This is a genomic window from Enterococcus sp. 22-H-5-01, assembly GCF_050310005.1.
Lineage (GTDB): Bacteria > Bacillota > Bacilli > Lactobacillales > Enterococcaceae > Enterococcus_A > Enterococcus_A hailinensis.
In genome coordinates this window covers 346,029-403,403 of record NZ_CP189994.1, presented here as the reverse complement: position 1 = coordinate 403,403, position 57,375 = coordinate 346,029, and the positions used below count along the sequence as shown (strand labels likewise).

Sequence of the window (57,375 nt, the reverse complement as noted above, 5' to 3'; positions counted from 1 at the left end):
TGCTGCTGTTGAAGATGCAGGCTTTCATCATCGATTAGAAAAAATGGGTATTGCTTGTGATTCAGCAAAATATTTCAATTCAGGTTTTATGTTGATCAATGTAAAAAAATGGGTAGCAGAAAATGTTACTGAACGAGTAATGGATTTCATCCATGATCACCCTGAAAAATTAAAATTCCATGACCAGGATGCCCTAAATGCGATACTCCATGATCATTGGCTGCAGTTGCATCCAAAATGGAATGCTCAAAGTTATATTATGAAACGAGAAGTGTATCATCCCGATCCAGAGGGTGAGAAAGAATATTTTGAAACTCGTAGAAGTCCTAAAATTATTCACTATTCTGGACATGATAAGCCTTGGAATGAAGATTACACATCGTCATTGAAGAAATACTATGATAAATATGAACGGATGACAGCTTTTTCAGCAGAATATGAAGAAGAATTATCTTCGAAAATTTTATCAAATAAAAAATCAAGTTAAAATGATAACTTTTTAAATAAAGCAATGGGAAGGGGAGAACAATATGATTCATCTTTTAGAGAAAAAATCAGCACAAACGAAAAAACATCATGGCAAAACGAACCACTCAAAAGATACTAGTGCCACAAAATCATTAGGATTCAAAATAATATCGGTACTAGCGATCGGCTATATCACCACTAAAATCAAAAACCGCAAGAAAAATTAAAACAGGAAAAAGACGGGAGCTAAGTCATCTTTAGCTCCCGTCTTTTTATTGTTTTTTAAAAGACTGAATGATCAAGATTGCCCCAACGATCGCGCGGACGATGTTTGATTTGAGGTTCGATTTCATTGATTAATTTGGTCATGATATGATCAAATTGTTCTTTTTCTTCAGCGGTCAATGCTTCTAAAATAACCGGTTGAAAATCGTCAGATTGCTGAGCGGCTATTTTTCCTCGAGCAGTTAAAAAGATTTCCATTACACGTTTATCTTTTTGAGATTTCTCACGAGTGATATATTCTTTTTTTTCTAGTTTACGAATCATTTCAGAAGCAGATTGAGGACGCATATCCAATTGATTGACTAAGTCTTTTTGCGAAATTTTCCCATGTTCGCGAATAATACTTAGTATTTGTCCCTGTCCGCGATTTCTATTTTCAAATTTAAAAGGTCCACGAGTATTTTCCCTAAAAAATTGCATGAATAAGCTATTCAAACGCATATATTTTTGTGTTAGTTCAAGATTTAAATTTTTTTCATCCATGTGTATTTGTGACTCCTTCTCATCATTCCCTATCATTTTATCAGGTCACCGAAGTAATAGAAAGAATTATCTTAACGGGAAACGATTGATTTTCTATCTAGAGATAATTCTCAGCCTCATATTGTGTCAGCCAAAAATGAATCCCACCGGTCGAGTCCACCCAGCGATTTGGATTAAAATTTTCAGCTTCGACCCATTCGCCGACACGATAAATAAAATGATCGTCTACATAAGAAACCGCCTCGTTATAATTTTTATAAGTGTGCATATCTTTGATTGATAGGACTTTAGCTTTATCACAACGACAGCAAGTAGTTGTTGCGGAACTTCTTCGAGCTTCACTAGGGATCAATAGTTGTACAATACGATGGCCGTAGCATTTTTTATAACCCAAAAACGCGCCTTTAACAGGGCAGTGAAGGGCAAAAAACTTAGTTGTTGCATCAGAAATAATAGCCGTCAAATCAGCGTTTTCTAACTTTGCATGAAACAAATTAGTACCGGAAATATCAGCTTCATTTAGACTAGAAGCTTGAAAATCTGTACCTACCAATGAAGCATTTCGCAAAATACTTTGAGAAAAATCACAATCGATACATAAACAATTATCAAAATTTGCTCCGGTCAAATCGGCACCCAAAAAATTGACCTGTTTAAATATCAGATCATGAAAATTTGCAAATGACAATTTACGAAAAGAATAATCCTGGTTTTTTAAGACAGGCTGCATGGAATATCTCCCTTCTGTTAAATAAAGTTAATTCATTTTAGCATCTTTTGAAGAAGAAGATTCATGAAATTTAGTTTGGAAAGCAGTAGATGAATAATTGACAAATACTTAAAAAAAAATTTAAACTAAAAACGAACATACGTTTGTTTTTTAAAGGAGGCTTAATATGAATCTTTACGTAGATGAACCAGTTAGAGATGTATTTTGTATGGATTCAAAAAGTTTTTATGCTAGCGTGGAGTGTGTCGAGCATGATGTCCATCCTTTAGAGGCACTTTTAGTCGTGATGAGCGGCGATCGTGAGAATTCAGGCCTCGTTTTAGCCGCAAGTCCTAAAGCAAAAGAATTATTAGGCATTAGTAATGTGAGTCGCGGTTTTGAGATTCCTAATCATCCTGATTTGATCGTTGTACCTCCAAGGATGACACTTTATATTGATTACCATATGCGAATTCAAGAAATTTTTCGTCACTATATGGCGGATGAAGATATTCATACTTATAGCATCGATGAGCAGTTCGGTGATTTAACCCATAGTTGGAGACTATTTGGTGAGAGTCCAACAGAAGTAGCTAAGCAGATTCAGCGCCAAATTATGGAACAATTAGGGATTTATACTACTTTAGGAATTGGAGATAATCCATTGTTAGCTAAAATTGCGATGGATATTGAAGCTAAAAATGATTCTACGCGCTTTGCTGAATGGCATTATCAAGATGTTCCTAAAAAAATTTGGCCAATTAGATTAGGCGACTTTTGCGGAATCGGCCGACGAATGGAAAGACGTTACCAGTTAATGGGTTTTTACACGATGGGTGATTTGGCACATAGTGACCCATTTGAGTTGAAAAATCATTTTGGGGTCATGGGAATGCAACATTACATGCATGCGTGGGGGATTGACCGTTCCGTCTTGTCACAAAAAGATCTATATCCTAATAAAGAGAAATCGATCGGTAATTCTCAGATTTTACCAAAAAATTATGCCCGTAAATTAGACATCGTAATAGTTATTGCAGAGATTTGTGAGCAGGTTTCTCAAAGATTACGTAAAAAAAATTTATTAGGTGCTACGCTGCATTTAGGTATCAGTTACGCTTACTATGGAAATGGTAAGTGTGAGGGATTTCAACACCAGCAGAAAATATCCGCGACACAACAATCAAAAGAGTTAACCGCAGCAGCGATTGGGTTGTTCGAAAAGTATTGGGATCATTCGGAAGTCCGTAGAATAGCTATTACAGTTGCTAGCCTATCATCTGCAGGAAGTTTACAACTAAATCTTTTCGAAGAACCACAAAAAACAATCAAAGAAGATCAAATCGATGAGGTAATTGCTCAAATTAGAAGCCGTTATGAATTTGCATCGATTGTCCGAGCACATTCGATGATTGAAGGAGCAACAGCTATCAAACGAGCTGGTCTGGTTGGTGGACATGCAGGTGGAATGGAAGGACTTGAGTAACGATGATTTACGATGATGAAAGTGCAGAAAAACTTTTTCTTGAAGCTAAACGGGTTTACCAAGATCGCGGTATGCTGAAATGGGTAGGCTTTTATCTATCTGATCATACTGCAGAATTAACCAAAGATAGTCAGAAGCGAAATCATATCAACAAAGAAAAAGTGCAAATGAGCATGGAAGAAATTGGTGGACTGCTTCAACAGGCCTATTTAAAAAATCAGCGAGTCGCACTACAGCTATCCGCGTTAGATAATGAAGGGCAGTTTCAAGATGAGTTGGTTGGAAAGCTGGCTGGTCAAAGAGATAACTTGATTTTTTTAAATGAAGAAACGCGAGGGATACTTCAACTGACAATTGAACAAATTCATCATGCAGAAATTATTCTACCTCAAAAAATTCTTTCGCAAAAAACGAAGGAGATCAATGAATGAAAAAGTAAAAAGCCCTGACACAGTATGTCAGGGCTTTTATTTAAAAGATTTTAAATTCATTTAATGGCCAAAAACGTAAAACAACTTTTCCTTGAATCAAAGATTGATCTACAAAGCCGAAAATTCGGCTATCCTTTGAGATTAGACGATTGTCTCCTAAAACAAAATATTTATTGTCGGGAACTGTGACATCAAAATCATTGGTGAAGCTGGTCGCATTGGCAGCTTGTTCTTGGAAACCTGTACTGTACGAATATTCGCTTGCTAATTTATCTTTTTTGAATTTTTGCTTGTAATCATCAAGATAGGATTCATCGTATTTTTTTCCATTGACAGTCAGCACGTCATCTTTCATAATTACACGATCGCCAGGTAGTCCGATGATTCGTTTTACTACATAGACACTTTCATCATCAGGTTCTTTGGTAGTGATGATATCTTGTCGTTGGAGCGAAGATATTTTAGATGTAATCAAACGTTGTCCATCATGTAATGATGGATCCATTGAGTGTCCATCTACTTTGACAGGAGAAAAAACAAACATTCTAGCTAGAAAAACCAATAAGATAATTAGGACTATAGGAAGCCATTCTTTTAATTTATTATTCATAATTCACCTCGTTCGAAGATAATTTTATCATGCTTCAAAGTAAAAAGCTCTTGTTAACTTCTTTTGTATCAGAAAATTTTGATTCAACTAGAGAAAACAGCTTTTTTGTGGCACACTAAGAAGCATATCAACATAAATAAGGAGTAAATTTATGACACGCAATTATCCAGCTCCTCCGAGCCTACCACGTTCTTTTTCAAATCATTTTTATTTAGAAGATGAGGCCTTGATCGATGAAGTTCAGGTTGCCGATGATGATTATAGTTATTTGGAATTTGAAAACGTGATTATACGTCGCTCGTTTTTAGAAAAAGTTACCTTGCAGCGGACAAAATTGATCCGTTTTGAAGCTAGCAATACAGTATTTAAAAATTGTGATTTTTCAAATCTTGATTGGATTGGTGGGAGCTTCCATCAAGTGAACTTTGAAAATTGTAAGTTAACAGGGTGTAATTTCGCTGAGAGTTATTTACGAGATTGTCAATTTAAAGATTGTGTGATCAATTTCGGATCATTTAGCAATACAAATCTGAAAAATGTGGCTTTCGAAAATTGCCAATTAACGGATAGTGAGTTTTATGAAGTAACATGGAAGCATTTATTTCTTGTGAATAATCAATTTGACAATAGCAATTGGATGCGAACCAATTTAAAGGGCTTGAATTTTACACAGAATCAATTTAGCAAAATCGCTTTTTCAATGGAACAGCTTAGTGGACTGAAAGTTACGGCTTATCAAGCATTAATAATTGCTGCAGGCTTAGGACTAGAAATAACAGAATAAATACACCGGCTCTTAAGAATAAGAGCCGGTGTATTTATTACAAATGCCTAATTATTTCCGGCTTTAGTAATTCAAGACATTGGTTAGGGCGTTTGCGTAAAGTGTATATATTTTTTAGGATACAAACGTGATTTTAAAATAAATGTACGGTTATTTTATAAATAAATCTAAAGAAATGGTTATATTCTTTAAAACCTTTTGATATTTATCTTCAGAAAAAGTAGTATTCTTTGTGAAAGTAAATATAAGTGAACTTGTTAGGTGAGGCTCCTAAACAAACATAAGCTATTGCGCAGAAACGTCGAAAGACGCCAATGTGTAAAACAGGAATTGTCGGATTAAGGCTTTTCATAAAATAGCTAAGAGTAATTCTTTACGTTGTTTAGTGCTAAAACTCAGACGATGAGATTGTATGAGACACCAAACTTGTTAGTTCTTTTTGCTAACGTTTGGTGTCTTTTTTAGTTATTTGTGGTGCTGCTCTCGTCTATAACATCGACTTAGACGAAGAGGGGGAAATAAAGATGACGAAAAAGAAAAAGATCGATTGGCTTCTAGTACTGCCTTATTTAGGTACAAGCGTAATTGGTCTTTTAATGGTCTACAGCGCAAGTTCGTATCGCTTGATAGCGGCCGGTGAAAATCAATTTTCATTATTTATGAAGCAAGCAATTTTTATGGGACAAAGCTGGATAATCGTGTTACTGATTTATCGAGTAAAAAGTACGGTGATGCTACAGGGAAAGTTTGCCAAAATTTTATTGGTGATCGGATTAGTCAGTTTGGTTTTAGTCAAAGTCCACGGGGTGAGCATCAATGGAGCACAACGATGGGTATCGATTATGGGGATTCAATTTCAACCATCAGATGTGACCAACGTCGCATTGATCTTTTATTTGGCGTATTTCTTTCGTAAAGAACGAACAACTAGAGAGCTAGTTGCTCCCTGCAGTATCGTTTTCATCAGCAGTTTACTAGTCTTGTTCCAACCTAAAGTTACTGGAGCTATCATGATTTGGCTTATTGCGTTAGTGATTATATCAACAGCTCAATTTCCTTATCAATTAACAATTCTGATTTTTTTAGCGCTCGTTTTAGGTGCAGTAGCTGCGGGAGGGTTGATTCTTTTCTTAGGCAGTCATCAATTACTTCCGGGAATCTTCGCCCACACGTATGATCGGATTCGTTTAGTGGGAAACCCATTTTTAGATCCGTATGGTAAAGGTTTTCAAATGAGTAATTCTTATTACGCATTATATAATGGCGGATTTTTTGGTAGAGGGATCGGCAACAGCATTACCAAAAAAGGCTACTTACCTGTAGCAGAGACAGATTTTGTCTATTCTATTTTAGTTGAAGAATTAGGTTTGATCGTTGGTCTAATCGTTTTAGCAATGCTCTTTTTGATTATATTGCGTTTATTCGTATTAGCATCAAAAGAAACACAACAGCAAGTTAGTTTGATTTATTTTGGTGTTGGAACCCTTCTATTGATTCAAACAAGTATCAATATTGCGAGCATTTTAGGGTTGATCCCGATGACGGGGATTCCTTTACCCTTTATCAGTTATGGTGGAACAAGTTATCTTTTATTATCGATAGCGTTGGGTGTCTGCTTAAAATTTTCTTCGGAGGATCGTGCCAATGAAAAAACGCCTGAATTACGAATCATTTAATTATTCATTGTTTTTACCGATCCTAGTTTTTTATTTGATCAGTGTCATTGTTCAAACGATGGCGGCGAGTCTAGATGGTGCAAACGTAAAAAATGTCATGATCAAACAAATTATTTTTTGTTTTCTTTCTTTATTGGCGATGGGAATTGTTAGTCGTTTTAAAACTGCCACTTTTTTAAAATATGCACCGGTATTCTATGTCATTTCTTTAGGTATCATGGCTTTATTGTATTGGTTTTATGATCCAGCCATGTACTTAGTTACGGGAACAAAACGCTGGTTACGATTTGGTGGTTTTTCATTTCAACCATCGGAACTGATGAAATTAAGTTTTGTACTTTTTATGGTTCGTTTAACGGTGACTTATGAGATGAATTGTGCGGAACGGACCTTGAAAAGTGATTTGCGGTATTTAGGTAAAATTTTATTGTACAGTTTACCAACCTTTATTTTAATGTTCGTTCAACGTGATTTTGGGACTAGCTTAGTCTTTATTGCTATTTTAGGTGCGTTATTTGTTATATCTGGGATGCATTGGAAAATTTTAGCGGTAATTACTGGTTTAGGTGCTAGTGCAGGTGGTACGTTACTATTTTTAGTTTTTAGTAAATGGGGAAACAAATTACTTTATGCGCTGCACTTTAAGACCTATCAATTAGATCGGGTACGAGCTTGGGTCGATCCTTTTCAATACAAAGATTCCATCGCCTATCAGCAAGTTCAAAGTTTATATGCAATTGGATCTGGTGGATTGATTGGAAAGGGATCAGAGCAAACCGCTGTGTATGTGCCCGTACGCGAATCCGACATGATTTTCACTGTAGTAGGAGAGAATTTTGGTTTTATAGGTGCAACGTTTGTTGTGTTTCTTTACTTTTATTTATTTTACCAAATACTTTCTACTGCTATGCGGACCAATAATAAAGCCAATTTATACGTGGCCGTTTCTTTTGTTTTTGGCTTGTTGTTCCAAATTTTTGAAAATATTGGAGCAGCGATCGGAATTTTACCATTAACAGGGATTCCGCTGCCGATTTTGAGCCAAGGTGGGACATCGTTGATTGTTTTAGGAATCGGTTTAGGGATCATGATGGGATTCAAAGAAAATTAATAGAGAATAGAGGTTAATTATGCGAAAGAAATTTTTTTTAACTAGTAGTATCGCACTGGTAGCGTTACTAGGTCTTAGTATTGCGGTTACGTTAGATGCACATTGGTTGCAAGGGGTGGATCATTTTTTTATTGATCATCGCATCCCTAATATATCTGTTGTTACTACTATAGTAGGCTGGATTGCAAAAATAGCAACAATCGGACCAATTTTAGTATTATTTAGTTTATATTCACTATATTTGTTAAAAATAAAACAAAATAGATTGATTATATGGGGCTTTCTAAATCTATTTTTCGTAAGTGGAGTAGGCTATGTCTTAAAACATATCATTCAACGTACTAGGCCTGAGGAACTTCAATATATTACACGGGATTCTTATAGTTTTCCTAGCGGTCATTCTCTTTTGGTTACAACGTTAATTTGCTCGTTTTTAGTTGTATCTATTTTCTTAGAAAAGCGAGTGTCAAAAGAACAGAAACTGGGATTAGGTTTATTTGCATTGTTGATTATCGGAGGAAGAATTTATTTAGGAGTCCATTATGTTAGTGATGTTTTAGCAGGATTATTTCTAGCTGTAGGAGTTACTTTAGGAACGGCTGCTTTGTTTTATCGCTATTTGCTTTCTTTTCCGAGTAATTCAAGGAGAAGTCGGACTTCGCTATTTTCAACTTGGCAAAAATTACTCTTAGGCGGCTTAGTCGTATTACTGACTTTAGTTTCAGGAATTAGTGTATTTGCTTTAAAACTGCATCATAGCTCGCAAAAAGTGGCTGATTCTATGTATGCTCCGATTGAAAGGTCGGGGAAAACTAAATCTCCCGAAGCTTCAGAACCTATGAGTATTTTGATTCTTGGGATCGCCAATGATTCTAAACGCCAAACTGATTATCGTGCAAATACGATTATGGTTGCAACATTAAACAATGAAACGAAAAAGACGACATTGACGAGTATTCCTAGAGATTCATATACTGAAATCGTTGGAGCTGATTATGAAGATAAAATAAATCATGCCCATTCGATCGGCGGACCAGAAATGATCATGGATTCAGTAGAGAATATGCTAGATATACCACTGCATCATTATGTTTCTGTGAACATGGATGGTTTGGAAACATTAGTCGATGCCGTAGGTGGGGTGACGGTAGATAACGATTTTGCTTTTTCTGCGGAAGGAATCAATTATCCTAAAGGAAAACAGCACTTGAATGGTTGGGAAGCTCTTCAATACTCTAGAATGCGGTATGAAGATCCAATGGGAGATTATGGTAGGCAAGGCCGTCAAAGAGAAGTCATTGAATTATTGGTAGATAAGATCTTATCTCCGAAAAGTCTCTTCAATTACCAGAAAATCTTAGATAGCATCGGTGAAAATGGAAAAACAGATTTAACATTTGATCAAATGCAGCAAATATTGAAGAGTTATCGTTCGTCACTTAAACAAATTGATAGCGAACAACTTCAAGGTGAAGGTTTTACGGGTGATGGCTATACAGGAGAAGAAGGGATTTCTTACCAAATGATTCCCCAAGATGAATTAGATCGTGTAAAAGATTTGTTACATGTACAATTAAATTTGTAATTTCAATCTATGAAGGTCTACTTAGGTAATTACTAACTGATTCTTTAGTTATTTGCGTTATAATAGCTACAGAAAGGCGGGAAGTTATGCTTAGTCAGATAGTATTATTACTTGTGACCGGTGTTTTTGCTGGGATATTGGGCTCGATTTTAGGAATCGGCGGAGGAATTATTTTAACACCTTTTCTAACTTTGGTGATGGGATTAGATATTAAATATGCCATTGCAGCTAGTATTGTTTGTGTTATTGCCACTAGTTCAGGAGCAACTATCGCTTATTTAAAAGATGATATGTTGAATCTGCGTGTAGCGATGTTTTTAGAGATTGCGACGACAATTGGAGCAATCGTTGGGGCTTTGCTGTCAGGAATTGTTCCAACTGGTTTTCTATTTGTTTTATTCGGCGGGTTTCTCTTATTTTCCGTGGTGAACATGATTCAAAAATTACGCGGGAAAATGGAAAAAAAGAGTGTCAAAGCTTCCGTAGATTCTTTAGCCGAAAAATTGAAATTGAATGGTTCATATTATGATCAGGTTTTGGATGAACAAATCGATTATCAAGTCGAAAAAGTTCCAGGCGGTTTTGCGATGATGTTTGGAGCAGGAATCGCTTCCGGATTATTAGGTATCGGTAGTGGGGTATTCAAAGTGACTGCAATGGATACGATCATGAAAATGCCGCTGAAGCCCTCAAGTGCGACCAGTAATTTGATGATGGGTGTAACGGCAGCAGCGTCAGCAACCGTTTATTTTTTTAGTGGAGCTATTTTACCTCAAATTGCAGCTCCATTGGCTTTAGGTGTCTTAGCTGGAGCGACGATCGGTTCTAGAATCATGCAACGCATGAAACCGAAAGTGATACGAATGATTTTTATTCCAATTTTATTATTTATGGGAATTCAAATGGTTCTTCGTGGATTTGGGGTGATGATTTAATGGAAAATAAAGAAGAAATGTTAAAAATAGAGCGATCGATCGGCTACATTTTACGTATCGGGGTGATTGTGTCGGCAGTAATCATCTTGATAGGAATGTTATTGCTTTATTTCCAACCCGCCAATGATCAAGTACCAACTGATTTATGGTTGATTTTCCAAGGTGTACTCAAATTGAATGGTGAAGCATTTATTATGTTAGGACTATTTTGTTTGATTTTGACCCCGGTATTGCGAGTGGTTGTCTCGATAGTTGCTTTTGCAAAAGAGAAAGATTATTTGTATGTCATCATTACGCTGATTGTTTTAGTCATTTTGATTATTGGTATGACTTTTGGCTTAGTAGAAAAATAACCTTTTTTTCAGTCAATTAAAGTGGTAGGATGATAAAAAATGAGGAGGGGTTAGATGATAACTATTCGGGAAGCAACAACTGCGGACGCGCAGGAACTAGTCAAAATTTATGCACCGTATGTCAAAGAAACAACGATTACTTTTGATTACGAAGTGCCTAGTGAAAAAGAATTTTCTCAGCGAATCCTTGAGATTCAAGAAAAGTATCCTTATTTTGTAGCAGAAGAAAATGGTGGGATTTTAGGCTACGCTTACGCACATGCCTATAAAGACCGTGCTGCTTACGATTGGGCTGTGGAAGTCAGTGTTTATGTAAATCAAAATAAACGGGGCCATGGTGCAGGCAAACGATTGTATCAAGCATTAGAACAAGCACTGGACAAACAAAATGTCGCGATTCTAACTGCCTGCATTACCGGTGGAAATGATGGAAGTATTCACTTCCATGAGCAATTAGGCTATCAGCAAGTGGCTAGATTTCCTAAAATTGGTTATAAATTTGATCAATGGCATGATGTACTGTGGCTGCAAAAATTTTTGATCGAACCTCAAGGGGAACGGCCAGTTTTTATCCCATACAATCAATTATAGAAAAGACCACTAGCATGATAGGTGCTGGTGGTCTTTTTAATTAATTCAATTGGAAAAGAAAAACAATTAAGCTTAGAATACCTAAACCAGTAATAACGATGAACAATACCTTATCTCTTTTAGTATTGAAAATTGGTCGGTGGTATGTATGACTATTCCATAACCAAAAGACAAAGCTTAATGCATAGATCCCGATACAGTATAAAAGATTCAATGCACCTGATGAATACAGCATATAGATACTATAGAGGATTCCGCCGAACGCTAAAAGTTGTTGTCCTTTATGTTGTTTAGTACGAGCTACTTGCCACAAAAAAGCTGCCGATAAAACGTAAGGTACTAAGACCATAGTTGTTGCTGTATTTGTGACAGCTTCAAATGCATCCATCGCCCAACGTGAAATTAAAAAGACGATTTGCATGATAGCACCATTTACGATCAATGCGTTCACAGGAGCATTTTGTTTATTTGCTTTGCCAAGAAAGGCTGGAAACATTTTGTCTTGAGCAGCATCGAAAGAAATCTCAGCAGCTAAGATCGTCCATGAGATCCAAGCACCTAATACAGAAATGATGACACCAATATTGATCATGTTTGCGGCCCATTGTCCAGTGGATGCTTGTAGCACACCCCCTAAAGAAGGGCTAGATAAGTTCGCTAATTGTTCTTGTGGTAATGAACCAAAACTTAGCATAACAATTAAAACATAAATAGCTAAAGTGAGTGTATAACCAATCAATGTAGCTCGTCCAACATCACGAGCCCGTTTAGCGCGACCAGATAACACGACTGCACCTTCGATTCCTACGAATACCCACATAGTCTGCAACATGGCATGGCGAATTTGGGTTGGAATACTTCCTAGATGTTGCCCATTTGTTTCGATGTTTTTTGCAAAGACATCCAATGAAAAGATATGATACCTGAAATGAATGAATAAAAGAAAAATAGCCATTAAAATAGGGATAACTTTAGCACCTGTTGCGATTGTATTTAAAAGACTAGCTGTCCGAATACCACGAGCAACTAAAAAGATGACGCCCCAAATCATGAATGTTCCGAGAAATAGACCAATTCGTCCACCGGAACCACCGATTTGCGGTATAAATTTACTCAATGCATCTAAAAATAAAATGACAAACGAAACATTTCCGATAATATTGCTTAACCAGTAACCCCAAGCTGAATTAAAACCGACATAATCGCCAAATCCATCTTTGGCATAATAATAAATTCCGCCAATAATATCTGGTTCTTCTTTTGATAATGTTTGAAATACCCTGGCGATAAAGAAAACGCCCGTACCAGTAATGAACCAAGCAATTAGTGAGGCGATCACACCAGCTGATTGCGAGATACTACTTGGTAAATTGAAGACACCGCCCCCAAGCATTGACCCGATAACGATCATGCTTAAGCCTAAGAGACTCATCTCTTTTGTATGGTGAGTATCTTTTTGCTGTTGTTCCATAGGTTCCCCCTCATTCATATGTACTGTTATAAGAAATTTAACAGTAAAAAATAGCAAAAAAAACGCTGTTTCTATTCAAGCATATTTAACAACAAATAGCATTAGCATAAGATGAAACTCTAATGTTTTAAATTAGATCAGAATAATTAAATTCTAATCAAATTAATAAAAAAATATTAACTTGCTATACCAATCGTTTGTTATCCTTACAGTGTAAAAGTTAGGAGGGCTCGAATAGCACGATGAAACAAGAAAAGAACACTTCGAAAAATGAGGTAAAATCTACTGACTTTCTATTGGAAATGTTGGCGTTGTTCATTCTAATTTCTTTAACTATTTATGCCGTAAGAACCGGAAAGATTTTTTAATTTAAGAAATGATTTTGCTATTATTTGTTTTTTAAAACGTTTGAGTCCTTATATGATAAGGGCTCTTTTTTTTATCTTGTTATCAAAAGAAAAGATATCGAGAGGAAAAATTGCTAAATATTTTTGAAAAGGGGCAAAAAAGGGGCAAGGTGCTACAATTTTTCTAAATTCTCTTTTAATCGTTGTTTTGAATTCTTCGTAACGTGCGTATAAATCTTTTCAGTAATATCACTATGCTCATGCCCGACACGATCTTGAATAACATATAATGGAACATCTGATTCTGCTAATTTTGATATATGAGTGTGTCTAAAAATATGTAAACTCAAAGGCTTATCTATTTTCATTTTTTGTTTATGATTTCTTAGATAAGTATTTAATCCAGAATTTTGTAAAGGCGTGCCTCTCGACTTTTGAATAGAAAGTAAAAATATATGAAAATTTATTATTCCTATGGTGGCATAACAGCCGATGAGTATTGGTCAGATAAGAGTTTTGAAAAAATTTACAAACTAAATAATAGAAAAGATATGCCTGTTTTAAATTGAATAAAGGCTGTAAATCATCGGTGTTAAAGCTTTGAAAAAATACTGCCAATTAAAAAAACAAAAAGCTTACTACCATTAAGTAGATTACTTTTTGTTTTTTATCCTAAGTTTTCCAAGTAGGAGTTACATGAATAATATATCCTCGGTAGTAGCATATTAGCAAGTAGAAAAACATTATACTCAGTGTGCTAATAATAGCGATCCATTTAACTGCTTTTTCAGAAGTAGTTAGCTTATACTTATAATTAACTAACTGAGCTAAGGGTAAAAAACATATAATAAAAGGATGGAGATATCTACCACTTAATTCATCTAGGGGGTGGGTGGGGCGTCCTAAGCTAAGATAAAAGGCTGCAAATATACCAACCCAATTTAACAAAAAGACTGATACATTTCCTATGATAAATATATTGTCCCACTTGTAGCTTTTTTCAGTTAACATTACAAAAAAGAGACATAATATCCAAAATATATTTAGGAAATCTGGTAAGATCGTAGAAACAACATTGAACAAAGATTCGCCCCTTCGACCCATTGTAGCAACGTTAATGTAAGAGTTAAAAAATTGTTTAGTAAAGTTAATAAGTCCGAATTTAGAATTCATTAAAACAATAAACATTACGAATAAGATTGACATTAATAGCCAAAAAAATAATTTTACTCTCCTATTTTGATCAATATATAACTGTTTAAGAGGATTAGTAATCATAGGTAAAAAAAGTAATAAAGGTAATGCAAAGACATAATTACTTTTAGAAAATAAAATCATAATTATTGTAACCAAGCTGAATAAAATATCCCGTGTAGATAGTTCTTTAAAACGATTGAATTTTGCTAGCTTTAACACATTAACACCAAATACGGCCAATGAGACATAAGCAAAAACATCATAACTCGGGCTAGCTATTTTTTGTAAAAAGGGAACAGAAAACATCATTACTAGTGACCATTTTCCGCCATTACTAAATTTTATGATGAAAAACAAGCAAGTAGCAAAAAAGATTAAATTAGTAAATCTAGCAAAGAGTAACATGATACCATAACTTGGATAAATATATCTACCAATTAAGACACCAATAGCAGAAGGTAAGTGACCTAAATCGATTTTTGCAGTAATATTGTTTTCTTTTTGGATATTAATTTTGAAAGAATCATTTTCAACATCAGAAAGTCTAGTTTTAAAAAAATCGTTCAAATCAAATCCATTGTGTAGAGGATCTTGAGAAGTATTTATCATTTCAAACTGTCTTAGTGCGTCAGGTTGCATTGATTTAGGCATATCTTTAGAAAAAATAGTATAGCTTCGACTCAAATGGTATCCTTCATCCCCATTAGTCAGGGGGAGAGTTAAAAACATTGAAATAATTCCAAATAGCATGACAGAAAAAAGAAAAAATTTCTCAGGAGAATTTTCACTGTAATTCGCATGCCTGCTCATTATTCTTTTCACGTATTATTGTTCCTACTTTCTTTATAAAATTATTTATGCAAATAATATTATATCATGCTAGTTTAAGATTTTGTTCCGATTATTATGTAAAAAATTCCACAGAGAAATTATGCTAATTAAATCACTATTCTATTAAAATTCACTTTCATTTTAGTTTTGCCAATTATGGAATGGTTCTTCGTTATGAATCTATCCATTCTATATCTGCTATAAAATATTTTATAAAAATAAAGGTATAAATATAGACAAACTGTTGATAGTGACAAAACTATTATGGGTGAAAAAGGCTGTTCCGATCTTTATCTTATAAACTGGTATATAATCAAATCATAAAGAAAAAAATTGAAATGAGGGATACTATGAGTAATAAGATGTTAGTTTTAGTCGGAAGCGATGGTAAACCAGAAAATGCTTTTAGAAAAGCGGTCGAACTGGCTGAAAAAGAAAAAAGCGAATTACATGTTTTGATTTATAATACAACTTTAAAAGAAAATATTGCTTTAGAAGAAAGTGAAGAATTTTCTTTAGAAGATAGTTATATGGGAGAATTGACCGTACCAGATGTACAATTGATGGAAGATTTAGATGAAGAAAATCAGGCAGAAATAAAAGAATTTGTTTCGAGTATTAAATTGAGTAATCCGGATAACTTGATTATTTCATATGTGTCTTATGGATTAAAAAAAGCTGTCCTTAATTATGCGAATGAAAAAGAGATCGATTTGGTCATTTTAGGGCAAGAGGAGTCTCTTTATACACGCTTAACCTTTGATTCATTGATCAAACATCTAGCTAACAAATCAGCAAGCAATTTATTGATCATCCAATAATAAAAAGATCTTTTCTTTCAATTACGAAAGAAAAGATCTTTTTTAGTTTGTAGTGAATTTTTCTAACTCTTTCATTTTATCAATGATCAATGCGGGTGTGATGGGTTCTTTCATTAAATGAATCGTTTCTTCTGGAGCACAGGCACGCTCAGCGATAGCTTGATAGTCACTCTCTGTTAACTGTAATTGTAAGTCTTTCAAGCTGGTTGGTAAATGTAATTGATGATAAAAAGGTAACAAGGCTTCTATTTCTTGTAGTTTTCTTTCGATCATTAGTTGGACCAAGATGCCATAGGCTACTTTATTTCCGTGAAGTTGTTTATGACTATCGGGTAGAACCGTCATCGCATCATGGATTGAATGCGCACCAGCCGTTCGGCCATATTCATCGCCAAATCCCCCAACCATTCCGGCTAACAAAATGTTTGTTTCGACTACATCGATAAATGATTGATTGATTTTTTTGTTTTCCATGGCCTCAAGTGCATAGGTGCTTTCTTGTAATAAAATATCACGACATTTCTTAGCAGCGAACTCTGTAACTTGTACTTCGATCGGCAATATGTCTAGTTGTGAGATGATGGCAGAGGCTTCATACCATTTGGCTAAGGTATCACCGATACCAGCTACCATCAATTCTTTTGGTGAATGAAGAAGAATTTCAGGATCAATCAAAACTAAATCGGTTGCTTTTGGAAAAATATCGTACCGTACCATGACATCCGTTTCGTCATAAATGACACTTAACGGTGTATATGCAGCACAAGTTGCAGCTAATGTCGGCAAGATAATGATCGGCAAGTGTGCTTTATAGGCTGTAAATTTTGCTAAATCAGCGACTTTCCCTCCGCCGACAGCAATGATACCATCAAATTTTTCATTTATGCATAAAGACGCAAAAAATTCCGCTGCTTTATCTGTACATTGGCCGCCATAATAATGAAAATTTTGTGAGATAGCTAATTTAGGGAAATGAGGTTTAACCGCTTCCCAAGAATCTTTTCCGTGAATTATCAACACATTTTTTATTTTTCGGCGTTCAAGGTGCGAAGGTAAACTTTCCCAAGCCTTTGTTTTAAGCTCATATTCTTGTGGAGCACCACGAAAATCAGTTGTTTTGTCATCTCAAAACTTCTTTCATCATTTTTTTATTTAAATCTTTTTTTATTATAATAGGTGTGGTAGTATAAGTGCAAGTTGTTTTTGAATATTTATTCTTTAATTATTCATATATTTATATTATTATTCAATTAAAAGGAGCGGAATAAATGAAAAAGAAGGTTTGGCTACTGCTAGGACTAGTAGTATTACTACTAAATTGTTTACCGATAAAAGCTCATGGAGCAGAAAAAGATGCAATCTATGAACGTATCCAACAAAGTGGAGAATTGGTTGTAGGTCTTTCAGCTGATTATGCACCATATGAATTCCATGCCGATGTGAATGGCCAGGATAAAATTGTTGGATTTGATATTTCGATTGCAGAAAAAATCGCTAAAGACATGGGCGTAAAATTAAAGATCGAAGAATTAGGTTTCGATGCCTTATTAGGAGCATTGAAAACGGGGAAAATCGATTTAATTATTTCTGGGATGTCGATTACTGAAGAACGACTAAAAGAAGTTGATTTTTCAGATCCTTATTTTGTAGTTCAACAAAAAGTGTTAGTGCGCAAAGATGACAAAAATAAATACAAAACCACTGATGATTTCGAAGGAGTTTCTGTAGGGGCACAAAAACAGACAACACAAGAAGCGCTGGTCAAAAATGAAATGACGGGTGCCGACTTGACCTCATTACAAAAGGTTCCAGATTTGATCAATAATTTGCTGAATAAAAAAGTCAATGCGGTGGTATTGGAACAGCCAGTGGCAGAAGCCTATGCCCAACAAAGTAAGGACCTGGCAATTGCTTCGGTTGGCTTTGAACAAGGAGAAAAAGTCACTGCTATCGCTATGTCAAAAAATACTCCTGAGCTGAAACAACATGTTAATGCATCGATCAAAACGATCAATGATAAAGATCTATTAACCGGTTATAAAAAGAAAGCGAATGAATTGATGTTCCAAGAAGACCAATCATTCTTGCAAAAATATGGTCCTTACTATTTAAGTGGGGCCAAATATACGATTCTATTAGCTTTTGTCGGTGTTTTATTCGGTTTGATCTTTGGTAGTTTATTAGCATTGATGAAACTAAGCAAAAATAAATTATTGAAAGCTTTAGCAGTTATTTATATTGAATACGTACGTGGAACACCGTTATTAGTCCAAATCTTTATCGTGTATTTTGGAACAGGGGTTGTAGGACTAGATCTTTCGAAATTATTAGCTGGCTGTATCGCTGTTTCGTTGAATAGTGCGGCTTATGTGGCGGAAATTGTTCGTGCAGGTATCAATGCTGTCAATAAAGGACAGATGGAAGCAGCTCGTTCATTAGGAATGAATCAAAAAGAAGCGATGCGTTTCATTATCTTCCCGCAAGCCATCAAGAATATTTTGCCGGCATTAGGCAATGAATTTGTGACGATCATCAAAGAATCATCGGTTGTTTCAGTCATTGGTGTATCCGAACTGATCTTCCAAACAGGTGTCGTGCAGGGAGCAAGTTTCAAACCATTCTTGCCATACGTTCTAGTATCGTTGATTTACTTTGCGATGACTTTCTGTATTTCCCGTCTATTAGGTTTAGTTGAAAGGAGAATGGGATTGAATGATTAATGTAAAACAATTATCTAAAAATTTTGGTGAAAATGAAGTGTTAAAAGCGATTGATCTAAATGTCAAAGATGGGGAGGTCGTCGTTATCATCGGACCCTCTGGCAGTGGGAAAAGTACGATTTTACGTTGCTTGAATCTACTAGAGGAACCAACTTCAGGCGAAATCTTTTTTGAAGACCAGAAGATCACCGCTCCGGATAGCAACATCGATAAGATTCGTCAAAAAATGGGAATGGTTTTCCAAAGTTTTAATTTGTTCCCGCATATGAGTGTATTAGAAAATCTAACGATCACACCTGTCAAAATAAAAAAAGAAGATCCAGCAGCTGCAAAACAAAAAGCATTAGCGTTGCTAGATCAAGTGGGATTAAAAGAAAAAGCAGAAAGTTATCCATCGAATCTATCGGGTGGGCAACAGCAACGGGTAGCAATCGCGCGAGCATTAGCGATGAATCCGGATGTGATGTTGTTCGATGAGCCGACCTCTGCTTTAGATCCGGAAATGGTCGGAGAGGTCTTAACAGTTATGCAAGACTTAGCCAAAGAAGGAATGACGATGGTCGTGGTCACACATGAAATGGGCTTTGCTAGAGAAGTGGCCGACCGAGTGATCTTTATGGCAGATGGAGTGATCCAAGAAGAGGGGACACCAGAAGAAATATTTGATCATCCGCAAAATAGTCGGACGCAGGATTTCTTAAATAAAGTTTTGTAGCCAAAATTAGCAGGAGGATATAGGATGGACAAGAACAAAATAGCCCAACGTTTTCAACAACCGGCTGAAAATTTACTGATGAATATTGCAATTTTAGCAAAAGAGCAAGAGGATATTATTGATTTATCGATCGGAGATCCGGACATCATCACGAATCAAAAAATCATTGATGCTGTATATCAGGAGGTAAAACAAGGAGCGACTAAATATACTGCCCCTGCCGGCAGTAAAGAGTTATTGTCGACGATCATCGATTATTATCAAAAAAAATACGATCTAACGTTCCAATTGGATCAAGTTCGGGCGACAGTCGGGGCGTTGCATGCGATTTATTTAGCTTTGCAAGCGATCTTAGATCCCGGTGATGAAGTTATTTTACACGAACCATATTTTTCACCCTACAAAGAGCAAGTAGTTCTCTCTGGTGGGACACCAGTTTTTGTTCCGACCTATGAAAAAAATGATTTTCAAATTGATGTGGCTGATTTAAAAGCTGCAATCACAGATAAAACGAAAGCTATTTTGATCAACTCGCCGAACAATCCAACGGGAGCGGTTTTTTCAGCAGAAACATTGAAGGAGATCGCCCAAGTTGCGATTGAACATGAACTTTTCATTATTTCAGATGAGATTTATGAGGATTTTGCTTTCAAAGAAACTTTTGTTCCAATGGCACGCTTGGCGCCGGAAAATACTATCACGATCAGCGGGTTATCAAAAGGATTTGCTATGACCGGATGGCGTCTAGGCTATATGATTGCTCCTGCTTACATCAATCAAATTGCTGGAGTCATCAATGAAAGCATCACTTATTCAGCTCCAACTGCTTCTCAACGTGCAGGAATCTATGCGTTGAATCATTATGAAGAATTCGTACCGCCAACAGTCGTGATTTTTAAAGATCGTTTAGCTTATATTGAAGAACGAGTTAATGAAATTGATTATTTATCGCTAAATTCAGTCGCGGGCAGTATGTATGCATTTATTAATATTAGTAAAAGTGGTTTAGGTTCAGTGGCTTTTGTTGAAAAAATATTAGCAGAAACAGGAGTACTATTTGTTCCCGGCAAAGCTTTTGGTGAAACGGTCGGCGATGAGTATATTCGTTTAGCAGCTACACAACCAAAAGCGGTCTTAAAAGAAGCATTTGATCGTTTAGCCAAAGTCCAATTTTAAAGCTAAAAAGTATTCGGTCTTTAACAGGAAGATCAAATACTTTTTTGTTTTTAAACAATCGCGGAAAGTGTGAAAGGATTACTATTTACCTGATAGCCAGAAAGCTTTATCATAGAGATAGAATAGATTACGGGAGGCTGACATGAATAAATTTAAAAAAATGGTCGCGATTGAACCGACAAAGTTGTTGCCAGAATGGGATGAAAAATTAAAAGAGTTAGCGGAAGAAGCAATTTTTTATGAAGACATTCCTGCGGATACTAAAACAGTCATTGAACGAATCGGTGATGCGGATTGTGTGATGCTAAGTTTTACTAGCTTTATCGATCAAGAAGCATTAGCGGCGTGTCCCAACATTCGTTATATTGGATTGTGCGCGAGTCTATATTCACCTGAAAATGCCAATGTCGACATTCGTTATGCGAAAAAAAATGGAATCGTTGTTACTGGAGTGCGTGACTATGGCGATGAGGGTGTTAAAGAATATGCGATCAGTGAATTGGTTCGTCTGCTTCAAGGACGTGGTCCTGCGATGTGGAAAGAAGAACCCATGGAATTGACCGATGTTAAAGTTGGAATCGTCGGAATGGGAACAGTGGGCAGTTTATTGGCTAAAACAATGAAGTTCTTTGGTATGGATGTTAACTATTACAGCCGCACTCGTAAACCATTACTTGAAGAAGACTTGGCGATGACTTATTATCCATTGGATCAGTTGTTGCAAGAAGTGGATATTTTAATTACTTGCTTGAATAAAAATGTTGTTTTATTAGATGAAAAAGCATTCGAATTATTTGGCAATGGGAAAATATTGATGAATGTTTCGATCGCACCATCCCATGAACTACCTGCACTAAAACAGTGGCTAGAACAGCCAGGAAATTTTGCATTTAGTGATACTGAAGCTGGACTAGGTGAAGAAGTGATCGGAATGAAAAATGTTTTTGCGGGAAAAACGAATGCGGGGTTGACGTCGAAGGCTAAAGTTCGGTTAGCCCAAAAAGTGATTCAAAATATCGAAATATTTTTAAATAGTTAAAATGAAAAAGAGGATTCGCTTATAAACGAATCCTCTTTTTACGTGCCTCAATCAAGTTACCGATAATAAAGATTAAAATACCTAACCAGATAAATGAAAAAGCAATAAATTGCGGAAGAGCATAAGGTTCATGAAACAGAAAAATCGCCATCAGCAGCATAATCGTTGGATTGATGTATTGTAAAAAACCAACCGTAATGTATGATAATTTTTTTACCGCATTGGCAAATAATAATAAAGGAATCGCAGTAACGATTCCGGCACCAATCAATAAAAGATTGGTAGTTAATGGATAATTCATGAATCCTGGATCAGAAATAAAAAATAAGTAAATCAACGCAATCGGAGCAATAATCAAAGTCTCCAAAGTGATACTTGTGGCAGCACTAAGGTCTAGTTGTTTTTTTGCTAAGCCATAAATACAAAAACTAGCAGCTAAAAAAATAGAATTGAATGGGAAGACGCCTGTTTGAATCGTCAATAACACAACCCCCGCTAAGGCGAATAAACTAGCCAAAGTTGCTTGTTTTGAAAGCGGCTCTTTCAAATAGAGTGTACCAGCTAAAACATTTAACAACGGATTGATGTAATAACCTAAACTAGCCTGTTGAACTTCACCAATCGACACAGTATAAATGTAAATTCCCCAATTAAGTGAAATAAAGATCGCGGCAATAATAATAGCTAAAACTTGTTTTCTATTTTTTAAAAGAATTTTTACTTCGTTGATGAATGAAGGAAGTTTTTTTGAAATAGTGAGACAGATCAGCATAAATAGAAGTGACCAAATGATTCGATAAAATAAAATATCGATCGAACCCACATTTCCAACTAATTTCCAATAAAGTGGTAAAATTCCCCAAATAATATAAGCACTAAGTCCATAAAACAGTCCTGAATCTTTTTTCATTCTTACCCTCCTTAAAATAATGACGTTTATTTATTCTAACATAAAGATTCAGAATTTTTTGACTATAGAGGTTTGATTTGAAAATATCTTTTTATAGCGTGGTGATAAATCGTTGTTTTAAATGCAGAATATAATTTTTGTAATCGGAATAGACCTATTTTATAAAAAAACATTAAGGTATTTTGGTTATTTACGTTATTAATTTACATAACTTTCGTTATCGATTAATTTATTTTATATAGTTATTTCCTTGTTAAATAAATTTAGAATGATTAGTTTGAAACCTGATCTTTATTGGAGACGTTATGTTAAAGAAAGTGACATGTATTTTATTGGCCTGCTTAACTTTTATTGGTTTTGCTACTTTGGTTAAAGCAGAAGAAAATAGTTTTGTTTTAAAAAGTACGGGGATTGATTTAACTGAAGGGAACAAGACAACATTAAATTATCCCAAAAATACGGAGACACCACCAGTTATTCGTAAATTTACCTCCGATGATTCAGAGAATACACTTTTTTGTTTGGATATGGATGTTGAGACATACCCAGGATTGACCTACGTTTCTTCTGGTGAATGTGAGTACAATATGTCATTCTCGTGGCTTTTGAAAAAGTTTAAAGAAGAAAATCCAGTAGTTTCAAACACGAAAGCCTACGATACAGCATATACATCTACGCAGTTAGCGATTTGGCACTTTACGAACCCTAATAACGACTTTGTTAAAACAGGTGCAGAAATATGGGCATTGAATCCTGCTTTAGAAAGCTTAGTAACGGAAGCGAAAAGTCATTTAGATGATTTAACCACAAGTCAAAAATTAGAAAAGTTAACGATGAACATTGATACTCAAATTAATTCTAAAGCAGATGCTCTAGACGGTTATTCCTCAAAATCAAAAATTACTATTACTCCTATCGATAATAATGTGAAAAGAAATACAGATGAATTTACAACAGAATACAATGATCCTGAATTATTTGTTGAAGTGGATGGTAAACGTACAAATATTACGAATCGATCAGGTGTAACCTTGAATTTTAACAAAGACCATAGTGAAATCGATATCGAAATCACGAAGGAAAGTTTTGATAAATTACCAGACAAATCAAAATTTATTTTAGAATTAGATGCTCATATCAATGCCGTTAACAATGCAGCTACTTATTATGATACGCAGGAAGGACACACTAAACATCAACGATTAGGAAGTTATAAACCGTCCGACGTTAAAACTGTTTTAGCTGGTGTCGATGCGCTTGAAGTAAACAAAGCAGAACCAACAGAACCAACAGAACCAACAGAACCAACAGAACCAACAGAACCAACAGAACCAACAGAACCAACGGAACCAACAGAACCAACGGAACCAACAGAACCAACGGAACCAATAGAGCCAACGGAACCGACAGAGCCAACGGAACCGACGGAACCAACAGAATCTTCTAAAGTTCCAGTGAGTTCTGAGACGAGTACGGTTGTGCCAGTAACTACTGAAGGAAGGACTACCAATAGTTCAAATAGTAAAAATCTACCCCAAACAAATGATTCAAAAAAAGGACAATTAGCAATCAGCATTTTAGGGATTATAGTTGTGATTGGCGTTGTAGGAATCAAACTCAATTCAATAAAAAAATTGAAAAATAAATAATCTAATAAAATAAGACAGTACTTTACACATAAAGTACTGTCTTATTTTTAATTAATTTTTGTAGTACCTGGACCAATATGGGCTACATAAAAAGCGGGAGCGTAACCAATCGCTTGTGTGTAAATATCATGAACATTTTTTTTGAAAGCGGGAATCGCTTCTTCATTAACTAAGGCGATGGCACAGCCGCCAAAACCAGCACCCGTCATTCGAGCGCCTAAAACATTTGGTTGTTTTTGTGCCGTTTCTACTAGAGTATCCAACTCTATTCCAGTTACTTCGTAATCAAAACGAAGTGAATGATGAGAAGCATTCAATAGTTTTCCAAATGTGCTCAAATTCCCTTGGACTAATTCTGTTTTTGCTAATAAGGTCCGTTGGTTTTCAGTGACAGCGTGGCGTGCTCGGCGAATGAGTGTTTCGTCACCGATCAGGTAACAATTTTTTTCAAAAGTCTCTGTATCTAAAGCGCCTAAAGAGGGGATCGCTAATGTTTGTTGCAATCGTTCCAATGCCTCTTCGCATTGACTCCGACGTTCATTGTATTTTGAGTCGGATAATTCACGGCGTTTATTTGTATTCATAATGACAATGGCATAGTCATTTAATTCAACGGGGACCATTTCATAATCTAATGTATTCGTATCTAATAAAATCGCATGGTCTTGTTCACCAAAACCAACTGCAAATTGATCCATAATACCGGAATTTACCCCGATAAATTCATTTTCTACTTTTTGTCCAAGCTGAACGAGAGTTAAACGATCAATGGTCAAATCAAATAAATCTTCAAGCACCACTCCGACTAAAAGTTCTAATGAAGCACTGCTAGATAGTCCAGCACCATTTGGAATGTTGCCTTCGATCAATAAATCAAAGCCATGATCGATTGAATAACCTGCTTGTTGGACTTTTAAAATCATCCCTTTGACATAATTCGCCCAGTTGTCTTTTTTATCATAAGTTAGTTGATCGATTTCAAAACGGATCACTCCGAGTTCTTCAAAATTGTTGGAGTAGACCGAGACTGTTTTATCTTTTCGTGGGGCGGCCAATCCATAGGTCCCATAGGTGATAGAAGCGGGAAAAACGTGTCCACCATTATAATCGGTATGTTCACCGATCAGATTGATCCGACCAGGAGAAAAATAATGATTACTTTCGTTAACTGCGTAAAGATCTAAAAATTTTTCTTTCAAAGTAGGGGCGATGTCCATCTTAATCGACTTCTTTCATAATTATTTTGAAGCGTGTAGTAGTTTCATAAGGTTGATCAGCTGTTAAGCTGATAGAACCGAAAGCTGGAAATTGCTCTGCTCCTGGAGCTGTTTGCGTTTCAAAAGTGATACCGCCATGATCAGCTAAAGTTTTTCCATGCATTTCCGGTGTATCTTCACCAAAATTAGCTGTGAAAATAACGATACTTGATGCATCTGTAAACACTTCTAACGTGATTAAACCGTCAGGACTAGTTAATCTAGCTGCACGTTCTTGTAAACTTGAATTGTCCAAGAAGAATGGATGGTCGATACCATTGAATAATTCTTTTTGGTCAAAGTTACTTGAAAATACTGTATCCAACGTTTTAGCAACTTGGAAATCAAAAGCTGTATTTGTCACGGCTACTTTTTCTCCAGTCGGGATACTGTCGGAACGTAATGGTGCATAGTGGCTACTATTTAACCATAACTGGTGGTGATCGATTGGTTGAGTTATATCACCAGTCAAATTAAAATACACATGATTTGTCGGATTAAATAAAGTTGGTTGATCGCTAATCGCTCGGGTAGTCAGCTCCCAAACATTTTCTTCGGTCAAAGTATAGCGAACTTCGACTGTTAAATTACCGGGAAAACCGTGTTCGCCATCAGGACTAACAGTAGAAAAAATAATTGAAGCGGTATCGGCAGTCTCTTCGATTTGATAAGTCCATTTTTTTGATTCAAATCCAGGTTTGCCACCATGTAAGCAGTGACCGTTTAATGGATCTGTTGCTACTTGGTAATTCATTTTCCCTAATGAAAAGTGACCGTTTTCAATTCTTCCCGCAACACGACCAACCGTAGCGCCAATGTATGGATCTTTTGTCAAATATTCTTCGGCAGAATCAAAGCCTAATACTAATTCACGCTCTTTTCCTAAACGTACGATTCGAGCACCTAAGTCAGTTGCTGACAGATGGAAACAGGCTTCATTTTCCAGCGTGATCAAACGGTACCCTTGTCCAAATTCTTTTTCTGTAATATGCATCAAAAAAACCTCTCTCTTATGTTAAATAATCCACTCATAATGATTTTAACGATTAAAAGGGCAGCTGACAAGGAACAACTGATCGCTAATTCTAAGGATTAAGGATAAAACAATTTTAACAAGAAAAGGCTTACTTGGAAATGACTGGATGTGGCACCTATTTAACTTTTTGTTGCATAAAGGTATATATTTTAAAATGATATAATAGAAATAAAGAATAACGGCTAAAAATTTAGGAGGATAAGATGGAACAAGCAATCTTTTTAAAAAATAATATCCAGCATTTTGATAGTAAGTTGCATTTTGATTTTTGCGGTGTCTCAAAGACATTTCCGTTCCATGCGTTTGGGCCTTCTGTTCGATCAAATTATATTTTGCACATCGTTTTAGCAGGTAAGGGAGTCTATCACGTCAAAGATAAAAAATTTACTTTGAAAAAAGGAGATTTATTTTTGATTCGACCAGGAGAATCAACGTTTTATTTAGCAGATGGCTCAGACCCTTGGATCTATTGCTGGCTGTCATTTGGTGGGCCGGAAGTAGATCAAATCATGGAACAGTCTCCTTTTAAAGAAAATCAATATACGTTAACTTCAAACAAAAGTGAACGCTATTTAGCTCTTATTTTAGAATGTCTTTCGTACAATCAAGAAACCCGAACCGATGAATTAAACTTAACAGCTTTAGTTTATCGTTTTTTAGCGGAGTTGTTGGCAGATGGTGGCAGTCCGCAAAAGGCAGAGCGACAAAAATACTCACCCATTGCAATTGAGGCAATCAAATATATCGAAAAGAATTATGAACAATCTTTGATCGTTGGGGATGTGGCAAAAGAACTAGCAGTTGATCGTAGTCATCTTTCACGTATTTTCCATGAGCATGTCGGTATGCCGATCAAACAATATATTTTAGCAGTGCAAATCAATCGGGCGGCTTATTTATTATCCATGACTAATGAATCCATCGAGTTAATTGCTGAAAAGGTTGGCTTTAAGAGTCTGGTTGTTTTTAGTCGTAGTTTTAAAAAGTTGACTGGTGAAACAGCTTCGACATATCGGAAACGAATGAATGCTTATGAGTTTACAATTGCATCTTTAGATCAATTAAATCAACAATTAGAACAACAAATGATTGTTCGCCGAGCAACTTAAGAAGCGTTGGATGATTAATCCAACGCTTCTTTTTTAATATAGGTAGACAATTCTTTTTGGTACATTGCCCAGTTTTTTTGACCGGTGTTCAAGTATTGTGCTAATAGGTAACCGATATATGGCCCAGTGGTCAAGCCGGAAGAACCTAATCCGCTAGCGACGATTAATTGGTCATTCAATTGGCCAAAAAAAGGTGCAAAGTCCGATGTATAAGCACGTGTGCCTACACGATAATGAAAAGGTTGATTAAATAAATAATCTGGATCTATTAAAAATTTTTTTGCGCTTTGTGTTAGTTGTGTAAAAGCTTCTTTGGTTGGTTCTAAGTCCCAAGCGGCATTATTTTCATGGGTAGCGCCTAATAAAATTTTACCATTCATGAAGGGGATCAAATCGGCCTCGCCATCTAACATTGCTACAGGATATTCGCTACTCATTTTAACTGAAGTATCAAACACTAAAAGTTGGCCTTTTTGTGGCCGAAGATCTACTTGATAACCTAGCGGAGCTAATAAATTTTTTAATTGAGGACCAGCCGTCAAAATAACTTGGTCAAATTTTTCTAATTGTTCAGTTAATATTACACGTTTAGTAATTAGGTTAATCCCTTTTTTTTCAGCTAAATGTTTTAAATGGATCAAATAAGCTTTACCGTCTAAACGACCGCCGCCACTAATCTTGACCGATGGAACGGCCTTTAATAAAGGTAGCGCATGCTGGGTTTGTTCTCCTGACAACCGTTCGATTTGACCTAATTCCGGAGCGGATAATTTACGTTGTTCTGCTAATTCAATTAAAGCATCCAACTTTTCTGCGGGCCGAATAATCAGTGTACCGCATTTTTGGTAAATTGTTTGATTCAGGTGGAAATCTTGAATTAATTTTGGGAAAAAAGCCGCCCCATCCTTTGCAAGATGGTACCATTTTTGATTTCTTCTTTTGGAAAGCCAAGGGGAGATGATTCCCGCACTAGCTCTTGTCGCTTGCCCAGTCGGTTCATCAAACAAGGTGACTTGGTATTTATCGGTATCTAAATAATTGGCTAGCGTCATTCCGATAATTCCGCCGCCAATAATAGCAATTTTTTTCAATTGGCTCACTTCTTTCTTTTATTAAATTTTGCCATAGTCGTTCATACATTTCAAATAAATACTTTTTTTACTTTACCTGTCGTAGTAATTATCGTACAATGATTACAACGACAGATGAAGTAATTTTAGGAGGTGACAGAATGATTTCAAGCGATGGGATTCGCGGTTACAATGATGTAATCATTTTGTCAGTATTAAAAGAGGGCGACTCATATGGTTATGCGGTCTCTCAAAAAATTCGCGATATCAGCGAAGAAATCTATGTCATTAAAGAAACTACGCTTTATTCGGCGTTTAATCGGTTAGAAAAAAATGGTTATATACAATCCTATCCTGGAGAAGTTACTCATGGGAAAAAAAGAACGTATTATCATATCACCGATAAAGGACTCGATTTTTTGACCGAAAAGAAGAATGAATGGCAGCAAACTAAAAAAGTAGTCAATCGATTTATGAAAGAAGGGTAACTATGGAAACAATTAAAAATTATTTAGCTACGCTGTTTCTGGAATTTCCTAATACGCCAGAAGTTCAACGAGCAAAACAAGAAATTTTAACAATCATGGAAGATCACTATTTAGCTTTGATCGAAGAGGGTAAGAGTGAACATGAAGCTATCGGTCAAGTAATCAGTGAATTTGGCTCAGTTGATGAATTGCGCGAAATGTTACAAGTCGATGAAACTCTCGCCGATGAGGCTGAACTTGAAAATGAGATTGAGGAATCAGAAATGGTGACGTATTTAACTCATCGTAGAAAAGATACGTTAGGATTAGGTTTAGGAATCAGCGGATGCCTATTAGCAGTGGGAGCATTGATTGGTTTTAGTATTAGCGGGGCAGAAATGTTAGGCTTGTTATTATTCTTTGTAATTTTAGCAATCAGTATTGGTTTTATCATCTACAATGGTATGCAACTATCCAAAAATGGTGCCGTTTTGAATGATCGATACGTTCCATCGAGTTTAGGGCGAGCAGCAACAAAAATGAAAAATGAGTATCAAAAAAGTTTTCAAATCAGCTTAGTTTTCGGAATATGTTTGTGTGTACTAAGTATCGCACCAATTTTATTTTTTCAACTATTTACGTATGCTGAATATGGTATTCCGGTAATGTTCTTCTTTATAGCAAGTGGTGTATTTTTGATTGTATACGGCAGTGTCAATTATACGAGTTTTGATAAATTTATCGATGCAAAGTACTTTATTGCGGACGAGGATGAACCGGGACCAAAAGCTATGTATGAAAAATATGGTTCGGCTGCATCGAGCAAACACTTGCTTGCTCGAATATATTGGCCGATGGTCACTTTAATCTATTTTGGTTGGTCGCTTCTAACGGGATCATGGAGCTACAGTTGGATAATTTTTGTTTTTGCAGGAATCATGTACAGTGTCTTAGAAGCAATTTTTATAAAAAAGTAGTATAAAAAATACGCAGCCTGTGAGTATAAGGTTGCGTATTTTTTCTTATCGTTCGATATGAATAACGTCATATCAGTGTGTTTGGTGATAATCAAAGTAGCGATCTGCTGAAAAGCCAGACAATGCATATCCTAGTAACGTAAAAAGTAACCCAGCTCCAATTAAATACATGGCAACTTTAGGGATTAAATGTTTTGTCTTCATACTTCCACGACCTTTCGTTGAAAAATATTTCGGCGAATAATGTTCATCAATTTTTGATGCATTTCGATAAATACAGCACTGAATTTGTATGTGAGCCACATACATAACAAGCCAAATCCAAAGAGCAGCATGCCCATTCCCAACTGGGTAACGCCCATGAATAATGAGTCAAGTAAAACAAAAGGACTGGCAAAGGCTGCGATAGCGCCGCCGATGATTGTCCCGGCTGCTAAGCAAGCACCAGTAAAAGGTAGACACCAAATAAGAATATCGACACTAAGCAATAATAAAAAAATAGTCAATGCAATACTGCCCCATAAAGGAAAACCTAAAATTAAGAGGATGATCCATAACCAATGAAGCCTTTTAGGAACTTTCATTTCTTGAGGAACGCCGGCTGCTTCAAGTGCTAATTTTTGAGGATCACCCAATTTTGCTACTGCAGCTTGTTCAGAATAGCCATCTTCCATTAAGTCCAAAATCATTTCATCATAATAGTCAATCAAACGATGGACCTCGCTTGGCCGTACTTCATAAGCTAAATAATTGCTCAACTCTTTAATAAATTCAATTCGATTCATTTTTTTACACTCCTTTTAATATACTGATGAACAGCTTCAACCTCATGCCACTCTGCTAAAAAATTTTCGATACTACTCAATCCACATTCTGTTAGATGATAATATTTTCGCAACCGACCGTTATGAATTTTAGAATACGTAGTCACTTTCTTATTATTTTCCAAACGTTTTAAGATGGGATATAGTGTCGATTCTGTTAGTTCGATTTGAGTGGGAATCTCTTTGATAATCTGATATCCATAAGAATCAGCATCGATCAATGAGGCTAAAACACAATATTCAATCATTCCTTTTTTTAATTGACTATCCAATAACAACACCTCTTTATACCTCATACTATACATTACATAGTATAAAGAAAAAATAGGACTTTAGGCCGATAAAAAAACTCCTTGAAGTAAATTCAAGGAGTTTATGATTATTTTGCTGCGCGATAGCCAGCTTTTTTTGCTTCAGCAACTGTTTTGAACATTTCTTTTGGATTGGTTGTTTTGTCGTAATATTTACTACCTGGGAGGTGATAGACACCACTATTGGAACCCTTGATCAATCCATTGCCATTACTATCGACATATTCTTGCTCATCAGTTGAAGTATTAGCGGCAGTTGTAGAACTTGTTGCAAGGCTAGTCGTGGTTGTCTGCGAGCCTACTTGCTGAGTGTTTTTTGTGATCGTACTGGTGCCATCAGCATAATTCAGCGTCACGCCATCTTCCACATTGAAAATATAAATATTAAATTGAATCTCATCACTATCGATCGATTGAGCCATCATATGCACACCGCGAGCTAAAAGTTCATCTCCGCGAAAAATAGGTGTGACCGAATAGCGAACATAATTTTTAGTGCTTTTTTCTAAATAATATTTGACATCCATTTCAAATCGCAACATTTCGGGACTATTCAATTGACGGGTACCTGTGATCAAATTTTTCCAGTTGGCATTTTCACCGGTCAGCTGATAGCCAATCAAATGCGATCGATTGAATAAATATTGACCATTTACTTTTTTACTATGCCAACCTGTAGGTGTAACGCTCGAAATTTCACCGCGTTTTCCTGTAGGCATTAACTTTTTATTTAAAAGTGCTTCTGCGCCAGTAGCGCGATTCAAATCATCTAAATCATTGTATTTGTCCCAAGGCCCATTAGCGGTGGAAAGGTCTGATTGAGAAAAAGTTGGTTTATTTTGATTGATTTCAATTGTTTGGGTGCCATCATAATTCAGATTTGCCAGATCTTGTTGGGCGGAAATTGTTTGGGTTTGTTTTGTTGTAGATGAGGCGTTTTGCGTTGACTCGTTCGTGTGTTTCGCTGAACACGCAGCGAAACTAGCTACTGCAATAACAAGTACAGCAACTAGTTTAGATTTTTTTAACAAGGGTACTGCTCCTATTCATTTATTATTCAGGTGCGCCAATAATTTTGATGTATTCGTCTGGATTCATAATCTCAAAATGTTTAGCGACTAATTGATTCCGTTTGTTTCTTCGTCCCATAATGTGGATCATATATTTGTTTTCAGGGAGTCGAAAAACATAGCTAGACAGGTAACGATCTTTGATCAAGACCTCTGTTTTACTTTCTCCATCGCTCATAATCAATAAAGACATCATTATAGGTTTTTCCTGTAATAAAATGGTCTTTTCCAATAAACCGCGATATTCTTCCAAAAAATCACTTCCTTTAAGTCTGTAAATTGATTTTAGCATTTTTAACTGATAAATGCTCTGATTAAGGAAAAACTCCTGTTAATTTTTGTAATATAAAATGGAGGAAGACTTATTTATCTTATAAAATAGGAAAAGCAGAAATCAAATCGATTTCTGCTTTTTACTATTCGGACAGGTCTTCCTCTAATTTTTTTGTTTTGAGTGCCACGCGTTTATTGCCTCGATAAAGATCGACGATTGTCCAAGCTAATAAGGCGAGAACACCAGCAATTAATACATAAGCAATCGTGTCAGCAGTATCGATTTCTAAAGCAGAGGGATGATCTCCGAAGAACCCCTCGATTTGGCTAGGCAAACCAATTAGATTCAAATACGTCAAACCAATCACTGAAATCCATCCAAGCAATTGAACAATGCGGTTATTTCTAAAACGTTCACCCATTTCTACTTTGCTGTTGGTCATCATTAACAGCGGCAGCATAGAGAAGGGAAGGGCGAAAGCTAAAAACACTTGTGAATTGTTCATTAAATTATTTAAAGCCTCATGTTCTTCGATCACTGTATTACCACGAGTAAGTAAGATACAAATGAGAACTGGAACGACTGAAATCAATCGAGTGACTAATCGACGGAGCCAAATAGGCATCCGCATATGAATAAAGCCTTCCATGATTACCTGTCCTGTTAATGTCCCAGTAATCGTAGAATTTTGACCAGAAGCTAGAAGAGCGACTGCAAAAAGTGTCGATAAAGCTCCCGTTTTTGCAACATTCATCAAAATACCATTACTCATAGTTGCAGGATTTGATAAGGCTTCATACAGGCCAAAGAATGACGGATCTTTCACGGTTCCCGTTTTGAAGACTGCAACCCCCATAACCAATAATAAGGCATTGACTAAAAAGGCCAAAGACAATTGGATATTTGAATCCCAAGTGGTGAAGCGGACAGCATTTGCCACATCTTCTTCATCATTATGATCGACTTCTCTAGTTTGAGAAACGGCTGAATGAAGATATAAATTATGAGGCATCACAGTCGCGCCGATGATACCGAGTGCACCAGTCAAGGGTGTTTGCCCTCCGATAGCAGGAGAATCAGCAAATGTTTCGCTCGTTGGGACGAAGCCTTTGATCACTTCACTCCAATCAGGATTTGATAATGCAACTTGATAGATAAAAACAAAGAGAATAACAAAAATTAAACAAACGACAATCGCTTCAATTTTTCGAAAACCGATTTTTGTTAATAATAATAATAAGAAAACATCTAAGACAGTGATAAAGACGGCGATGACTAATGGAATATTAAAAAGTAGATACAGTGCAATTGCTGCGCCGATTACTTCCGCAATATCTGTCGCCATAATAGCAAGCTCCGTCAAAATCCAAAGTACGATGCCTAACCCTTTACTTGTCCGAGCTCTGATCGCTTGTGCTAGGTCCATCTGAGTAACGATTCCTAGTTTTGCGGCCATGTACTGCAAAAGCATTGCAACTAAACTTGAAAGCAAGATAACTGACATTAATAGATACTGGAAGTTTTGCCCCCCAGTGATTGAAGTAGACCAGTTACCAGGATCCATGTAACCAACAGCAACTAGCGCTCCTGGTCCTGAATAGGCTAAAAGTGTTCGCCAAAAACTTTTACCTTTTGGTACTTTGATGGTTCCGTTGACTTCTTCTAATGAAAGTCCATTTGTATGTTCGAGAATGGGACGTTTTTTTGTACTCAAGTGATTCCCACCTTTCTATTTCTTTTCTACGATGCCATCATACACCCAATGATAGGAAAATGAAAGAAAAAAATTCGGTATGCCTAAAATTTTTAAAATGCAAAATTCTTTCAGGAATAAATTCTTTGCATTACACTGATATAAAAGGACGAGGTGAGTCGATGAGAACTTGGCACAAACAATTAGATGGTACCTGGGAAATCAAAGGCACAACATTTCCGATGTGGTTATCTGAAAAACGGAAAAATCCGCGGATTACTTATAAGCAACTTGATAAAAATTCGATTGAATTACTAGATCTGGTGGAATATGAGTCAAAAAATAAAACAAAAAAAATCAAAGGGACTGATCGTGTTTCTGATAATCAATTTGTTTGGCGTGGAATCGGACCTTTAAAAATTTTAAGCAGCCGTTGGCAGGTGGTGACGATCAAAGGGGATGTAATGGTAATTCGATTTGAAAAATCATTAGTAACACCTGCCGGAATCGATGTTTTAGTCAGAAAAGGCAGTCAAATTCCGGATTTGATGGAAAGAATTCTGACGAATTATGAAGCTTTTGGTTTGAGTAAAACGGAAAAGAATGAACTTCAATGGCTAAATGATAAATAAAAAAACTTCCCAAACTTGGGAAGTTTTTTTATTGACTGATTTCAATAACGCGGTCGGTCCAATCTTGATAGAAACCCTCTTCATGGGATACAACGATTACGGTACCAGCAAAGTTCGCTAAGCTTTCACGCAAACTGTCTTTTGTACTTTGATCGATATGGTTTGTTGGTTCATCCAAAATCAATAAATTTCCTTTTTGCATGGTCATTTGACAAAGTTTTACCTTAGTTTGTTCACCACCGCTAAGAGTGCTTAAAGGTTCTTGTGCCAATTGATTTGGTAAACCCGCTTTAGCTAAATGTTTACGTAATTCTTTGACCGGTTCTTTAGGAAAATGATCGCTTAAATATTGTAAAGGCGTTTGAAAGGGATTTTCCCATTGTAAGTCTTGTTCAAAATAATTAACCGTAGTATTTGCTGGAAAATGAAATTCACCAGCTAGTTTAGGAATCATTCCGATAAGCGTTTTTAATAATGTAGATTTACCAATCCCGTTAAATCCGCGAATCGCGACTTTTTCACCATATCTCAATGTGATATTGATAGGAGATAGTAAAGGTTTTTGGTAACCAATTTCTAAATCGGTCGTTTCTAAGGCTAGCGTTGTCACAATTGGTGTATAAGGGAAATCAAACTGAGCAACTGCATTTGAAGAAGGGGGTGTTAGACGTTCGACCTTATCCAATTGTTTTTGACGACTTTTAGCCATCGTTGAACGAGAGCCCGCTTTATATTTGCGGATATAAGCCTCTGTTTTTTCGATCTGGCGTTTTTGAGCAGCATATTGTTTCATATATGTTTCTTGGAATTGTTCTTTTTGTTTCAAAGCTTTGGTTAAATTACCTGTATATTTGGTTAACTTTCCAAATTCGATATCTGCAATATGAGTAGTGATTTGATTTAGAAAATCACGGTCATGAGAGATCACAATAAAGGTTCCAGTGAATTCTTGTAGAAACTGACTTAACCAAGCTACGTGCTCATCATCTAAATGGTTTGTTGGTTCATCAAGAATTAAAACATCAGGTTTCTCAAGTAATAATTTTGCTAAAATCAATTTAGAACGTTGACCGCCGCTTAAATCTTCCAAGGCTGTATCCATACCTAAAACATCTAGGCCAAGACCACTACTCATTTCAGCAATCAATGTATCGATTTGATAAAAGTCTCCTTGGTCCAATTCTGTTTGTAAGCGACCAGCACGCTCTAATAATTTATCATCCATCGATTCACTATATTCCATATATAGATCACCAATTTTTGCTTCTTTAGCAAAGTCAGCGGCATAGGCAGTTTTTAAAAAGTCCTTGATTGAAAGAGTGGGGTCGACTTCTACGTATTGATCTAAATAACCTACGTGGATATTTTTTTGCCAAGCAATTGTACCTTCATCGGGTAATTGTTCTCCCGTAATAATTTTGATTAACGTACTTTTTCCGGCACCATTTTGTCCGATTAGACCAAGGTGCTCGCCTTTATTTAAATGTAATTCTAGTTCTTCATATAAAATTTTATCACCAAATTGTTGGGTGATTCCGTTTAAGTCTAAGATACTCATGTTTCTCCTACTTTCTTACTCAAAACCTCATCATCTAATAAAAAAGGAGGTTAGTCAAGTAAAATCATAACTGAGCAGAAAATAGGTAAGTAATTAATCCAAGAATAAAATCAAATAATCCCAAAAATGTGTCAGAAAGTACTCTAAAAAGTTGATGTAATAAATCGAACATAAAGTCCTCCTTAGCTAAAAAGTTGATGGAACCAGTCAATTGGATAAATAGTTAGGACAAGAGTGGCTTTAGCTAACAAATAACTTAGTGCGAAAAAAGGAACTAATAGTTTTTTCATCATGAAGTGAACCTCCTAGTGTTTTTTTAAGTTTAACTGAGATCAAAAATTTAAAACATGGATTAGACATAAATAAAACGAACAGTTATGTAAGATAATCAAAATAAAAAAGCCTCCGCTTTATTTTCAGCAGAGGCTTTTAACTATAACTATCAATCATTGCAGGAAACACTCCTTAAGCAGATTTTTTTAAATCATCAATTGCTTGTTCAATCGTAATTCCGCTTCCTTGATGTCCGGTATCCGTTGAATAAACGATAAAGATATTATCAGCTAAATCAAATGTTACCCGGTAATTCATTTTTTGATCAAAAAACGTCATAAACTTTCTCCTTTCAAAGGTAATAATCTTTTACATAAAAAGTATATCACATTAAAAAATAATAATAAAACAAAAATATAAAGATTAAATTAAAATTTGGATCAATAAAAAAGTAAGCAGCTAAGTCATGATAACTTAGCTGCTTACTTTTTTTGCCCCTGCCAAGGATACTTAGTATACCATTAAATAGGTTGATTGTGAAAAATTCTTCCCATTGCATGTCTTAAGGGGAAAAAGACTAAACTTACTATTAAAATAGTTGAAAAAATGTTGATTACGGTTGCCGGCATTGTTGCGATTGCTGCAAAGAAAGCAGGTGTTAATTGGGCACCAGCAATAAGCCCCATCACGGTTGCTTTAATGACCGACATAATAAATTTCGCAATACCTGCAAAAATACCGATAATCACAATTTGATAAATCTTTGTTGGTTTTCTTTTGAAAATGGCGAAGCCCAAAAAGGCAGCAGCACCTACTACAAAACTTTCAAGTAAAAAATAAGGGGCTTCAGTAGCATAGCCATTTAAAATATCAAAAATGAAAAAGCCAATTCCTCCAGCAAGCGATCCTTGCCAATAACCAATCAGTAAAACAGCTAGTAAGACGACAGCATTTCCAAAGTGGATGAAAGCACCAGTGGGTAAAGGAATCTTAATCATTGTCCCAATAAAAGTTAATGCCGCGAACAGAGCGATTAATACAAGATTTTGGATTTTATTATCATTTGTCATTTGAAAACTCCATTCTATTTTCTCCATGTGTGTAAGCGCCGTGCCAGACATGTCCCACATATGGATTGATTTGCTCACCTAATTTGATAGCAGCTTGAACAAAATCGATCGCACGCTGAATCGATTGATCAATTGAGACATCTTTAGCGATCCCAGCCGTGATTGCTGCCGCAAAAGTACAACCCGCGCCATGATTATACGGAGTATCGATTATTTGATGTGGATAGGTTTGAAAAGTTGAGCCATCATAATGAAGATCAAGTGTTTCAGTTTGATTTAACCGAGCACCGCCCTTAATCACAACGTGTTTTGGTCCCAGTAAAGCTATTTTTTGGGCTGCTTTACGCATTTGTTGTTCCGAAGATAATTCCCCAAGTTCTGATAGGATCCCAGCTTCACGCAAGTTTGGGGTAGTCACTAATGCTTTTGGCAATAATAATTTTTGTAATGCTTGAACTTGCTGATTCCCAATAAAATCTTGGGTACCTTTTCCACCAATCACGGGGTCAACGATCAACGGTGTAGAAAAAGGGAGGTGACTGGCAACGAGTTCAATAATTTCTTGCGACGGCAATAACCCGGTTTTGATCGCATCAACACTTCCAGCAAAGACAGAAGCCAATTGCTCTTGCAACCATTCAAGCGGTAAGACTCTTAAATGGTGATTTCCGGTCGTAGGATCTAAATTTACAATGGAAGTAATGGCTGTAAGGCCAAATGTTCCATATTCTTGGAATGTTTTTAAATCGGCTTCTAAACCACCGCCGCCAGTCGCATCTGATCCAGCAATTGTCACAACTTTTTTCATTTTATTCACCTCGAAGATTTGATTTTTAATTAGCATAACTGTTAATTCACTATTTTTAAACTGCCAATTGGCTATATTTTAAACCCGCCAATTTTAAACAATACAAAAAGCATAGAAATTGTTTCTATGCCTTTACTTTTCTATAAAAATAGAAAGATTAATCCCTTTTCAAACATTCTAACCAGTTTAAATATTCTTCTTCACGATGGATAGCGTGCATCAAAATCAAATAATGGCCATAATTTTCTTGGATTTCTTCTTCCGAAAACACGATTTGTTTTCTTTGTTTTAAGTGCTCTAACTTTTTTGAATGTAATTCTATCTGTTGTTGGATCATTTCTGGCAACCGTTTATCATCCATACTCTTAATAAAATAGAGCTTCAACACGAATTCATCTTTATTTACGGGAAGATCAATTAAAGGTTCTTTTAACCATTCATTTAAGACCCTTTTTCCATCGTTAGTTAGGGAATAGACTTTCTTTTCTAATTTAGTTCCAACAACTTCTGTTTGAAAATCAATTAAGTTTTTTTGAGTCAACTTAGAAAGTTCTGGATAGATCTGACTGTGTTTGGCTTGCCAAAATTCACCAATTTCAGTTTGAAAAGCATTTTTTATCTCATAGCCCGTATTGGTACCATTTTGGATCATTCCTAAAATAATGTATTGTAAAATATTTTTTTGAGCGATTTTAAACACGTCCCTTGACATTCGTTAAAAATCATTCTAACATAATCACGTAATCAAAAACATGTAATTAATTACATGTATATATTAATTTGATTTATTGGAGGAATCATCATGAAAGAATTTAAAACTTTAGCAGATTTTGTTGGAACTCATTTTATTTATACGTATGATAATGGTTGGGAATATGAATGGTATGCAAAAAATGATCATACAGTCGACTATCGAATTCATGGCGGAATGGTTGCCGGACGTTGGGTCAAAGATCAAGAAGTTCAAATGGATATGTTAACAGAAGGGGTATACAAAATTACTTGGACTGAACCTACTGGTACAGATGTTGCTTTAGATTTCCTTCCAAATGAACAAAAATTACATGGAACTATTTTCTTTCCTAAATGGGTGGAAGAACATCCTGAAATTACGGTAACATTCCAAAATGAACACATTGATGAAATGTTAGCTGCTAGAGAAAAATATGAAACTTATCCAAAACTTGTTGTTCCTGAATTTGCTAAAATCACTTATATGGGTGAAGCTGGGGTAGACAATGAAGATGCTATCAGTGAAGCCCCATACGAAGGAATGCCCGAAGATATTCGCACAGGAAAATATTTTGACGAAAATTATCGTCGTATCAATAAATAAAAAAATCTCCTTTCTATTAATTATAGAAAGGAGATTTTTTTATTTTGTTTTCATCCATTGATCACGGATGCTGTCTGTTAAACGGATTATCCGTTTTCCTACTTCGGGGTATTGATTTGTGGCTAAGTTCGCTAAAGATACACGAACAGCCCATTCACTACTACCGAAAGCATTGGCTTTTAGCAGCATCAATTGTTCTTTTTCAGCTAATGAAGTCAAGACTTTTGTGACAGTCCATTTATTTTTTAGATAGTCGGCAAAAGCATTCCCGTAACGTTTACGACTCCAATCTTCATAATTGATTTCACAATAATAAGCGGTATCCAAATCTTCTAAAGGTTCTTGTAAGCCTAACGTATGGAATAATAATTTTTCACGTTGACGGCAAATATCCATCACTTCTGCTTTGTAGGCTTGCCCTTCATCTAAAAGACTATAGAGACTAAACATCACCATCATAACTTGTTGAGGAGCAGATAAGCCGGAAGCGTGATTTAAAGCAACATCACGACTGTCAGCAACAATTCGATCAATAAACGTGATCGTAGTTGGATCAGCGGTCAAAGAAGCGTAACGTTCATTTAGTTGTTCAATATTTTCTTTAGGTAAGTTAGCGATCAATTCATCAAATAAATTATGCTTGGCAACAGCAATCGTTCCTACACGCCAACCAGTAGCACCAAAGTATTTTGAATAAGAATAGATACACGCAGTATTGTAAGGTAATTCAGAAAAAAGAGAAGTAAAAACTGGAACAAAAGTGCCATACACATCATCTGTTAGAATCATCAATTCTGGATTATCAGTTGAAACGATATCTTTCAGCAGGTCAATTGTTGGTTGTGCTAGAGCATTCGCTGTTGGATTGCTAGGGTTGACTACAAAAACAGCCTTGATATCGGAATCGCGTAATTTATTGATTTCTTCATCAGGGTATTGATAGGTCATTTTTCCATCAACCATTGTTTGCTTCGCTTGGACTTTGACGATTTCAAAAGCATATTTCGGTAGCTCAGGAATTTCAAGATAGGGAGCAAATGTAGGCAGCATTAAAGCAATTTTATCGCCGCGATTCAATAAAAAATTGTTCAGCAGTGTGTCAAAGATATAACAAATACCAGCAGTTCCGCCTTCTACAGCAAAAACATCAAAAGGGATTGTGCTATTTGAAAAAAGTTCTTGGTTTAGATAAGCTTTGATAGGTGCCTCACAGGCAGTGAGACAACGTACAGGATTAGGATAATTGTCACCAATAATATGATCTAAGATGTCCGTTAGCCAAAGTTCTTTAGGCATTCCTAAAAAATTATTATCTGAAAACCAGATTTTTTTTAAAAAGTCAGCACCTTTGCTGGGATGATTTTGTAGAAAATCAACGAAACGTTGTCCGCGAGTCGCATCAGATTGAATCATTCCGGCAGTTAATTCGCCTGTACCGTATAATGTTTCCTGTGTAGCAAATTGTCCCAAGAGAAAAAAAGCTTCTCGGGGAGTGGGTGCTGTCCAGTTAGGATTTCCCCGACCAGCATTTAAAAGATTGGTGACATTTTTATTTTCATGAATTTTTTGTTCTAAAAAAAGACTTAGTTCGAAAGGACTTAATTCTTCTAGGGCTTGCTCTGTAATTGTCGACACAAACATGACTCCTTTTATACTTTATTATAATCATAGTAACGAGAATTGTTTTTATTACAGCGTAAATACGCTTAAAGTTTATGAGAAAAATTCTGTAAAAATCCAAAGAAATAAGAAGCGTTTTCTTTTATATTAGATTAGAAAGCCTCGTCTAAAAGGTTTTGTAGCGCTTACTAAATTCTTAGAAATCAATTTAGTCTTTTTTAAACAGATATCCGACTTCCGACCCATGAAAAACAAACGATTTTATTGCATAATGATCAAGAAGTTATAAAAAGTAAAATTAATTCAAAAACATAAATAAAGGAGTGAAACAAATGGAGCAATTATTAGCGATTGCATTTATAGCATTACTGATTTTCTTTGTTGTAAAAGTAGGTTCTATTCTGTGGCGGATCGCCGGTGTTTTGTTTTTGCTATTTATTATTTATATCTACAAAGATCAGATGCTTACACAGGTACAAAATTTTGTAGCTAACCCTGATTTTGGTGGTATTTGGCAAAATTTAGCAAATTTTTTCAGTAACGTTTTTGATAAAGTAACTAGCTTTTTAGGTACTGTGATCGAATAAGCAAAGAAGTTCTCTAGGGAGAGCTTCTTTTTTTATCTGCGATTGCTGCCGGTCAAATATTTTTGGCAACGCTGATAACTCAAGAGAACTTCATCCGGCAGTTCTACATGCGGGATATAGTTGGTGCCCATTGGTCCATAGCCTTGTTCGTTGTCTTGCAGTCTGCGAATTTCGCCTAAAGTTAATGAAAGAAAGTAATCTGTTTGCCACCAACTATCCATTTCAGCATTTTTAAAGGAAGGTCGCCCATCAAAAGCAAGCAATACAGGCTTTTCAAAAATCAATGATTGGATAGCATTCAATGGTAGTTCCCATTCTTTGCTAAAGGTTAAATGTGTTCGTTTTTGAACGAGAGGATCTTGGACTAGCCAAAAATTTTCGGGACGAGCAGTTTCAAATAAATCACGGGAGAAACGAGCATTTTCACCAGTATTGCTAGAGTGTGTTTCTAATAATTGGAGGACCTCTCGAGAACAATAATTAGAGAAAATCTTTTGCATGATTTCAGCTTCAGATAATATCGGCCAGTCTGGCTGAACTAAATTTGGAATGTGTTTTTCGGCATTGGCGATCAAAGGAGCAGTCCCATGGCCGCTACCACCAACAAAAACAACTTGTTTGATCTCTTTATGGTCTTCACAAAATTTGGCTGCTGAAACGATTAAAGATATTAAACTATTCCCGGCGATGACCAATGTATCGGAATAAAAGCTTGGAGTTGGGGATGTGGTGGTTAAATAATCAACTAGAACTTCAAAATCAGACATAGGAACCTCCAAAAAAATAAGTAATTTAATCTATGATAACAAAGGCAAACAAATAAAAAAACCGTCAAATTATTTGACAGTTTTCAGAATAAGTATTTGATAAAAAAGAAAATACATAAGACCAGTAGACCGACGGCGGAGACTAACCAGCTCGTTTGTTTTATCCAAATAAATTTACCGTAGCAAAAAGCTGCGCCAGCGCCTGTGAGTAAACTAAAAAGATCCATGATTTCATGATGTTCAATCACACGGGCAATCATCAATATGCTAAAAAGGATGAGACTAAAAATACCCGAGGTAGCTAAAGCTAAATCGGTACTTGTTTGTGCTCGTTTTTCTTTTTCCATCAAGTAACCTCCAATAATAAATTATTTTTTACAAAAAATAATAGGGTATCAAATAGATAAGAGCATATAATATTGTTTTTTCTTAATTTCATTATAAATGAATCCGATTACAAAGTCACTGATTTAAAAGCAGTTAAAAAGTTAAAAATGAGAGAAGAACTATAAGATGTTAGTGTATACTAGTCATTGAAAGAGGTGAGAGTGTGACACTTTTTTATTTTATTAGACATGGAAAAACAGAAATCAATGCTGAAGGACGCTTTAACGGTGGAACAGTGGATTCTCCATTGGTTCCCGAAGGAATCGAGGCAACAAGGAGAATCGCACAACATTTGAAAGATGTTGCTTTTGATGCAGCTATATCCTCGCCGCAAATGAGGGCGCAGACAACGGCGAAGATGATTTTAGCTGATCAGAAGAAGGCCCCCGAACTAACCATTATTGAAGGCTTAAGAGAAATGCGGCTAGGTGATTGGGATGGTAAAAAAATTACTGAGATCACTGGTAAATATCCGGAAGATATAAATCATTATCGAACACGCCCAGATTTATTCGATTCAAAAAAATTTCATGGAGAGTCTTATGCTGAATTAATCGAACGGAGTAGACAAGTAATCAAAGAGATCACTCATCAATACCCAAATGGAAATGTTTTAGTTGTAAGCCATGGAATTTTATTGATGGCATTATTAAATACATTAAAAGGGATGACCCTAGCCGAAATTCGTGAAGGAGGCATCGTAGATAACTCAAGTCTAACGATTATGGAATTTGATGATTCTAAGATTGATTTTCATGCATGGGGTGAGACCTTCTAATCCAGAAAAAAGCATCCTCGCTATTGAGGATACTTTTTTGGTTTAGTAGGATTAATCATTAAATAAATCTTTGCGTTTTTTACGAAAGGCCAACTCGATCATTGTTTCTTGATCAGCTAGGGGCACAGAAGCATCTGTTAAATAGTATTCATAACTACGGTAAGTAAAAATGCCATTTTCTTGCTTGATGGCTTCAATCAATTCTTTATATGAATCCGTCAGATCATCATAATCACCGATATAAAGCGTTCGTACTGCTTGATAGCTTGGAAGCAAGTAACTCTGGAATTTTTCAGTTGAAGGCAATTCTTTGTTGATGGGAAATCCAATTTCAATTTCTAATAATTCATCTTTCGGTAGTCCAGATTCATCAAGATTTAAATACGAAATAAACGGTGTCCCGACTAACTCAGCACCATTCTTTTGGATATATTCTAATAATTCTACAAAAGAAGTACCAATAAAAGTAGGTAGAAATTCATGTGCTATATGGGTAGATGTTGAGACGACGAGCTGCTCTGGTTTTGTAATTTTTTCAATTTGCATAGGTATCCTCCATCGTATGATGCTATTACATTATTGTATCAATTAATGAAATCGAATACAAACTAGAATGATTATTCTAGAGGGTCAAAAGCTGATAAATCACCATGGCGATTCAAATAATTAAAAAAGATTGGAAATAAGTCAACATCTGCTTTTTCTAAGTATCTTTTTGAGTCGAGTTGTTGCCAATCCTTTAAAGGAATTCTCTTATCTAATCTTTTTTTTGCTTGTTGCATCGAAGGACGTCGCTTATAAACGATTCGATTCAATATTTCTCCTTTAGCATATAGATAGCAATAAAATTTACCTTGTTCAGGAAGGATGCCGACAAATCTTTTATTCTGCATAATCTGAAGGGTTTGCTTATTTCGACGTAAAAAGCGTTGAACGGTCAAATATTTTTGCCACCACTGTGCGGATGCTTCATAATCTTCTCTTTGATTTGCCGCTTGGACCCGTTCTTCAATGCGTGTTAGCAAGGCAGTAGAATCACCTATCAAGGTAGCCTTAATTTCTTTTATTCGTAAATCAAATTCCTCTTCTGGAGATATATTCTGGTAATTTGCCACGATACCAGCGGCATATTTTAATGGACCATCCAAACGGTATATGCTATTGATAATCTCTTTTATTTCTTTGATTTTACTCTCTTTGTAAAAAGGCCCTAATACTAAACCTTTTTCAGACCAGTCACTTACAACATTTAAATATGGCGAGGATTCGATAAATTGAAAATATCCGTAGCTTTCATAATAGTTCATCATTCGGTTGTATCGCGGGCGGAATTGATGAATCAGCAGGCATTCTAATAGTAGTGCATCAAATTCCGTGTCAACCAATTCAACCTCAAAATCATCAATCGAACGGACCATATCGAGGACTTTTTTTGAATGTTGCGAATTTTTTATAAAATAAGAACTAACACGTTGTTTTAGATTTTTAGCTTTGCCAATATAAATAATTTCACCCTTACTATTTTTCATTTTGTAAACACCAGGGGTTTGAGGCAATGAACGTATTTTTTCTTTCAGCATAAGAAACCTCCAGCTAGAAATAGTTAATATTTTGCAGTGCTTTAAAAAGACTTTTGTTTATTTTTAATTCTCATGAGACTATATATAAAGATCATTAAACTTATTTTTATCGTTCGTACAAAAAAATAATACGAAAAATAAAAAAAACGGGGCTATAAATTAAGTCGTTCTATTTAGTGTGTGTTATAATTAGTTGGATTAAAAAAAATTTAAGAATTATTGAGAGAACGGAGAGATGATTAATGGCTAGTAAAGTTTTAACACGACGCGAGTTGCGCCAGCAAAAACGGCAGAAGTCCAATAACTATCGCTACCTAAAAAAAGGTTCTGCTGTTTTAGGTACAGCGTTAGTAACGGTTTCCGTTGTAGCACCTTTATTAAAGACACACCAAGTAAAAGCAGTTGAAGATCAAACGACCGCAACGACGTCCAATGCAGATAAAAAAGCATTTATTGAAAAAATTTCAAAAGAAATCCAACCTTTAGCTGATAAGCATGACTTATATGCTTCAGTAATCATTGCTCAAGCAATCATTGAAAGTAATTGGGGACAAAATGAATTTGCTCAAGCACCTTACAATAATCTTTTTGGTTTAGAAGGACAATATCAAGGCCAATCAGCGGTTCTTGACAAGACTGATTCAGAATCTGGACTTACTCAAAAGAAAGAGCTGAAAAAATATGGTTCGTTCAAAGAAGCTGTCCAAGATTATATTGAAATTTTAAAAACGACTTCTCAAGACGGAAAAGAAAATTATTTTAGCGGAACATGGCGAAGCAATGCACAGGATTATCAAAGTGCAGCGCAAGCGTTAGAAGGCCGTTTCAATAAAGATCAAAGTTATGTCCAAAAATTAGTTTCAACAATTCAAGAAAATAATTTAACAACGTATGATGCAACGGAACCTGTTACAGCTCCTGTTGCACAAACAGCACAAGTAACGACTTCCGCACCGCAACAATACACGGTTCAATCAGGTGACACAGTTAATTCTATCACGGATCAATTTGGAATTGGTGTGAAAGAGTTTACCGATTGGAACAGTATCACGGATAATAATATTTATGCAGGTCAAACAGTGGTCGTTGGAAATGGCGAAGCAGCCCAAGTAACTAATGACCAAGTTGTGAATCCGCCAGTCGTAACAGATACATCAGATGTTACAAATGCCACAGATGACAACACATTACTTTCTACAACACTGCCAACTACGGATGATGCTGTAACTCAATTAGATACACCTTCTGCCGAAACAGCAGTAGAAGTATCACCTGTAGCTGAAACGACACCAGTGCAACAAGAAGAACAACCTGCAACTAAGCAAGATCAAACAGTATCTCAAAATCAAACGACAGATCAAATTGCTAATCAAAATCAGATAGTTGACCAAACAGCAACAACTGATCAAACTGCCAATCAAAATCAAGTAGCTGATCAGACAGCGACAACTGATCAAACTGCCAATCAAAATCAAGCAGCTGATCAAACAGCGACAACAGATCAAACTGCCAATCAAAATCAAGCAGCTGATCAAACAGCGACAACAGATCAAACTGCCAATCAAAATCAAGCAGCTGATCAAACAGCGACAACAGATCAAACTGCCAATCAAAATCAAGCAGCTGATCAAACAGCGACAACAGATCAAACTGCCAATCAAAATCAAGCAGCTGATCAAACAGCGACAACAGATCAAACTGCCAATCAAAATCAAGCAGCTGATCAAACAGCGACAACAGATCAAACTGCCAATCAAAATCAAGCAGCTGATCAAACACAGCAAACATCTCAAGGTCAACAAATTGTAAACGAAGCTGAAAAATATATTGGTACACAATATGTTTGGGGTGGAAAAGATCCAAGTGGTTTTGACTGCTCTGGTTTGACACAATATGTCTATAAACAAGTAACTGGAGAAAATATCGGTTCTTGGACAGTCGCTCAAGAATCATCTGGAACACAAATCGCTGTGAGCGATGCGCAAGCTGGAGATTTATTATTCTGGGGCGATCAAGGTGCGACGTATCATGTGGCGATCTCAGCCGGTGGCGATCAGTATATTCATGCTCCTCAACCAGGTCAAACGGTTACTTATGGTTCGACTCAATACTATACACCAGATTTTGGTGTTCGCGTAAATTAAAACTATTGATACCCGAAACTCGTGCAGACGAATTTTTCGGGTATTTTTTCATTTTCGAAATTTTTGATTTATTGTTATACTAAAGGCGATAATAAAATGAAATGGGCAATTAATCGTTCCCATAATCTAAGAGGAATAAATGAAATCAAAAAAAAATGAGTTGAAAGTTGGTACATTCCAAGAACCTCATAAAGAGAACCAGTTACTACAGATTCTTGATCAGCGAATTGAGTTGTATCCAGAAAATAAACGTCGACCAATCAATAAAACTATTTTATGTAATGAATATTTTCAACTTACCTATAATGTTCGTGATCAAACGATGGCCATTTCTTCGCGAGGCGATCTAGTCTATTCAGCGATCCCTTATGATACTGCACGAAATTATATTCAACGTGCAGCGATTCAATATTTATTGCATCCGACAGAGGTCAGAACATACATTGAATCACATAAAGAAAATCTAGAAAAATATTTAATGCTGAGCCTGTTTCAAACGACGCAGCAAAAAGTGGCAGAGGATTCGAAGGAAGTTAAACAGGCGTATCAAGCTATTTTTCAAAATCCTTTGTTGGAGATCCAAATCCTTGGAAGACTCATACAACATGATGAAACAGGGCCATTATCAGCGAATTTAGCTGGAAAATTTTTATTTAGTGAAAATGTTAAAACTGGAATAGCCGGATATATCTCTGAGTATCTAGCCTTTGTTGTTCAAGTGACACAGTCTTTACCACTAATGATTGATGGTCAACAGATTCAATTGATACAAAATGCAGTAGACGTACCATTGGGATTACATTATGAGACGGATATAACTCCTGGCTTAGCTTTATTACCGCAACCAGTTAAACAGCGTATCGAATCAGTGTTAGTTGTTTCTAATCAAGAAAATTCAATTAATACGAAGCCATTATTACGTTCTGAATATGGTGCTGAATTGTCTCACTTACGTGAAAATTATATAGCCCACAGTGTTCGTCCAGATACTATTGCGAATCATTTTAAAAATGTACACTCGAATGAAAATAAGAACCTGATCAATGTCATCTCTGATATCCACGCAAAAGAGGGTGATTTACCGATAGTAAATCATAATTTCAATCTATTGATTGGTGATATCTCAGAATCTCATGTCAGTAATAGTGAGATTGAAGGACTTTATGTGATTGGGGGCCATGAATTAGCCGATAGTTTACCACAAGAACATGATAAACAGTTGGAAGATTGGGACAAGTGGCGGCCCTATTTTAAAGAACGATGGTTCCAAGAATTAATGCTTGATTCAGATGAACAATGGCATTCATTACCGTTAGGAGATCATAAGTTTTATTCTGTTGTTCAGACTGAATTACAAAAACGATTTCCTAAAATGCGTATCCTTAATAATGAGGTTTATACGTATCAGGGTATTCGTTACGTAGGCTTGACAATTCCAGTTGTCTTGATAGAACGGAAACAAGCTCAGCAGAAATTTATTTTACAGACCCTAAAACGATTGCTGAAAGATGATTATGAAACACCGATCGTGATCTTATCGCATGCACCCTTATTCAATGAATTAAGCATGCTATCACCTCAAAGTAGTGCATATAGTAAACAATATGCTTGCGATAATGATGAACTTGAAAAAGTGTTCCAAGATTATCCAGTTTTGGGTGTCGTTCATGGACATCATCACATCCCTGCATCTTCAAGAAGATTTCAAAAAGTGACTTTTGCGAATAAACAATTATTTGTTGTTTGTTCGATCTATTCAAAAATTAATACGGGCTTTGATTTAAGCCAATTATTAGAAAGCACCAACCGGTCATAAGCCTGTTGGTGCTTTTTTATGTTTGACAAGAATAAATAAGAAAAGAAGCTCTATTGAAAGATACATAATTGTTGAAAGTCAATTGTAAATAAATGCTGAAATAAAATGAAAGTTTTTTCTTGACAATAAGTCTAAAAGATCTATAATAAGCAAGTCGATATATCTAAAAGATATATTTGAATTTTGTGGAAGGAGGATATAATGTACGATTTATTATTGTTAGGTTCGTTGATCACTGGTGATAAAACTGGCTATAAACTTCAAAAAATCGTAGGCTCTGCGTTGCAGCCGATGCGTAAAGTGTCGAGTGGGGTATTGTATCCATCGCTAGAAAAATTAGAAATGGATGGAATGATTACTTCAACGATTCATGAAGAGGGACGAAAAACAAAATTATGGCATATCACTGAAAAAGGGATTGAACGCTTTACTTGTTTAATGAAAGCAAAAATTCCGTCCGATGCAAAACGCAATGATATGATCCATTTTAAATTACGATCCTTAGACAGTGTTGAAGTTTCAGAACAGATAAAAATTCTAGAAGAATTTCAAGAGTTTATCGAAAAAGACTTAGTTTTCTATCAAGAAGCTCAAAAGGATATGGTAGAAAAGCATAAACGCTATCCAGAAGTCGCCGAACGTTTTCGAGTAATTATTGATTCATATGAATTAGATATTCAATTAGCCAATACAAAACTTTCTTGGATCAAAAAACAAATAGAAAATCGAAAATAGTCTTTTTTACAAACGATGGATTTTATAATAGTAGGAGTGTTGAAAAGTTATGGAAAAATCTTCAAGCAAATGGTTCGCATTAGTTGCCATGTCTTTAGGTGTCTTTATGGGACTTTTAGATGTTACAGTAGTCAATGTGGCGTTACCAACAATGCAAAAGGCCTTCAATGAGCCTTTTACTCAATTACAATGGGTGTTAAATGCGTATACATTAGTTTTTGCAGTGACTTTATTGATTGTTTCAAAAATGGGGGATATGTACGGGCGGAAAAAAATCTTCTTAGCTAGTTTGATTTTGTTCGTTATTGCTTCTGTAGTAAATGGTTTTGCACCGTCATTACTTATTTTAAATATTGGTCGTGGGGTTCAAGCTGTCGGGGGTGCTGGAATGATGTCCCTATCAATGGCATTGGTCGCATCCAATTTTGATGGGAAACAACGGGGCTTAGCTCTAGGTATCTTAGGTTCAGTTATAGGTTTGTCTTCTGCTTCAGGTCCATTGGTTGGTGGATTATTAGTTGACGCTTTTGGTTGGGAATCTATTTTCTTCATCAACTTACCAATCGGAATCATTGCCGTTTTAATGACCATCCGATTTGTTAATGAAACACCTAGTTATGGTAGAGATCAAAAAATTGATTTTCTTGGTATGATCTTATCTGCAGCCACATTATTTAGTGCGGTTTATGGCTTGATCCAAAAAGAAATGAATATCGATTGGGCTTGGACAAGTGCTAAAGTTGGCGGCTGGTTGCTTTTAGCAGTTATTTTGTTGATCATCTTTATCTTTACTGAATCAAAAGTCAAAAACCCAATGATGAATCTAAAAATGTTTAAAAATATCAACTTTGTCGGATCAGTTATTGTAGCGTTTGCTCTTGGATCTGGGATTTACGCTTTTAATACGTATCTAACAGTATTGATGCAAAACTATATTGGCTGGTCGGCCTTTGATACAGGAATTCGTCAACTTGCGCTTTCTGTTTGGTCACTTATTTTAGGACCAATCGTTGGTATTTTGGGAAATAAATTTTCAAGAAAATGGATGATCGTTGCAGGTCTTTTAATTAGTGGTGCTGGTTTCTTATTCTTGATCAATCAATTATCTCCAACGATGGGCTATGCTCAATTATGGCCAACACTTGTGATGATCGGAATTGCAAATGGGATCGTGAATCCTGTATTGAATTCTGCTGGTTTAGAAGGCGTTGCGCCTCAAGAAATGGGGATGGCTTCAGGATTATTGAATGTCTTCCGTCAATTTGGTACCAGCTTTGGGGTAGTCATTTTAGGTTTAGTTGAAGCGAACCGGTATGCTGATGTCATAAACGATCATGCTTCAAGTATGAATTTGCCAGATAAATTAACAAATGCTTTGATTGATGCTGGTCCATTTTCTGGTCATGAAATTGCTTTTTCTGAGGCGATTAGTAAAGCACCTTTCGCAGCGGAATTACAAAAAGTTGTCATGCATGCTTTCAATGAAGGAATGGTTCAAATCTGTTACGTAGCTGGAGCTATCGTTTTGATTGGTGCTATTGGAGCGGCAATCTTTATGCGTGAAAATAAAAAAATTGTTGAATAATCATTTAAAGACTGACGGTCAATGTGACTGTCAGTTTTTTTTATTATCATTTGTCTAAAATCCTTTTCAAACTAAGAATTCTGAGGTTCATGCTACACTTAAAATAAAAAGTGAGGCGAAAAGATGATTACTACCGATCGTTTCTTCCATGCAGATAAGGCAACACATTCCTTTTTTGAGGGTTGGTACTTTAAACACCAGATAGGAAACCAAGTCTACGCATTTATCCCAGGTATCTCAATCAATGAGGAAGGGACTAAAGAAGTCTTTATTCAAGTAATCAGCCAGCAGGGTTCACATTACTTTCCATTCTCAATCAATGATTTTCACGTTTCAGAGTCCAAAAGACTGATTAAGATTGGTCCAAATCAATTTAGTGAAAAAGGAATAACGCTAGCTCTGAAAAGCAAAGAATTATCGGTGCAGGGGACATTAGTGTACGGTAAGCTCAATCAAATCAAAAAAAATCGTTATGCACCTAGTATTATGGGTCCCTTTTCCTATCTATCCTTTATGGAATGTTATCATGGTATCCTTAGTATGGGTCATAATCTTAACGGCACGTTATTTTGGAATAAGCAATCAATAAACTTTAGAAATGGGACTGGATACATTGAAAAAGATTGGGGCAGTTCCTTTCCTTCAGCGTACTTATGGACCCAATGCAATCAGTTCGTGGAACCAACTGTGCGCTTATTTTTTTCTGCTGCCGATATTCCATTTGTAAGCTTTTCCTTTTTAGGCGTAATTTGCGTGGTTCAACACGGTGAAAGAGAATATCGTTTTTCAACGTATGATGGTGTGAAAGCAGCGCCTATTGTTCGAAAAAATGGGCATTTGATCATTGAATTAATCCAGAAAAATTTACGTTTGAACTTAGAGGTAACAACGGAAGTGGGGCATGCGCTCAAAGCTCCTTCATCAGGTGCGATGAGTCGAATCATTCGAGAAAATGCCAGTACCGAAATTTCATTAACATTGTTTAAGGATAATGAACTAGTCTTTAAAGTAAAAGGGCAATCAGCCGGATTTGAAGAGGTAGGAATTTTAAAAGGATTTGATTATTAAAGAACAAATTTTACTGGAGAGCAACACGGAGATAGTTTGAAATAATTAATTTTAACAAGTAAAAATCCGCAGTGGTCTTAACTACTGCGGATTTTTTGTTATGAGAAGAGCTGCATCAAGAAGCCTGAAATGATCAGAACGATTGCGCCACCTAAACGGTTACCCATTTGAGCAAAAGCAATCAATTCCATCCGGTTTGAAGCAGATAGGACAGCAACGTTACCAGTACCACCCATAGAATTGTTACATAGACCTGCTGCGATTGTTGATTCGATTGGGTACAATCCGAATAAACGACCAACAAAGGCCGAAACGACAGAAATTACAACAACACTTGTTAAACATAAAACAACAAATTGCCATGTCAAAGCGGAGGCTAAAACATTTAAGTTCAATAACGCAATACCGATACCAGCAAGGACAGCAGCTGTTAAGTTTTTAACAATCAGATTATTGAACATGATTGCTGCATCTTCGTAATATTTAGGTAATACATCCGTGATTTTACAAATGACCACGATGATAATCATGAAGGCATACGCATGGATTTTAGGTAAAAAGAAGTTACAGATTTGACCTAAGATAAAGAAAGTCAACGCAACCATCAAACCAACACCTAGTTGAGCGATATCAGGTTTTACTTCCCGTGGTTTTCCATTGTTAAACATAAAACAACAAATTGCCATGTCAAAGCGGAGGCTAAAACATTTAAGTTCAATAACGCAATACCGATACCAGCAAGGATAGCAGCTGTTAAGTTTTTAACAATCAGATTATTGAACATGATTGCTGCATCTTCGTAATATTTAGGTAATACATCCGTGATTTTACAAATGACCACGATGATAATCATGAAGGCATACGCAAGGATTTTAGGTAAAAAGAAGTTACAGATTTGACCTAAGATAAAGAAAGTCAACGCAACCATCAAACCAACACCTAGTTGAGCGATATCAGGTTTTACTTCCTGTGGTTTTCCATCGCCAAGATCACCCTTTTCCATTAATTTACCATTCCCATTGATTTTTGGGAAGGATTGACCTGCGCGTGCAACTAAGGCAGCCCCGATAATCGCCAAGACGTTGGTCATAGCCGTTGCAGGGATCAAACGAGAAATAATAGAAGAAGCATCTGTTCCTAAAACATGAGCATAAATTGATGATAATGGAACGGCACCCGCACCAACACCACCAGCCATGGCAGGCAATGAGATATACAAAACAGAATTAGCAAAGCCATTACCGATCAGCATACCAACAAGACCGACAGCAAAGAATGAAACAACCATTGAGATCAATGCGACTGGGATAAAACGAACAGAAGCTTTCATCAAAAGTTTACGGTCCATTCCAAGAATACTACCAGTGATAAGTGCAGCAATATAAAAATCTAAGAATCCCATGTTGCTAACAAAGTTCGTTGTTGATTCAACAACTGAATGTGGAAGGATTCCGAAAGTGGCAATAGCTGCAGAAGCAAAAATCGCAAAAACGGAGCCACCACCTAAATAACTTTTAACGATTGGAATTTTGTTCCCAATAAAATGGAATAAATTACCGAAAATAACAAGAATTGCGATTGGTCCGATCATGTTCGTTGGCAATTTACCTAAAGCCATCGCTACGATCAATACAGCAACTATGATTAAATAAAGTGGAAGACTAACACCAGTAATCTTAGTAGACCAGAACCAATTTTTCTTTTTTTCAACGACCGGCGTAGTTGATGTATCTTTTTGTGACATTTCAAAAGATCCTTTCTTGAATAACTTTGTGTTTATCCCCATGAAAATGAGGGAGCAGAGGAACTCTACCCCCTCATTTTGAGAGTTAGTATTTATATCATATGGTTAAAGGAATTACGCTTAGTATTCAGGAACCCATTTAGCAGCTTCAACTGCAGCTTTGATATCTGAAATTTCTTCGCGATTCAATTTTTGTTCAACGACTGATTTAACCACTGTTTCAGCAATTACTTGAGAAAATTCAGTGATTTTTGCAACTGGAGGTAAGATAGATGCTCCTGGTTTAGTTACATCAACGATACCACCTAAAGCGCGACTGGCTTGAGAAATGATTTCATCATTTACACGTGTTGAAGTTGAAGCAATCAGACCTAAGCCTAAACCTGGGTACATTAAAGCATTATTAGCTTGACCGATTTGGTAAGTAACCCCGTTATACTCAACGTCATCTGCAGGAATCCCTGTTCCAATCAATGCTTTTCCGTCAGTCCATTCGATCAAATCTTGAGCTGTTGCTTCAGCTAATTTTGTTGGATTTGATAAAGGCATAATGATTGGACGAGGCGTATGTGCAGCCATTTCTTTAATGATCGCTTCACTGAAAGCACCTGGTTGGGTAGAAGTACCGATCATGATTGTTGGATGAATTGTTTTTACAACGGCTTCTAAGCTTGTAAGTTCCGCATTGTTCGCAAATTCAGCACGTTTTCTAGCAAATGGAATTTGTCCTGGAGTCAAGCCTTCAGTATCTTCAAATAATAAACCTTGTTTATCTACTTGATAGAAGTGTTTACGCGCTTCTTCCTCAGTTGTTCCTTGGCGAACCATTTCTTTTAATAAAATATTAGCAATACCAACACCAGCAGTACCAGCACCAAAGGTCAAGATTGTTTGATCTTTCAATGCTTCGCCGGAGATGTTCAAACCACCTAAAACACCAGCAAGTACAACGATCCCAGTTCCTTGGATGTCATCATTGAAGGTTGTGATTTTGTCTTGGTATTTTTCTAAGATGTTTGCAGCATTTCCACGGCCAAAGTCTTCCCAGTGTAACAATAATTCAGGGAAAAGATCTGTTGTAGCTTCAACAAATTGATCAATGAATTCATAATATGTTTCGCCTTCGACACGGGCATGACGGTTACCTAAGTAAAGTGGGTTATTCAATAATTCTTCGTTGTTGGTACCAGAATCGATTGAAATAGGTAATACTTGTGCAGGATTGATTCCAGCTGCAGCTGTATAAACCATTAATTTACCGATTGCGATATCGACACCATTAACACCCCAGTCGCCCATACCTAAAATTCCTTCAGCATCTGTTACGACGATCAAACGGATATCACGTCCATCAGCTGCATTTTTCAAGCTGTCTTTGATACTTTCAGGATCATCGATTGAAAGGAAGGCAGCGTCTTGAGGTTCAACAAATAATTCATTGTATTGTTCGATTGAATCAGCAACAACTGGATCATAAACGATTGGCATGAATTCAACCAGATGTTGGCCCATCAATTTATAAAATAGCGTTCTGTTTGTGTTAAATAAGTTCATTAAAAAGATACGTTTTTCTAAATCCGTTTGCTTGCTTAAGTATTGACCATATGCTTGAACAGATTGTTGTTCTAATGTTTGAACGGTACTAGGTAGCATACCTGTGATGCCGTATTTCGCACGTTCTTCTTTTGTAAATGCTGTCCCTTTATTTAGAAATGGGTTGTTTAATAAATTTAAACCAGTAATCATAAAATAAATCCTCCTAAAGTTTTGATTGCATACGCAGTATACGAGGGAGTAAAGTTTATAGTCAAAACCCATAGCAACGATAAATATCATTTATATAAAAGACCATATAATTGCAATTTATTTAGTTATTAATAATCTTTTTTCTGCTTTTAAATATTGATATACCAGCGTTTATCTTACTTAATTTAGCATTTTGTTGATTAATATCAATAAATTAGCTTTAGGCTAAAATCAATCAAAAATAAAAAAGCTCATCCAAAATTTATTAAAAATTTTTGGATGAGCTTTAATTTGAAAATAAATATTATTTTGCTTGTTGAATCAATTTCATTATTTCAGCTGTTTTCAATGGATGGCTGATTTTAGGGAATAATTTTTCAAAAAAGATAGTGTGCAATTGTTCATCACGGTCAGCACAAGCATCTTCAATGACTAATAAGTGGTAACCGTGTTGATAAGCATCTAATGCCGTGGTATAAACACCATTCGCAGTTGCGACACCTGTAAGGATCAAAGTATCAATTCCTCGACGGCGAAGTTGTAAATCTAAATCTGTACCAAAAAAAGCTCCAGGATTGTATTTTGTTACTTCAATAACATTATTAGCGGTTGGATCAGATGCGATACCCATCGATAATTCTGCATAGCCTTCCGGTAATTCCGTTCGCTTA

The 57,375-nt window shown here is 36.0% G+C and carries 56 protein-coding genes, 4 pseudogenes and 1 riboswitch (2 of these 61 running past the window's edge); of the genes and pseudogenes, 29 read left to right on the top strand and 31 right to left on the bottom strand.

The annotated features are described in order from the left end of the window. Together ACQKTA_RS12920 and ACQKTA_RS12915 are read left to right on the top strand one after the other, a co-directional pair. On the top strand, positions 1-487 hold the 3' portion of the coding sequence (locus ACQKTA_RS12920; RefSeq protein WP_427814687.1) for a glycosyltransferase family 8 protein. It extends 398 nt beyond the left edge of the window; only the last 487 of its 885 coding nucleotides appear in the window; the start codon falls outside the window, past its left edge; the stop codon is at positions 485-487. A 43-nt stretch (positions 488-530) separates the two neighbouring features. Beyond that, complete coding sequence (locus ACQKTA_RS12915; RefSeq protein WP_427814686.1) at positions 531-695, top strand: hypothetical protein; 165 nt, start codon at positions 531-533, stop codon at positions 693-695. 55 nt (positions 696-750) lie between these two features. On the opposite strand, the gene ACQKTA_RS12910 is transcribed toward ACQKTA_RS12915, so the two are convergent. Together ACQKTA_RS12910 and ACQKTA_RS12905 are read right to left on the bottom strand one after the other, a co-directional pair. Beyond that, on the bottom strand, positions 751-1,236 hold the full coding sequence (locus ACQKTA_RS12910; RefSeq protein ID WP_427814685.1) for a MarR family winged helix-turn-helix transcriptional regulator: 486 nt from the start codon (positions 1,234-1,236) through the stop codon (positions 751-753). 97 nt (positions 1,237-1,333) lie between these two features. Then, positions 1,334-1,966: a pentapeptide repeat-containing protein gene (locus ACQKTA_RS12905; RefSeq protein ID WP_427814684.1), complete on the bottom strand. Its 633-nt coding sequence runs from the start codon at positions 1,964-1,966 to the stop codon at positions 1,334-1,336. A 166-nt stretch (positions 1,967-2,132) separates the two neighbouring features. Here ACQKTA_RS12905 and ACQKTA_RS12900 point away from each other — a divergent pair, with 166 nt between their 5' ends. Together ACQKTA_RS12900 and ACQKTA_RS12895 are read left to right on the top strand one after the other, a co-directional pair. Next, the gene (locus ACQKTA_RS12900) at positions 2,133-3,431 is read left to right on the top strand and encodes a Y-family DNA polymerase (protein ID WP_427814683.1); all 1,299 of its coding nucleotides are present in this window, start codon (positions 2,133-2,135) and stop codon (positions 3,429-3,431) included. 2 nt (positions 3,432-3,433) lie between these two features. Further along, on the top strand, positions 3,434-3,862 hold the full coding sequence (locus tag ACQKTA_RS12895; protein ID WP_427814682.1) for a hypothetical protein: 429 nt from the start codon (positions 3,434-3,436) through the stop codon (positions 3,860-3,862). Between the two features lie 40 nt (positions 3,863-3,902). Here the strand turns inward: ACQKTA_RS12895 and lepB are convergent, their stop codons facing one another. Beyond that, entirely contained in the window at positions 3,903-4,472 is a 570-nt protein-coding gene (gene lepB, locus ACQKTA_RS12890; protein WP_332580945.1) for a signal peptidase I, read from the bottom strand. 151 nt (positions 4,473-4,623) lie between these two features. On the opposite strand from lepB, the gene ACQKTA_RS12885 reads away from it, so the two are divergent. The 7 genes from ACQKTA_RS12885 to ACQKTA_RS12855 all read left to right on the top strand — a co-directional run bounded on the left by ACQKTA_RS12885 (position 4,624) and on the right by ACQKTA_RS12855 (position 11,507). Then, on the top strand, positions 4,624-5,256 hold the full coding sequence (locus tag ACQKTA_RS12885) for a pentapeptide repeat-containing protein (RefSeq protein ID WP_427814681.1): 633 nt from the start codon (positions 4,624-4,626) through the stop codon (positions 5,254-5,256). Between the two features lie 246 nt (positions 5,257-5,502). After that, positions 5,503-5,670: riboswitch (M-box (ykoK) riboswitch) on the top strand. A 110-nt stretch (positions 5,671-5,780) separates the two neighbouring features. Beyond that, entirely contained in the window at positions 5,781-6,932 is a 1,152-nt protein-coding gene (locus tag ACQKTA_RS12880; protein ID WP_427814680.1) for an FtsW/RodA/SpoVE family cell cycle protein, read from the top strand. After that, positions 6,901-8,043 carry an FtsW/RodA/SpoVE family cell cycle protein gene (locus ACQKTA_RS12875; RefSeq protein WP_427814679.1) on the top strand — a complete coding sequence of 381 codons (1,143 nt, stop codon included), beginning with the start codon at positions 6,901-6,903 and terminating at the stop codon, positions 8,041-8,043. The genes ACQKTA_RS12880 and ACQKTA_RS12875 overlap by 32 nt, the downstream gene beginning before the upstream one ends. Positions 8,044-8,062: 19 nt before the next feature. Further along, positions 8,063-9,628 carry a phosphatase PAP2/LCP family protein gene (locus ACQKTA_RS12870; protein WP_427814678.1) on the top strand — a complete coding sequence of 522 codons (1,566 nt, stop codon included), beginning with the start codon at positions 8,063-8,065 and terminating at the stop codon, positions 9,626-9,628. 86 nt (positions 9,629-9,714) lie between these two features. Continuing rightward, complete coding sequence (locus tag ACQKTA_RS12865; RefSeq protein WP_407856168.1) at positions 9,715-10,563, top strand: sulfite exporter TauE/SafE family protein; 849 nt, start codon at positions 9,715-9,717, stop codon at positions 10,561-10,563. Continuing rightward, positions 10,563-10,916: a DUF1634 domain-containing protein gene (locus tag ACQKTA_RS12860; protein ID WP_427814677.1), complete on the top strand. Its 354-nt coding sequence runs from the start codon at positions 10,563-10,565 to the stop codon at positions 10,914-10,916. The genes ACQKTA_RS12865 and ACQKTA_RS12860 overlap by 1 nt, the downstream gene beginning before the upstream one ends. Before the next feature lie 54 nt (positions 10,917-10,970). Then, positions 10,971-11,507 carry a GNAT family N-acetyltransferase gene (locus ACQKTA_RS12855; RefSeq protein WP_407856169.1) on the top strand — a complete coding sequence of 179 codons (537 nt, stop codon included), beginning with the start codon at positions 10,971-10,973 and terminating at the stop codon, positions 11,505-11,507. Positions 11,508-11,547: 40 nt separating this feature from the next. Here ACQKTA_RS12855 and ACQKTA_RS12850 read toward each other — a convergent pair whose 3' ends face one another. The 3 genes and pseudogenes from ACQKTA_RS12850 to ACQKTA_RS12840 form a co-directional block, all read right to left on the bottom strand. Further along, positions 11,548-12,978 carry a basic amino acid/polyamine antiporter gene (locus tag ACQKTA_RS12850; RefSeq protein WP_427814676.1) on the bottom strand — a complete coding sequence of 477 codons (1,431 nt, stop codon included), beginning with the start codon at positions 12,976-12,978 and terminating at the stop codon, positions 11,548-11,550. A 520-nt stretch (positions 12,979-13,498) separates the two neighbouring features. Beyond that, a pseudogene (locus ACQKTA_RS12845) lies at positions 13,499-13,762 on the bottom strand (tyrosine-type recombinase/integrase); the annotation flags it as partial. Positions 13,763-13,997: 235 nt separating this feature from the next. After that, positions 13,998-15,344, bottom strand: a complete 1,347-nt coding sequence (locus ACQKTA_RS12840; RefSeq protein WP_427814675.1) for a DUF2142 domain-containing protein — start codon at positions 15,342-15,344, stop codon at positions 13,998-14,000. 359 nt (positions 15,345-15,703) lie between these two features. On the opposite strand from ACQKTA_RS12840, the gene ACQKTA_RS12835 reads away from it, so the two are divergent. Then, entirely contained in the window at positions 15,704-16,174 is a 471-nt protein-coding gene (locus tag ACQKTA_RS12835) for a universal stress protein (RefSeq protein ID WP_427814674.1), read from the top strand. 42 nt (positions 16,175-16,216) lie between these two features. On the opposite strand, the pseudogene ACQKTA_RS12830 reads toward ACQKTA_RS12835, so the two are convergent. Further along, a pseudogene (locus ACQKTA_RS12830) lies at positions 16,217-17,298 on the bottom strand (iron-containing alcohol dehydrogenase family protein). Positions 17,299-17,442: 144 nt separating this feature from the next. Between ACQKTA_RS12830 and ACQKTA_RS12825 the strand changes: the two are divergent. The 4 genes from ACQKTA_RS12825 (at position 17,443) to ACQKTA_RS12810 (ending at position 21,824) form a co-directional block, all read left to right on the top strand. Continuing rightward, entirely contained in the window at positions 17,443-18,894 is a 1,452-nt protein-coding gene (locus ACQKTA_RS12825; RefSeq protein WP_427814673.1) for an ABC transporter substrate-binding protein/permease, read from the top strand. After that, entirely contained in the window at positions 18,887-19,609 is a 723-nt protein-coding gene (locus ACQKTA_RS12820; protein WP_427814672.1) for an amino acid ABC transporter ATP-binding protein, read from the top strand. The genes ACQKTA_RS12825 and ACQKTA_RS12820 overlap by 8 nt, the downstream gene beginning before the upstream one ends. Positions 19,610-19,633: 24 nt before the next feature. Continuing rightward, positions 19,634-20,785 carry a pyridoxal phosphate-dependent aminotransferase gene (locus ACQKTA_RS12815; protein WP_427814671.1) on the top strand — a complete coding sequence of 384 codons (1,152 nt, stop codon included), beginning with the start codon at positions 19,634-19,636 and terminating at the stop codon, positions 20,783-20,785. Between the two features lie 142 nt (positions 20,786-20,927). Further along, positions 20,928-21,824: an NAD(P)-dependent oxidoreductase gene (locus ACQKTA_RS12810; RefSeq protein WP_427814670.1), complete on the top strand. Its 897-nt coding sequence runs from the start codon at positions 20,928-20,930 to the stop codon at positions 21,822-21,824. Between the two features lie 19 nt (positions 21,825-21,843). On the opposite strand, the gene rarD is transcribed toward ACQKTA_RS12810, so the two are convergent. Beyond that, positions 21,844-22,734, bottom strand: a complete 891-nt coding sequence (gene rarD / locus ACQKTA_RS12805; protein WP_427814669.1) for an EamA family transporter RarD — start codon at positions 22,732-22,734, stop codon at positions 21,844-21,846. Positions 22,735-23,039: 305 nt separating this feature from the next. On the opposite strand from rarD, the gene ACQKTA_RS12800 reads away from it, so the two are divergent. Next, entirely contained in the window at positions 23,040-24,383 is a 1,344-nt protein-coding gene (locus ACQKTA_RS12800) for a thioester domain-containing protein (RefSeq protein WP_427814668.1), read from the top strand. A gap of 47 nt (positions 24,384-24,430) precedes the next feature. Here ACQKTA_RS12800 and ACQKTA_RS12795 read toward each other — a convergent pair whose 3' ends face one another. Both ACQKTA_RS12795 and ACQKTA_RS12790 read right to left on the bottom strand, forming a co-directional pair. After that, positions 24,431-25,600, bottom strand: coding sequence for a galactokinase (locus ACQKTA_RS12795; protein ID WP_427814667.1), 1,170 nt, complete (start codon positions 25,598-25,600; stop codon positions 24,431-24,433). A 1-nt stretch (position 25,601) separates the two neighbouring features. Next, a complete protein-coding gene (locus ACQKTA_RS12790) occupies positions 25,602-26,633 on the bottom strand; it encodes a galactose-1-epimerase (RefSeq protein ID WP_427814666.1) in 1,032 nt (343 codons plus the stop codon). 245 nt (positions 26,634-26,878) lie between these two features. Here ACQKTA_RS12790 and ACQKTA_RS12785 point away from each other — a divergent pair, with 245 nt between their 5' ends. Then, on the top strand, positions 26,879-27,784 hold the full coding sequence (locus tag ACQKTA_RS12785) for an AraC family ligand binding domain-containing protein (protein WP_427814665.1): 906 nt from the start codon (positions 26,879-26,881) through the stop codon (positions 27,782-27,784). A 14-nt stretch (positions 27,785-27,798) separates the two neighbouring features. Here ACQKTA_RS12785 and ACQKTA_RS12780 read toward each other — a convergent pair whose 3' ends face one another. Beyond that, entirely contained in the window at positions 27,799-28,875 is a 1,077-nt protein-coding gene (locus tag ACQKTA_RS12780) for an NAD(P)/FAD-dependent oxidoreductase (RefSeq protein ID WP_427814664.1), read from the bottom strand. Positions 28,876-29,015: 140 nt separating this feature from the next. Here ACQKTA_RS12780 and ACQKTA_RS12775 point away from each other — a divergent pair, with 140 nt between their 5' ends. Beyond that, positions 29,016-29,342 carry a PadR family transcriptional regulator gene (locus tag ACQKTA_RS12775; RefSeq protein ID WP_332580925.1) on the top strand — a complete coding sequence of 109 codons (327 nt, stop codon included), beginning with the start codon at positions 29,016-29,018 and terminating at the stop codon, positions 29,340-29,342. Between the two features lie 2 nt (positions 29,343-29,344). After that, positions 29,345-30,298 carry a permease prefix domain 1-containing protein gene (locus ACQKTA_RS12770; RefSeq protein WP_427814663.1) on the top strand — a complete coding sequence of 318 codons (954 nt, stop codon included), beginning with the start codon at positions 29,345-29,347 and terminating at the stop codon, positions 30,296-30,298. A 72-nt stretch (positions 30,299-30,370) separates the two neighbouring features. Here ACQKTA_RS12770 and ACQKTA_RS12765 read toward each other — a convergent pair whose 3' ends face one another. The 6 genes from ACQKTA_RS12765 to ACQKTA_RS12740 all read right to left on the bottom strand — a co-directional run bounded on the left by ACQKTA_RS12765 (position 30,371) and on the right by ACQKTA_RS12740 (position 34,491). Beyond that, positions 30,371-30,502 carry a hypothetical protein gene (locus tag ACQKTA_RS12765; protein ID WP_427814662.1) on the bottom strand — a complete coding sequence of 44 codons (132 nt, stop codon included), beginning with the start codon at positions 30,500-30,502 and terminating at the stop codon, positions 30,371-30,373. Continuing rightward, positions 30,499-31,083 carry a DUF1700 domain-containing protein gene (locus tag ACQKTA_RS12760; RefSeq protein ID WP_427814661.1) on the bottom strand — a complete coding sequence of 195 codons (585 nt, stop codon included), beginning with the start codon at positions 31,081-31,083 and terminating at the stop codon, positions 30,499-30,501. Before ACQKTA_RS12760 ends, ACQKTA_RS12765 begins: the two co-directional genes overlap by 4 nt. Beyond that, entirely contained in the window at positions 31,080-31,394 is a 315-nt protein-coding gene (locus tag ACQKTA_RS12755; protein WP_407855168.1) for a PadR family transcriptional regulator, read from the bottom strand. Before ACQKTA_RS12755 ends, ACQKTA_RS12760 begins: the two co-directional genes overlap by 4 nt. Before the next feature lie 107 nt (positions 31,395-31,501). After that, complete coding sequence (locus tag ACQKTA_RS12750; RefSeq protein ID WP_427814660.1) at positions 31,502-32,464, bottom strand: DNA/RNA non-specific endonuclease; 963 nt, start codon at positions 32,462-32,464, stop codon at positions 31,502-31,504. Between the two features lie 22 nt (positions 32,465-32,486). Further along, positions 32,487-32,756, bottom strand: coding sequence for a hypothetical protein (locus tag ACQKTA_RS12745; protein ID WP_071857201.1), 270 nt, complete (start codon positions 32,754-32,756; stop codon positions 32,487-32,489). A gap of 163 nt (positions 32,757-32,919) precedes the next feature. Then, a complete protein-coding gene (locus ACQKTA_RS12740) occupies positions 32,920-34,491 on the bottom strand; it encodes an Nramp family divalent metal transporter (RefSeq protein ID WP_427814659.1) in 1,572 nt (523 codons plus the stop codon). 161 nt (positions 34,492-34,652) lie between these two features. Here ACQKTA_RS12740 and ACQKTA_RS12735 point away from each other — a divergent pair, with 161 nt between their 5' ends. Further along, the gene (locus ACQKTA_RS12735) at positions 34,653-35,102 is read left to right on the top strand and encodes a hypothetical protein (RefSeq protein ID WP_407856892.1); all 450 of its coding nucleotides are present in this window, start codon (positions 34,653-34,655) and stop codon (positions 35,100-35,102) included. Between the two features lie 28 nt (positions 35,103-35,130). On the opposite strand, the gene ACQKTA_RS12730 is transcribed toward ACQKTA_RS12735, so the two are convergent. The 5 genes from ACQKTA_RS12730 to ACQKTA_RS12710 form a co-directional block, all read right to left on the bottom strand. Continuing rightward, the gene (locus tag ACQKTA_RS12730; protein WP_332580917.1) at positions 35,131-36,660 is read right to left on the bottom strand and encodes an ABC-F family ATP-binding cassette domain-containing protein; all 1,530 of its coding nucleotides are present in this window, start codon (positions 36,658-36,660) and stop codon (positions 35,131-35,133) included. Between the two features lie 465 nt (positions 36,661-37,125). Beyond that, the gene (locus ACQKTA_RS12725) at positions 37,126-37,272 is read right to left on the bottom strand and encodes a hypothetical protein (protein WP_332580916.1); all 147 of its coding nucleotides are present in this window, start codon (positions 37,270-37,272) and stop codon (positions 37,126-37,128) included. A gap of 182 nt (positions 37,273-37,454) precedes the next feature. After that, the gene (locus tag ACQKTA_RS12720) at positions 37,455-38,003 is read right to left on the bottom strand and encodes an ECF transporter S component (RefSeq protein ID WP_332580915.1); all 549 of its coding nucleotides are present in this window, start codon (positions 38,001-38,003) and stop codon (positions 37,455-37,457) included. Next, a complete protein-coding gene (thiD, locus tag ACQKTA_RS12715; protein WP_427814658.1) occupies positions 37,993-38,811 on the bottom strand; it encodes a bifunctional hydroxymethylpyrimidine kinase/phosphomethylpyrimidine kinase in 819 nt (272 codons plus the stop codon). The genes ACQKTA_RS12720 and thiD overlap by 11 nt, the downstream gene beginning before the upstream one ends. Positions 38,812-38,968: 157 nt before the next feature. Further along, positions 38,969-39,502 (bottom strand): PadR family transcriptional regulator, encoded by a 534-nt coding sequence (locus tag ACQKTA_RS12710; protein WP_332580962.1) that lies wholly within the window; start codon positions 39,500-39,502, stop codon positions 38,969-38,971. Between the two features lie 111 nt (positions 39,503-39,613). Here ACQKTA_RS12710 and ACQKTA_RS12705 point away from each other — a divergent pair, with 111 nt between their 5' ends. Then, on the top strand, positions 39,614-40,147 hold the full coding sequence (locus ACQKTA_RS12705; protein WP_332580913.1) for a phenolic acid decarboxylase: 534 nt from the start codon (positions 39,614-39,616) through the stop codon (positions 40,145-40,147). Between the two features lie 39 nt (positions 40,148-40,186). Here ACQKTA_RS12705 and aspD read toward each other — a convergent pair whose 3' ends face one another. Continuing rightward, complete coding sequence (gene aspD / locus ACQKTA_RS12700) at positions 40,187-41,788, bottom strand: aspartate 4-decarboxylase (protein WP_427814657.1); 1,602 nt, start codon at positions 41,786-41,788, stop codon at positions 40,187-40,189. Between the two features lie 311 nt (positions 41,789-42,099). Between aspD and ACQKTA_RS12695 the strand changes: the two genes are divergently transcribed. Next, positions 42,100-42,354, top strand: a complete 255-nt coding sequence (locus ACQKTA_RS12695; protein WP_332580911.1) for a hypothetical protein — start codon at positions 42,100-42,102, stop codon at positions 42,352-42,354. Positions 42,355-42,386: 32 nt separating this feature from the next. On the opposite strand, the gene ACQKTA_RS12690 is transcribed toward ACQKTA_RS12695, so the two are convergent. Beyond that, entirely contained in the window at positions 42,387-43,121 is a 735-nt protein-coding gene (locus ACQKTA_RS12690) for an ElyC/SanA/YdcF family protein (protein ID WP_427814656.1), read from the bottom strand. 83 nt (positions 43,122-43,204) lie between these two features. Then, positions 43,205-43,468 (bottom strand): DUF6442 family protein, encoded by a 264-nt coding sequence (locus ACQKTA_RS12685; RefSeq protein ID WP_332580909.1) that lies wholly within the window; start codon positions 43,466-43,468, stop codon positions 43,205-43,207. Positions 43,469-43,671: 203 nt separating this feature from the next. Here ACQKTA_RS12685 and ACQKTA_RS12680 point away from each other — a divergent pair, with 203 nt between their 5' ends. After that, positions 43,672-44,286 (top strand): histidine phosphatase family protein, encoded by a 615-nt coding sequence (locus ACQKTA_RS12680; protein ID WP_427814655.1) that lies wholly within the window; start codon positions 43,672-43,674, stop codon positions 44,284-44,286. 51 nt (positions 44,287-44,337) lie between these two features. On the opposite strand, the gene ACQKTA_RS12675 is transcribed toward ACQKTA_RS12680, so the two are convergent. Beyond that, on the bottom strand, positions 44,338-44,832 hold the full coding sequence (locus ACQKTA_RS12675; protein ID WP_427814654.1) for a GyrI-like domain-containing protein: 495 nt from the start codon (positions 44,830-44,832) through the stop codon (positions 44,338-44,340). Between the two features lie 71 nt (positions 44,833-44,903). After that, on the bottom strand, positions 44,904-45,866 hold the full coding sequence (locus tag ACQKTA_RS12670; protein WP_427814653.1) for a GIY-YIG nuclease family protein: 963 nt from the start codon (positions 45,864-45,866) through the stop codon (positions 44,904-44,906). A 242-nt stretch (positions 45,867-46,108) separates the two neighbouring features. Between ACQKTA_RS12670 and ACQKTA_RS12665 the strand changes: the two genes are divergently transcribed. The 5 genes from ACQKTA_RS12665 (at position 46,109) to ACQKTA_RS12645 (ending at position 53,214) form a co-directional block, all read left to right on the top strand. Further along, positions 46,109-48,010 (top strand): NlpC/P60 family protein, encoded by a 1,902-nt coding sequence (locus tag ACQKTA_RS12665; protein WP_427814652.1) that lies wholly within the window; start codon positions 46,109-46,111, stop codon positions 48,008-48,010. Between the two features lie 139 nt (positions 48,011-48,149). Then, positions 48,150-49,826, top strand: a complete 1,677-nt coding sequence (locus ACQKTA_RS12660) for a metallophosphoesterase family protein (protein WP_427814651.1) — start codon at positions 48,150-48,152, stop codon at positions 49,824-49,826. 201 nt (positions 49,827-50,027) lie between these two features. Continuing rightward, on the top strand, positions 50,028-50,561 hold the full coding sequence (locus tag ACQKTA_RS12655; RefSeq protein ID WP_332653588.1) for a PadR family transcriptional regulator: 534 nt from the start codon (positions 50,028-50,030) through the stop codon (positions 50,559-50,561). 49 nt (positions 50,562-50,610) lie between these two features. Continuing rightward, positions 50,611-52,146, top strand: coding sequence for an MFS transporter (locus ACQKTA_RS12650; RefSeq protein WP_427814650.1), 1,536 nt, complete (start codon positions 50,611-50,613; stop codon positions 52,144-52,146). A gap of 123 nt (positions 52,147-52,269) precedes the next feature. Continuing rightward, positions 52,270-53,214: a tocopherol cyclase family protein gene (locus ACQKTA_RS12645; RefSeq protein WP_427814649.1), complete on the top strand. Its 945-nt coding sequence runs from the start codon at positions 52,270-52,272 to the stop codon at positions 53,212-53,214. Positions 53,215-53,312: 98 nt separating this feature from the next. On the opposite strand, the pseudogene ACQKTA_RS12640 reads toward ACQKTA_RS12645, so the two are convergent. The 4 genes and pseudogenes from ACQKTA_RS12640 to ACQKTA_RS12625 form a co-directional block, all read right to left on the bottom strand. Further along, positions 53,313-53,873 (bottom strand): annotated as a pseudogene (locus ACQKTA_RS12640) (2-hydroxycarboxylate transporter family protein); the annotation flags it as partial. Next, positions 53,873-54,958, bottom strand: a pseudogene (locus ACQKTA_RS12635) (2-hydroxycarboxylate transporter family protein); the annotation flags it as partial. The pseudogenes ACQKTA_RS12635 and ACQKTA_RS12640, both read right to left, overlap by 1 nt. 120 nt (positions 54,959-55,078) lie before the next feature. After that, a complete protein-coding gene (locus tag ACQKTA_RS12630; protein ID WP_427814930.1) occupies positions 55,079-56,776 on the bottom strand; it encodes a malolactic enzyme in 1,698 nt (565 codons plus the stop codon). 232 nt (positions 56,777-57,008) lie between these two features. After that, positions 57,009-57,375, bottom strand: the 3' portion of a protein-coding gene (locus tag ACQKTA_RS12625; protein WP_427814929.1) for an isochorismatase family protein. It continues 224 nt past the right edge of the window; only the last 367 of its 591 coding nucleotides appear in the window; its start codon lies off the right edge, out of view; the stop codon is at positions 57,009-57,011.

What these genes read in the sequence shown, in the direction of transcription:
- ACQKTA_RS12875 (WP_427814679.1), top strand. Translation starts at nt 6,901, where the DNA reads ATGAAAAAACGCCTGAATTACGAATCATTTAATTATTCATTGTTTTTA.
- ACQKTA_RS12675 (WP_427814654.1), bottom strand. Translation starts at nt 44,832, where the DNA reads ATGCAAATTGAAAAAATTACAAAACCAGAGCAGCTCGTCGTCTCAACA.
- lepB (WP_332580945.1), bottom strand. Translation starts at nt 4,472, where the DNA reads ATGAATAATAAATTAAAAGAATGGCTTCCTATAGTCCTAATTATCTTA.
- ACQKTA_RS12900 (WP_427814683.1), top strand. Translation starts at nt 2,133, where the DNA reads ATGAATCTTTACGTAGATGAACCAGTTAGAGATGTATTTTGTATGGAT.
- ACQKTA_RS12690 (WP_427814656.1), bottom strand. Translation starts at nt 43,121, where the DNA reads ATGTCTGATTTTGAAGTTCTAGTTGATTATTTAACCACCACATCCCCA.
- ACQKTA_RS12705 (WP_332580913.1), top strand. Translation starts at nt 39,614, where the DNA reads ATGAAAGAATTTAAAACTTTAGCAGATTTTGTTGGAACTCATTTTATT.
- aspD (WP_427814657.1), bottom strand. Translation starts at nt 41,788, where the DNA reads ATGTTTGTGTCGACAATTACAGAGCAAGCCCTAGAAGAATTAAGTCCT.
- ACQKTA_RS12725 (WP_332580916.1), bottom strand. Translation starts at nt 37,272, where the DNA reads ATGACGTTTTTTGATCAAAAAATGAATTACCGGGTAACATTTGATTTA.
- ACQKTA_RS12650 (WP_427814650.1), top strand. Translation starts at nt 50,611, where the DNA reads ATGGAAAAATCTTCAAGCAAATGGTTCGCATTAGTTGCCATGTCTTTA.
- ACQKTA_RS12910 (WP_427814685.1), bottom strand. Translation starts at nt 1,236, where the DNA reads ATGGATGAAAAAAATTTAAATCTTGAACTAACACAAAAATATATGCGT.
- ACQKTA_RS12915 (WP_427814686.1), top strand. Translation starts at nt 531, where the DNA reads ATGATTCATCTTTTAGAGAAAAAATCAGCACAAACGAAAAAACATCAT.
- ACQKTA_RS12630 (WP_427814930.1), bottom strand. Translation starts at nt 56,776, where the DNA reads ATGGGTTTTGACTATAAACTTTACTCCCTCGTATACTGCGTATGCAAT.
- ACQKTA_RS12735 (WP_407856892.1), top strand. Translation starts at nt 34,653, where the DNA reads ATGAGAACTTGGCACAAACAATTAGATGGTACCTGGGAAATCAAAGGC.
- ACQKTA_RS12905 (WP_427814684.1), bottom strand. Translation starts at nt 1,966, where the DNA reads ATGCAGCCTGTCTTAAAAAACCAGGATTATTCTTTTCGTAAATTGTCA.
- ACQKTA_RS12855 (WP_407856169.1), top strand. Translation starts at nt 10,971, where the DNA reads ATGATAACTATTCGGGAAGCAACAACTGCGGACGCGCAGGAACTAGTC.
- ACQKTA_RS12870 (WP_427814678.1), top strand. Translation starts at nt 8,063, where the DNA reads ATGCGAAAGAAATTTTTTTTAACTAGTAGTATCGCACTGGTAGCGTTA.
- ACQKTA_RS12825 (WP_427814673.1), top strand. Translation starts at nt 17,443, where the DNA reads ATGAAAAAGAAGGTTTGGCTACTGCTAGGACTAGTAGTATTACTACTA.
- ACQKTA_RS12810 (WP_427814670.1), top strand. Translation starts at nt 20,928, where the DNA reads ATGAATAAATTTAAAAAAATGGTCGCGATTGAACCGACAAAGTTGTTG.
- ACQKTA_RS12790 (WP_427814666.1), bottom strand. Translation starts at nt 26,633, where the DNA reads ATGCATATTACAGAAAAAGAATTTGGACAAGGGTACCGTTTGATCACG.
- thiD (WP_427814658.1), bottom strand. Translation starts at nt 38,811, where the DNA reads ATGAAAAAAGTTGTGACAATTGCTGGATCAGATGCGACTGGCGGCGGT.
- ACQKTA_RS12655 (WP_332653588.1), top strand. Translation starts at nt 50,028, where the DNA reads ATGTACGATTTATTATTGTTAGGTTCGTTGATCACTGGTGATAAAACT.
- ACQKTA_RS12765 (WP_427814662.1), bottom strand. Translation starts at nt 30,502, where the DNA reads ATGAAGACAAAACATTTAATCCCTAAAGTTGCCATGTATTTAATTGGA.
- ACQKTA_RS12820 (WP_427814672.1), top strand. Translation starts at nt 18,887, where the DNA reads ATGATTAATGTAAAACAATTATCTAAAAATTTTGGTGAAAATGAAGTG.
- ACQKTA_RS12885 (WP_427814681.1), top strand. Translation starts at nt 4,624, where the DNA reads ATGACACGCAATTATCCAGCTCCTCCGAGCCTACCACGTTCTTTTTCA.
- ACQKTA_RS12815 (WP_427814671.1), top strand. Translation starts at nt 19,634, where the DNA reads ATGGACAAGAACAAAATAGCCCAACGTTTTCAACAACCGGCTGAAAAT.
- ACQKTA_RS12865 (WP_407856168.1), top strand. Translation starts at nt 9,715, where the DNA reads ATGCTTAGTCAGATAGTATTATTACTTGTGACCGGTGTTTTTGCTGGG.
- ACQKTA_RS12660 (WP_427814651.1), top strand. Translation starts at nt 48,150, where the DNA reads ATGAAATCAAAAAAAAATGAGTTGAAAGTTGGTACATTCCAAGAACCT.
- ACQKTA_RS12800 (WP_427814668.1), top strand. Translation starts at nt 23,040, where the DNA reads ATGTTAAAGAAAGTGACATGTATTTTATTGGCCTGCTTAACTTTTATT.
- ACQKTA_RS12695 (WP_332580911.1), top strand. Translation starts at nt 42,100, where the DNA reads ATGGAGCAATTATTAGCGATTGCATTTATAGCATTACTGATTTTCTTT.
- ACQKTA_RS12645 (WP_427814649.1), top strand. Translation starts at nt 52,270, where the DNA reads ATGATTACTACCGATCGTTTCTTCCATGCAGATAAGGCAACACATTCC.
- ACQKTA_RS12785 (WP_427814665.1), top strand. Translation starts at nt 26,879, where the DNA reads ATGGAACAAGCAATCTTTTTAAAAAATAATATCCAGCATTTTGATAGT.
- ACQKTA_RS12860 (WP_427814677.1), top strand. Translation starts at nt 10,563, where the DNA reads ATGGAAAATAAAGAAGAAATGTTAAAAATAGAGCGATCGATCGGCTAC.
- ACQKTA_RS12795 (WP_427814667.1), bottom strand. Translation starts at nt 25,600, where the DNA reads ATGGACATCGCCCCTACTTTGAAAGAAAAATTTTTAGATCTTTACGCA.
- ACQKTA_RS12760 (WP_427814661.1), bottom strand. Translation starts at nt 31,083, where the DNA reads ATGAATCGAATTGAATTTATTAAAGAGTTGAGCAATTATTTAGCTTAT.
- ACQKTA_RS12835 (WP_427814674.1), top strand. Translation starts at nt 15,704, where the DNA reads ATGAGTAATAAGATGTTAGTTTTAGTCGGAAGCGATGGTAAACCAGAA.
- ACQKTA_RS12665 (WP_427814652.1), top strand. Translation starts at nt 46,109, where the DNA reads ATGGCTAGTAAAGTTTTAACACGACGCGAGTTGCGCCAGCAAAAACGG.
- ACQKTA_RS12880 (WP_427814680.1), top strand. Translation starts at nt 5,781, where the DNA reads ATGACGAAAAAGAAAAAGATCGATTGGCTTCTAGTACTGCCTTATTTA.
- rarD (WP_427814669.1), bottom strand. Translation starts at nt 22,734, where the DNA reads ATGAAAAAAGATTCAGGACTGTTTTATGGACTTAGTGCTTATATTATT.
- ACQKTA_RS12670 (WP_427814653.1), bottom strand. Translation starts at nt 45,866, where the DNA reads ATGCTGAAAGAAAAAATACGTTCATTGCCTCAAACCCCTGGTGTTTAC.
- ACQKTA_RS12685 (WP_332580909.1), bottom strand. Translation starts at nt 43,468, where the DNA reads ATGGAAAAAGAAAAACGAGCACAAACAAGTACCGATTTAGCTTTAGCT.
- ACQKTA_RS12895 (WP_427814682.1), top strand. Translation starts at nt 3,434, where the DNA reads ATGATTTACGATGATGAAAGTGCAGAAAAACTTTTTCTTGAAGCTAAA.
- ACQKTA_RS12770 (WP_427814663.1), top strand. Translation starts at nt 29,345, where the DNA reads ATGGAAACAATTAAAAATTATTTAGCTACGCTGTTTCTGGAATTTCCT.
- ACQKTA_RS12720 (WP_332580915.1), bottom strand. Translation starts at nt 38,003, where the DNA reads ATGACAAATGATAATAAAATCCAAAATCTTGTATTAATCGCTCTGTTC.
- ACQKTA_RS12730 (WP_332580917.1), bottom strand. Translation starts at nt 36,660, where the DNA reads ATGAGTATCTTAGACTTAAACGGAATCACCCAACAATTTGGTGATAAA.
- ACQKTA_RS12850 (WP_427814676.1), bottom strand. Translation starts at nt 12,978, where the DNA reads ATGGAACAACAGCAAAAAGATACTCACCATACAAAAGAGATGAGTCTC.
- ACQKTA_RS12775 (WP_332580925.1), top strand. Translation starts at nt 29,016, where the DNA reads ATGATTTCAAGCGATGGGATTCGCGGTTACAATGATGTAATCATTTTG.